Origin of the sequence: Aneurinibacillus thermoaerophilus, from assembly GCF_900099925.1 — a bacterium.
In the GTDB taxonomy this organism is placed as follows: domain Bacteria; phylum Bacillota; class Bacilli; order Aneurinibacillales; family Aneurinibacillaceae; genus Aneurinibacillus; species Aneurinibacillus thermoaerophilus.
This window is the reverse complement of record NZ_FNDE01000003.1, coordinates 115,344-173,014: the sequence shown is the minus strand read 5'-3', so window position 1 is coordinate 173,014 and position 57,671 is coordinate 115,344. Positions and strand designations below refer to the sequence as shown.

59 protein-coding genes, 2 pseudogenes and 1 riboswitch (2 of these 62 cut by a window edge) are annotated in these 57,671 nt (G+C 44.1%); of the genes and pseudogenes, 40 read left to right on the top strand and 21 right to left on the bottom strand.

Going from position 1 to position 57,671, the window contains the following annotated elements; genetic code table 11:
- From BLR88_RS03220 to BLR88_RS03190, 8 genes are all read left to right on the top strand, one after another.
- On the top strand, positions 1-1,127 hold the 3' portion of the coding sequence (locus BLR88_RS03220) for a restriction endonuclease subunit S (protein WP_057899904.1). The gene continues 34 nt to the left of window position 1, outside the view; the window shows 1,127 of its 1,161 coding nt (coding positions 35-1,161); its start codon lies beyond the left edge, outside the window; it ends in the stop codon at positions 1,125-1,127.
- A 43-nt stretch (positions 1,128-1,170) separates the two neighbouring features.
- Positions 1,171-4,512, top strand: a complete 3,342-nt coding sequence (locus BLR88_RS03215; protein ID WP_057899903.1) for a DEAD/DEAH box helicase family protein — start codon at positions 1,171-1,173, stop codon at positions 4,510-4,512.
- A 582-nt stretch (positions 4,513-5,094) separates the two neighbouring features.
- Complete coding sequence (locus BLR88_RS20030) at positions 5,095-5,460, top strand: PTS transporter subunit IIC (protein WP_057899902.1); 366 nt, start codon at positions 5,095-5,097, stop codon at positions 5,458-5,460.
- Between the two features lie 39 nt (positions 5,461-5,499).
- Positions 5,500-5,814: a PTS transporter subunit IIC gene (locus BLR88_RS20025; RefSeq protein ID WP_322787639.1), complete on the top strand. Its 315-nt coding sequence runs from the start codon at positions 5,500-5,502 to the stop codon at positions 5,812-5,814.
- Between the two features lie 43 nt (positions 5,815-5,857).
- Positions 5,858-6,892, top strand: coding sequence for a DUF1835 domain-containing protein (locus tag BLR88_RS03205; RefSeq protein ID WP_057899901.1), 1,035 nt, complete (start codon positions 5,858-5,860; stop codon positions 6,890-6,892).
- 420 nt (positions 6,893-7,312) lie between these two features.
- On the top strand, positions 7,313-7,570 hold the full coding sequence (locus tag BLR88_RS03200) for a hypothetical protein (protein WP_057899900.1): 258 nt from the start codon (positions 7,313-7,315) through the stop codon (positions 7,568-7,570).
- A 70-nt stretch (positions 7,571-7,640) separates the two neighbouring features.
- The gene (locus tag BLR88_RS03195) at positions 7,641-7,952 is read left to right on the top strand and encodes a transposase (RefSeq protein ID WP_091259919.1); all 312 of its coding nucleotides are present in this window, start codon (positions 7,641-7,643) and stop codon (positions 7,950-7,952) included.
- Positions 7,953-7,993: 41 nt separating this feature from the next.
- A complete protein-coding gene (locus BLR88_RS03190) occupies positions 7,994-8,821 on the top strand; it encodes a CPBP family glutamic-type intramembrane protease (RefSeq protein ID WP_091259917.1) in 828 nt (275 codons plus the stop codon).
- Positions 8,822-9,117: 296 nt separating this feature from the next.
- Here BLR88_RS03190 and BLR88_RS03185 read toward each other — a convergent pair whose 3' ends face one another.
- The 7 genes from BLR88_RS03185 to BLR88_RS03155 all read right to left on the bottom strand — a co-directional run bounded on the left by BLR88_RS03185 (position 9,118) and on the right by BLR88_RS03155 (position 16,259).
- A complete protein-coding gene (locus tag BLR88_RS03185) occupies positions 9,118-11,268 on the bottom strand; it encodes a YhgE/Pip domain-containing protein (RefSeq protein ID WP_091259915.1) in 2,151 nt (716 codons plus the stop codon).
- A gap of 85 nt (positions 11,269-11,353) precedes the next feature.
- Entirely contained in the window at positions 11,354-11,800 is a 447-nt protein-coding gene (locus BLR88_RS03180) for an aminoacyl-tRNA deacylase (RefSeq protein ID WP_057899061.1), read from the bottom strand.
- A gap of 292 nt (positions 11,801-12,092) precedes the next feature.
- The gene (locus BLR88_RS03175) at positions 12,093-12,905 is read right to left on the bottom strand and encodes an ABC transporter permease (protein WP_057899060.1); all 813 of its coding nucleotides are present in this window, start codon (positions 12,903-12,905) and stop codon (positions 12,093-12,095) included.
- Between the two features lies 1 nt (position 12,906).
- Positions 12,907-14,037, bottom strand: coding sequence for an ABC transporter permease (locus tag BLR88_RS03170; protein ID WP_057899059.1), 1,131 nt, complete (start codon positions 14,035-14,037; stop codon positions 12,907-12,909).
- 3 nt (positions 14,038-14,040) lie between these two features.
- The gene (locus tag BLR88_RS03165) at positions 14,041-14,922 is read right to left on the bottom strand and encodes an ABC transporter ATP-binding protein (RefSeq protein ID WP_057899058.1); all 882 of its coding nucleotides are present in this window, start codon (positions 14,920-14,922) and stop codon (positions 14,041-14,043) included.
- Complete coding sequence (locus tag BLR88_RS03160; RefSeq protein ID WP_091259913.1) at positions 14,906-15,739, bottom strand: hypothetical protein; 834 nt, start codon at positions 15,737-15,739, stop codon at positions 14,906-14,908. Before BLR88_RS03160 ends, BLR88_RS03165 begins: the two co-directional genes overlap by 17 nt.
- The gene (locus BLR88_RS03155; protein ID WP_091259926.1) at positions 15,714-16,259 is read right to left on the bottom strand and encodes an RNA polymerase sigma factor; all 546 of its coding nucleotides are present in this window, start codon (positions 16,257-16,259) and stop codon (positions 15,714-15,716) included. The genes BLR88_RS03160 and BLR88_RS03155 overlap by 26 nt, the downstream gene beginning before the upstream one ends.
- A gap of 236 nt (positions 16,260-16,495) precedes the next feature.
- Here BLR88_RS03155 and BLR88_RS03150 point away from each other — a divergent pair, with 236 nt between their 5' ends.
- Both BLR88_RS03150 and cbpB read left to right on the top strand, forming a co-directional pair.
- Positions 16,496-19,132: an FtsK/SpoIIIE family DNA translocase gene (locus BLR88_RS03150; RefSeq protein WP_091259912.1), complete on the top strand. Its 2,637-nt coding sequence runs from the start codon at positions 16,496-16,498 to the stop codon at positions 19,130-19,132.
- A gap of 193 nt (positions 19,133-19,325) precedes the next feature.
- Complete coding sequence (gene cbpB / locus BLR88_RS03145) at positions 19,326-19,760, top strand: cyclic-di-AMP-binding protein CbpB (protein ID WP_254778205.1); 435 nt, start codon at positions 19,326-19,328, stop codon at positions 19,758-19,760.
- A gap of 137 nt (positions 19,761-19,897) precedes the next feature.
- Here the strand turns inward: cbpB and BLR88_RS19360 are convergent, their stop codons facing one another.
- Both BLR88_RS19360 and BLR88_RS03140 read right to left on the bottom strand, forming a co-directional pair.
- Positions 19,898-20,056, bottom strand: coding sequence for a hypothetical protein (locus BLR88_RS19360; RefSeq protein WP_156424059.1), 159 nt, complete (start codon positions 20,054-20,056; stop codon positions 19,898-19,900).
- Positions 20,057-20,217: 161 nt separating this feature from the next.
- Positions 20,218-20,814, bottom strand: coding sequence for an ECF transporter S component (locus BLR88_RS03140; RefSeq protein ID WP_057899053.1), 597 nt, complete (start codon positions 20,812-20,814; stop codon positions 20,218-20,220).
- Positions 20,815-20,821: 7 nt separating this feature from the next.
- A riboswitch (FMN riboswitch) is annotated at positions 20,822-20,970 on the bottom strand.
- Between the two features lie 259 nt (positions 20,971-21,229).
- Between BLR88_RS03140 and BLR88_RS19355 the strand changes: the two genes are divergently transcribed.
- From BLR88_RS19355 to BLR88_RS03130, 3 genes are all read left to right on the top strand, one after another.
- Entirely contained in the window at positions 21,230-21,688 is a 459-nt protein-coding gene (locus tag BLR88_RS19355) for a hypothetical protein (protein WP_057899052.1), read from the top strand.
- Positions 21,681-22,310: a DNA-3-methyladenine glycosylase family protein gene (locus BLR88_RS03135; RefSeq protein WP_057899051.1), complete on the top strand. Its 630-nt coding sequence runs from the start codon at positions 21,681-21,683 to the stop codon at positions 22,308-22,310. The genes BLR88_RS19355 and BLR88_RS03135 overlap by 8 nt, the downstream gene beginning before the upstream one ends.
- A 158-nt stretch (positions 22,311-22,468) precedes the next feature.
- On the top strand, positions 22,469-23,563 hold the full coding sequence (locus BLR88_RS03130; RefSeq protein ID WP_057899050.1) for a YheC/YheD family endospore coat-associated protein: 1,095 nt from the start codon (positions 22,469-22,471) through the stop codon (positions 23,561-23,563).
- 57 nt (positions 23,564-23,620) lie between these two features.
- On the opposite strand, the gene BLR88_RS03125 is transcribed toward BLR88_RS03130, so the two are convergent.
- Positions 23,621-24,070, bottom strand: coding sequence for a GerMN domain-containing protein (locus BLR88_RS03125; protein WP_162265027.1), 450 nt, complete (start codon positions 24,068-24,070; stop codon positions 23,621-23,623).
- Positions 24,071-24,556: 486 nt separating this feature from the next.
- Between BLR88_RS03125 and BLR88_RS03120 the strand changes: the two genes are divergently transcribed.
- The 5 genes from BLR88_RS03120 (at position 24,557) to BLR88_RS19350 (ending at position 30,778) form a co-directional block, all read left to right on the top strand.
- Positions 24,557-25,228, top strand: coding sequence for a LytTR family DNA-binding domain-containing protein (locus tag BLR88_RS03120; protein WP_057899048.1), 672 nt, complete (start codon positions 24,557-24,559; stop codon positions 25,226-25,228).
- Between the two features lie 210 nt (positions 25,229-25,438).
- Entirely contained in the window at positions 25,439-26,974 is a 1,536-nt protein-coding gene (locus BLR88_RS03115) for an acetyl-CoA hydrolase/transferase family protein (RefSeq protein ID WP_175493548.1), read from the top strand.
- Between the two features lie 490 nt (positions 26,975-27,464).
- A complete protein-coding gene (locus tag BLR88_RS03110; protein WP_139184897.1) occupies positions 27,465-29,594 on the top strand; it encodes an ATP-dependent helicase in 2,130 nt (709 codons plus the stop codon).
- Positions 29,591-30,448 (top strand): CvfB family protein, encoded by an 858-nt coding sequence (locus BLR88_RS03105; protein ID WP_057899046.1) that lies wholly within the window; start codon positions 29,591-29,593, stop codon positions 30,446-30,448. Before BLR88_RS03110 ends, BLR88_RS03105 begins: the two co-directional genes overlap by 4 nt.
- Before the next feature lie 153 nt (positions 30,449-30,601).
- Positions 30,602-30,778, top strand: coding sequence for a hypothetical protein (locus BLR88_RS19350; protein ID WP_156424058.1), 177 nt, complete (start codon positions 30,602-30,604; stop codon positions 30,776-30,778).
- Here the strand turns inward: BLR88_RS19350 and BLR88_RS18920 are convergent.
- Positions 30,775-31,116, bottom strand: coding sequence for a hypothetical protein (locus BLR88_RS18920; protein ID WP_139184896.1), 342 nt, complete (start codon positions 31,114-31,116; stop codon positions 30,775-30,777). The two genes, BLR88_RS19350 and BLR88_RS18920, sit on opposite strands and share 4 nt — an antisense overlap.
- Positions 31,117-31,123: 7 nt before the next feature.
- Here BLR88_RS18920 and BLR88_RS20020 point away from each other — a divergent pair, with 7 nt between their 5' ends.
- Positions 31,124-31,630, top strand: a complete 507-nt coding sequence (locus tag BLR88_RS20020) for an SEC-C metal-binding domain-containing protein (RefSeq protein ID WP_236781864.1) — start codon at positions 31,124-31,126, stop codon at positions 31,628-31,630.
- A gap of 107 nt (positions 31,631-31,737) precedes the next feature.
- On the opposite strand, the gene BLR88_RS03095 is transcribed toward BLR88_RS20020, so the two are convergent.
- Entirely contained in the window at positions 31,738-31,908 is a 171-nt protein-coding gene (locus BLR88_RS03095; protein WP_236781863.1) for a hypothetical protein, read from the bottom strand.
- A 247-nt stretch (positions 31,909-32,155) separates the two neighbouring features.
- Positions 32,156-32,347 carry a hypothetical protein gene (locus BLR88_RS03090; RefSeq protein WP_057899044.1) on the bottom strand — a complete coding sequence of 64 codons (192 nt, stop codon included), beginning with the start codon at positions 32,345-32,347 and terminating at the stop codon, positions 32,156-32,158.
- A 239-nt stretch (positions 32,348-32,586) separates the two neighbouring features.
- Between BLR88_RS03090 and BLR88_RS03085 the strand changes: the two genes are divergently transcribed.
- From BLR88_RS03085 to BLR88_RS03070, 4 genes are all read left to right on the top strand, one after another.
- Positions 32,587-34,992: a 3-hydroxyacyl-CoA dehydrogenase/enoyl-CoA hydratase family protein gene (locus BLR88_RS03085; protein ID WP_057899043.1), complete on the top strand. Its 2,406-nt coding sequence runs from the start codon at positions 32,587-32,589 to the stop codon at positions 34,990-34,992.
- 17 nt (positions 34,993-35,009) lie between these two features.
- Positions 35,010-36,194: an acetyl-CoA C-acetyltransferase gene (locus BLR88_RS03080; RefSeq protein WP_057899042.1), complete on the top strand. Its 1,185-nt coding sequence runs from the start codon at positions 35,010-35,012 to the stop codon at positions 36,192-36,194.
- Between the two features lie 54 nt (positions 36,195-36,248).
- A complete protein-coding gene (locus BLR88_RS03075) occupies positions 36,249-38,045 on the top strand; it encodes an acyl-CoA dehydrogenase family protein (RefSeq protein WP_091259906.1) in 1,797 nt (598 codons plus the stop codon).
- Positions 38,046-38,245: 200 nt separating this feature from the next.
- On the top strand, positions 38,246-39,763 hold the full coding sequence (locus tag BLR88_RS03070) for a long-chain-fatty-acid--CoA ligase (protein WP_057899040.1): 1,518 nt from the start codon (positions 38,246-38,248) through the stop codon (positions 39,761-39,763).
- 341 nt (positions 39,764-40,104) lie between these two features.
- Here the strand turns inward: BLR88_RS03070 and BLR88_RS03065 are convergent, their stop codons facing one another.
- The gene (locus BLR88_RS03065) at positions 40,105-40,326 is read right to left on the bottom strand and encodes a hypothetical protein (RefSeq protein WP_057899039.1); all 222 of its coding nucleotides are present in this window, start codon (positions 40,324-40,326) and stop codon (positions 40,105-40,107) included.
- A 116-nt stretch (positions 40,327-40,442) separates the two neighbouring features.
- Between BLR88_RS03065 and nth the strand changes: the two genes are divergently transcribed.
- The 5 genes from nth to BLR88_RS03045 all read left to right on the top strand — a co-directional run bounded on the left by nth (position 40,443) and on the right by BLR88_RS03045 (position 46,411).
- A complete protein-coding gene (gene nth / locus BLR88_RS03060; protein ID WP_057899038.1) occupies positions 40,443-41,093 on the top strand; it encodes an endonuclease III in 651 nt (216 codons plus the stop codon).
- A 300-nt stretch (positions 41,094-41,393) separates the two neighbouring features.
- Positions 41,394-41,546 carry a hypothetical protein gene (locus tag BLR88_RS19345; RefSeq protein ID WP_156424056.1) on the top strand — a complete coding sequence of 51 codons (153 nt, stop codon included), beginning with the start codon at positions 41,394-41,396 and terminating at the stop codon, positions 41,544-41,546.
- A gap of 204 nt (positions 41,547-41,750) precedes the next feature.
- On the top strand, positions 41,751-43,565 hold the full coding sequence (pepF, locus tag BLR88_RS03055) for an oligoendopeptidase F (RefSeq protein WP_057900346.1): 1,815 nt from the start codon (positions 41,751-41,753) through the stop codon (positions 43,563-43,565).
- A 236-nt stretch (positions 43,566-43,801) separates the two neighbouring features.
- Complete coding sequence (locus BLR88_RS03050; RefSeq protein ID WP_091259904.1) at positions 43,802-45,427, top strand: N-acetylmuramoyl-L-alanine amidase; 1,626 nt, start codon at positions 43,802-43,804, stop codon at positions 45,425-45,427.
- A gap of 108 nt (positions 45,428-45,535) precedes the next feature.
- Positions 45,536-46,411: a YitT family protein gene (locus BLR88_RS03045; protein WP_057899036.1), complete on the top strand. Its 876-nt coding sequence runs from the start codon at positions 45,536-45,538 to the stop codon at positions 46,409-46,411.
- A gap of 63 nt (positions 46,412-46,474) precedes the next feature.
- On the opposite strand, the gene BLR88_RS03040 is transcribed toward BLR88_RS03045, so the two are convergent.
- Entirely contained in the window at positions 46,475-47,128 is a 654-nt protein-coding gene (locus tag BLR88_RS03040) for a phosphatase PAP2 family protein (protein WP_057899035.1), read from the bottom strand.
- Between the two features lie 287 nt (positions 47,129-47,415).
- Here BLR88_RS03040 and BLR88_RS03035 point away from each other — a divergent pair, with 287 nt between their 5' ends.
- Positions 47,416-48,549 carry a phosphodiester glycosidase family protein gene (locus tag BLR88_RS03035; protein ID WP_091259902.1) on the top strand — a complete coding sequence of 378 codons (1,134 nt, stop codon included), beginning with the start codon at positions 47,416-47,418 and terminating at the stop codon, positions 48,547-48,549.
- A gap of 83 nt (positions 48,550-48,632) precedes the next feature.
- Here BLR88_RS03035 and BLR88_RS03030 read toward each other — a convergent pair.
- The 4 genes and pseudogenes from BLR88_RS03030 to BLR88_RS03015 all read right to left on the bottom strand — a co-directional run.
- Positions 48,633-49,064, bottom strand: a pseudogene (locus tag BLR88_RS03030) (glycosyl hydrolase family 18 protein); the annotation flags it as partial.
- Between the two features lie 80 nt (positions 49,065-49,144).
- The gene (locus tag BLR88_RS03025) at positions 49,145-50,614 is read right to left on the bottom strand and encodes a recombinase family protein (protein ID WP_057899032.1); all 1,470 of its coding nucleotides are present in this window, start codon (positions 50,612-50,614) and stop codon (positions 49,145-49,147) included.
- An 895-nt stretch (positions 50,615-51,509) separates the two neighbouring features.
- Entirely contained in the window at positions 51,510-51,767 is a 258-nt protein-coding gene (locus BLR88_RS03020; protein ID WP_057899031.1) for a hypothetical protein, read from the bottom strand.
- A gap of 6 nt (positions 51,768-51,773) precedes the next feature.
- Positions 51,774-52,073: a helix-turn-helix domain-containing protein gene (locus BLR88_RS03015; protein ID WP_091259901.1), complete on the bottom strand. Its 300-nt coding sequence runs from the start codon at positions 52,071-52,073 to the stop codon at positions 51,774-51,776.
- 141 nt (positions 52,074-52,214) lie between these two features.
- Between BLR88_RS03015 and BLR88_RS03010 the strand changes: the two genes are divergently transcribed.
- The 9 genes and pseudogenes from BLR88_RS03010 to BLR88_RS02990 all read left to right on the top strand — a co-directional run bounded on the left by BLR88_RS03010 (position 52,215) and on the right by BLR88_RS02990 (position 55,655).
- On the top strand, positions 52,215-52,421 hold the full coding sequence (locus BLR88_RS03010) for a helix-turn-helix domain-containing protein (RefSeq protein ID WP_057899030.1): 207 nt from the start codon (positions 52,215-52,217) through the stop codon (positions 52,419-52,421).
- 4 nt (positions 52,422-52,425) lie between these two features.
- Complete coding sequence (locus tag BLR88_RS19340) at positions 52,426-52,572, top strand: hypothetical protein (protein ID WP_156424054.1); 147 nt, start codon at positions 52,426-52,428, stop codon at positions 52,570-52,572.
- Between the two features lie 69 nt (positions 52,573-52,641).
- Positions 52,642-52,815, top strand: a complete 174-nt coding sequence (locus tag BLR88_RS19335) for a hypothetical protein (RefSeq protein ID WP_175493546.1) — start codon at positions 52,642-52,644, stop codon at positions 52,813-52,815.
- 55 nt (positions 52,816-52,870) lie between these two features.
- Positions 52,871-53,047 (top strand): hypothetical protein, encoded by a 177-nt coding sequence (locus BLR88_RS19330; RefSeq protein WP_156424052.1) that lies wholly within the window; start codon positions 52,871-52,873, stop codon positions 53,045-53,047.
- Between the two features lie 43 nt (positions 53,048-53,090).
- Positions 53,091-53,216, top strand: a complete 126-nt coding sequence (locus BLR88_RS20310; protein WP_257721568.1) for a hypothetical protein — start codon at positions 53,091-53,093, stop codon at positions 53,214-53,216.
- 12 nt (positions 53,217-53,228) lie between these two features.
- Positions 53,229-53,540 (top strand): hypothetical protein, encoded by a 312-nt coding sequence (locus tag BLR88_RS03005; RefSeq protein ID WP_057899029.1) that lies wholly within the window; start codon positions 53,229-53,231, stop codon positions 53,538-53,540.
- 343 nt (positions 53,541-53,883) lie between these two features.
- Positions 53,884-54,081: a hypothetical protein gene (locus tag BLR88_RS03000; RefSeq protein ID WP_091259899.1), complete on the top strand. Its 198-nt coding sequence runs from the start codon at positions 53,884-53,886 to the stop codon at positions 54,079-54,081.
- Between the two features lie 146 nt (positions 54,082-54,227).
- Positions 54,228-54,847: pseudogene (locus BLR88_RS02995) on the top strand (recombinase RecT); the annotation flags it as partial.
- A gap of 229 nt (positions 54,848-55,076) precedes the next feature.
- Positions 55,077-55,655: an OmpA family protein gene (locus BLR88_RS02990; RefSeq protein WP_091259897.1), complete on the top strand. Its 579-nt coding sequence runs from the start codon at positions 55,077-55,079 to the stop codon at positions 55,653-55,655.
- Positions 55,656-56,009: 354 nt separating this feature from the next.
- Here the strand turns inward: BLR88_RS02990 and BLR88_RS02985 are convergent, their stop codons facing one another.
- On the bottom strand, positions 56,010-56,204 hold the full coding sequence (locus BLR88_RS02985) for a hypothetical protein (RefSeq protein WP_057899026.1): 195 nt from the start codon (positions 56,202-56,204) through the stop codon (positions 56,010-56,012).
- Positions 56,205-56,311: 107 nt separating this feature from the next.
- On the opposite strand from BLR88_RS02985, the gene BLR88_RS02980 reads away from it, so the two are divergent.
- Entirely contained in the window at positions 56,312-56,557 is a 246-nt protein-coding gene (locus BLR88_RS02980) for a hypothetical protein (protein WP_057899025.1), read from the top strand.
- Positions 56,558-56,648: 91 nt separating this feature from the next.
- Here the strand turns inward: BLR88_RS02980 and BLR88_RS02975 are convergent, their stop codons facing one another.
- Complete coding sequence (locus BLR88_RS02975; RefSeq protein ID WP_091259895.1) at positions 56,649-57,005, bottom strand: group I truncated hemoglobin; 357 nt, start codon at positions 57,003-57,005, stop codon at positions 56,649-56,651.
- 335 nt (positions 57,006-57,340) lie between these two features.
- On the opposite strand from BLR88_RS02975, the gene rarD reads away from it, so the two are divergent.
- Positions 57,341-57,671: the beginning of an EamA family transporter RarD gene (gene rarD, locus BLR88_RS02970; protein WP_057899023.1), read on the top strand. The gene runs 626 nt beyond the window's last position; only the first 331 of its 957 coding nucleotides appear in the window; its start codon is at positions 57,341-57,343; its stop codon lies beyond the right edge, outside the window.

The window sequence follows — 57,671 nt, the reverse complement described above, 5'->3', positions numbered from 1 at the left end:
TATGTGAAATAATCATGGGACAATCTCCTTCTTCTGATACATATAATAATAGGAAAGAAGGATTGCCTTTTTTTCAGGGGAAAGCTGATTTTGGAAAACTGTATCCAACTCCCAAGATTTATTGTTCTGCACCTTTAAAAATTGCAAATAAAAACGATATATTAATGTCAGTACGAGCACCTGTAGGAGATGTTAATATTGCGAATACAAAGTGCTGTATTGGTAGGGGATTGGCTGCTATCAGAGCGAATAATGATATGATTAACTATAAATATTTATTTTATGCACTAAACTATAAGAAAAATGAAATAGAAAATATGGGGACAGGAAGTACTTTTAAAGCTATAAGTAAAAAAGATATAGAGAATATTAAGATACCGGTTTCCGATATAGAAAATCAAATAAAGATTTTAAAAGCATTAGACAAAGCCCAAGAACTCATCGACAAACGAAAAGCCCAAATTGAAGCGTTAGACCAGTTAACGCAAAGTGTGTTTTTGGAGATGTTTGGCGATCCAGTGCAAAATTCTTTAGGGTTTAAAACAGAACCACTTCATGAATTATGTGTTCACATTTTTGGAGGGGGTACACCATCAAAAAGTAATCCGGAATACTATATAGGAAATATACCTTGGGTAACCCCAAAGGATATGAAGGATATTGTTATAAATGATAGTATTGATCATATTAATGAGGATGCAATAGCAAATAGTTCAGCTAAGTTAATCCCACCTAATTCACTTTTGATGGTTATCAGAAGTGGGATTCTAAAGAAAAAGCTTCCTATAGCGATAAATACTAGAGAAGTGACAGTAAATCAAGATATGAAGGCTTTTGTAGTGGATAAAAATAAGATAACTGTTGAATATTTACTTTATTTCTTTGAATTTTACCAGAAAGTTTTATTAAACCGAGTTAGATCAGTTACAGCTGATAATCTCGATTTTCAACAAATTAAAGAAATATTAGTACCAGTTCCCGCAATAAATAAGCAAAAGGAGTTTAGCAACATCTTTTATAAAGTTCTAGCAGAGAAAAATAAATGCTTACAACAATTAAATGAATTAGAGAATAACTTCAACTCCCTTATGCAACGTGCATTTAAGGGAGAATTGTTTAGTGATTAACAAATATAGAGAGAAATGGTTTCGATTACGGGAGGGGTGTTTGTTGCTATCCAATTTTCATTTTTTAGTAGAGAAGCCACATTATGAGAGCTTTACGAATGCCTGTCTAGAAGCCGAAAAAGCTTTGATTGTCAGCCCGGCGACGTGTGCGATTTTGACGCGCCGCGCGCTGGAACTTGCGGTAAAGTGGGTATACAGCTTTGACAGCGCCTTGAAAGCTCCTTATCAGGACAACCTTTCAAGCTTGATTCATCATCATGGATTTTTGTCGATCATTGACGAAGATTTATTACCGTTATTGCGTTACATTGTCAAACTTGGAAATGTCGCAGTTCACACGAACTCGATGATTACGAGAGAAGAAGCAATTCTTTCCCTTCACAATCTTCATCAGTTCGTCTCTTGGATTGATTATTGTTATTCCGATGAATATACTGCTGCTGACTTTGATGAATCATTGCTGCAAATCGGCGAGGAAAAGCGTGAGCGTCCGGAAGAATTAAAGGATTTATACGAACGGCTAAGCTCGAAAGACAAGCGTCTTGAAGAGATGATGAAAGAAAACGAACAGCTGCGCGCTCTTCTCACAGCCAAACGGGAAGCGAACACGAAAGAGTACGATTTCCAAGTCGATGAATCAAGCGAATTTGAAACAAGAAAGAAATATATTGACTTGGACTTGAAGCTTGCAGGCTGGGAATTTAAAAAGGATGTTGTCATTGAATACCCTGTTGTTGGCATGCCGAATCAGGAAGGAATCGGCTATGTCGATTACGTCCTTTTTGGCGACAACGGCAAACCGCTTGCGGTCATCGAAGCGAAACGAACAACCGCTGACCCGAACAAAGGAAAGCAACAGGCGAAACTATATGCCGACTGCATCGAAAAAATGTACGGCCAACGCCCGATTATTTTCTATACAAACGGTTTTGAAACGAACATTTGGGATGATCTGAACTATCCGGCGCGGAAAATTTCCGGTTTTTATAATAAAGAAGAGTTACGCTTACTGATCGATCGCCGCACAATGAATTTGCCGTTAAAAAATGTAAAAATCAATGACAATATTACAAACCGCTATTACCAAAAAGAAGCGGTTTTAGCCGTATGTGACGCCCTTGAGAAAAAACGGCGCAAAGCATTGCTTGTCATGGCGACAGGGAGCGGCAAAACACGGACGGCGATTTCGATTGTTGATGTGCTCACCCGCCACAATTGGGTGAAAAATATTTTGTTTTTAGCTGACCGCAAAACGCTTGTAACGCAAGCAAAAAATAATTTTAGTCATTTGCTGCCGAATTTAACGCTTTGTAATTTACTTGATAATAAAGATAATCCGGAAGAAAGCCGGATGGTGTTTTCGACTTATCCGACGATGATGAACGCGATTGACGAAGCGAAACGAAAAGACGGAAAACGTCTCTTTACGGTTGGGCATTTTGATTTAATTATCGTCGATGAATCTCATCGAAGCATTTATAAAAAATATCGGGCGATTTTTCACTATTTTGATGCGATGTTACTCGGGCTTACCGCAACACCGAAGGACGAAATTGACCGCAATACATATGAAGTGTTCGATTTAGAAAACGGTGTACCGACCTATGCCTATGAATTAGATCAAGCGGTTCAAGATGGATATTTAGTTGATTATCGTACGATTGAGACAAAACTAAAGTTTCTTGAAGAAGGTATTCATTATGATGACTTATCTGAGGAAGAAAAAGAACGATACGAAGAAACGTTTGATGATGAAGTAGGCGAGGATATTGACAGCGCGGCATTAAATGAATGGCTGTTTAATGACGATACGATCGATACCGTGCTTAAAAATTTGATGGAAAAAGGAATTCGCGTTGAAGGTGGAGACAAACTTGGAAAAACGATTATTTTTGCGAAAAACCATCGTCACGCGGAAAGAATTGTACAGCGCTTTGATCAATTGTTTCCTGAGTACAAAGGTGGCTTCGCACGGGTTATTGATTACAGTGTGAACTATTACCAAACGTTAATCGATGATTTTTCTGACCGCAACAAACTGCTGCAAATTGCCGTATCGGTCGATATGCTTGATACTGGAGTGGATATTCCAGAAGTTGTGAACCTTGTGTTCTTCAAGAAAGTACGCTCCAAATCAAAGTTTTGGCAAATGATTGGGCGCGGAACCCGCTTATGTAAAGACTTATTAGGAATCGATCAAGATAAAACCCACTTCCTCATTTTCGACTATTGCGGCAACTTCGAGTTTTTCCGAGAAAACCCAAAAGGGATCGAAGGAAAAGCGGTGGAAAGCTTAACGGAGCGTTTGTTTAACTCTAAAGTTGAAATCATTAAAGAACTGCAACATTTACAATATCAAGAAGAAGAGTATATTGCCCATCGCAATGAATTCATTGATGAGGTACTAGCCGAAATCAATAAGCTAAACGAAGAAAACTTCCGTGTACGCCAACATATTCAATATGTGCACAAGTTTAAAAATAGAGCCAAGTGGGACTCTTTAGCAGCGATGGATGTAAATGAGATCAAAAAATACATCTCGCCGCTCATTGTTCCGCTGAACGATGACGAATTTGCGAAACGTTTTGATTTACTTATGTACACGATTGAGTTGGCAAAACTGCAAACAAAAAATGCGACAAAGCCGATTAAAAGCGTCATCCGAACCGCCGAAGCGTTATCCAGGCTTGGTTCAATTCCTCAAGTGGTAGAACAAAAATATATCATTGAAAAAGTACAAACAGAAGAGTTTTGGAGCGAAGCTGATATTTTTGAATTAGAAACTGTTCGCGAAGCGTTACGTGATTTAGTCAAATTCCTTGAAAAAGAGACGCAAAAAATTTATTACACGAACTTTAAAGACGAAATCTTAGAAGTGAAAGAAAACGGCCCGATGTTTGATGTCAATGACCTGCAAAGCTATCGAAAAAAAGTTCACCATTACCTTCATGAACACCGTGACCAAATCGCAATTTACAAATTAAGAAACAACAAAAAGTTAACAGCCCAAGATTTAAAAGCATTAGAAGAGATTCTATGGAACGAGCTTGGCACAAAGGAAGATTATCAAAAAGAGTTTGGGGAAACACCAGTGACGAAACTTGTTCGTCAAATTGTTGGTCTTGACCCGCAAGCGGCTAATGAGGCCTTTTCCGAGTTTTTATCTAGTGAACGACTTAACATCAACCAAAGCCGCTTCGTCAAACTGATTATTGATTACTTCGTTAGAAACGGAGTCATGGATAAAAAAGTATTGCAGGAAGAACCATTTAAAACCGCAGGCGGCATTGTCGAACTTTTTAAAGATAACATGGACGATGCGCGGAAAATTATTCGCATTATCGACGAGATTAACAAGAATTCGGAAGATATTGTCGGGGCTTAGCAAAAGCGTGCTTGTAGTATCTAATATTAAGTCGGTTGGGTTTTACTAACACCTAAAAAGGCAAAATACATTTGACAATTAACAATAAATACGATTATTCCCTCAGTACAGGAGCTTACAAATTTTCTTAAAGCGCTTAAAAGTGAATCACCTTATGTATTATTGTCCGAAACACACATTGGAAATTTACAAGGTTTCACGAAAAAATGTCACGAAATGAATATATTTCTACGAATGAAATGATAACAGAATTGTTTGATTGTGGAATAAAAAGGGTTACAACGAGTCATCCTGCTCTTTGGAAAACAAAATAGCTTATACGGGTTATGTGAATAAGCGAAACCCTACAGAGCTCTAGTCGTTGTTAAGCTAGGTTTTTGTAGGGTTTTTTGTTTTTTTAGGAGGTGAGTGTTATTTATGTAGTCGTTTAATTACGAATGTTTACGACAAATAAGGAGGAGGGGCTCAAATGACAATGATCGAATCGTTAATACAATTAGGACCTTCTGTGATGATGCCGATCATTTTCTTTATTCTTGAATTGTTTTTCAAGTAAAGATTGGTCAAGCTTTTAAAGCAGCGATGTTAATTGAGATTGGGTTTGTAGGAATTAATTTAGTCATTGGCTTATTACTAGATATTCTTGATCTTGCCGCAGAATCAATGGTTAACCGTTTTGAGCTAAAGTTAACCGTTGCTGATCCCGGATGGCCAGTCGGTGCTACGATCGGTTGGGGAACTCCGATTGTTCCGTTTGTTGTTTTTGGAGCGATTATTTTAAATGTAATTCTATTATTGTTAAAGCTTACGAAAACTGTAAACATTGATATTTTTAATTATTGGCATTTCATGCTGACAGGCGGCGTTGTGCACACTGTGACAAATAGCATCACGATATCTGTAATCGCTTCTTTGCTTCCCTTCTATATTGGACTGGACACCACCTGACTAGTTGGAAATCCAGCTGTATTAGCAACAGGATTACTACTGATTCCAGGAACGCTTGTTTTAGCTGTGTTTCTCCCAGGAAACAAAGTCCTTCCATTTGTCGACTTAGCGTCGCTTATCTTTCTCGTACCAATGGCGGTTCCTTATTTAAAGAAAAAATTAATTCGTTTGTTTTTATCCGGTATAGTGATTATATTATATGCAGGAAGTTCAATTGCCCCTTTTTATACAAAAACAGCTGAAATGGTGAACGTAACTTTGCCAGAAAATCTTCAATCTGCAACTGATACTGATCATATCCCTTTTTTGAAAATGATGGATAATTATTACATATCCCCTGATCTTATATTATAATACATATGATAGTTTTTGCGATATAGAAAGGAATGATAAAACAATGATAGAAAATCTAAAGAAAATAATAGATGATTTGCCAGAAAAAGAAGCGAAAACATTGTTGTACCATATATTCTTGAGAATGAATCTGGTGGAAGAAACGCAATACAGCCAAGAACAATTTTTTACTGATATGAGCAAGACATATAAGCAAATTCTGAATTACAAAGTCAATCAGATGCATAACAAAGAAAACAAGCCATACAAAAAAGTACATATTATTTTTGGTGTTTCTGCTTCTGGATCTCTACGAATGGTACTTAAGGAGTCAGGGGTAAGTGGAGAAGAGAAAGTGATTACGTTTTCTGACCTGTTTTCTATTGGTCCTGTATGGCAATTGCACACTGAAGAAGGCAGGGAGGCGAGAAAAGAGTGGTTTACAGAGCATTTTCGCTACAGCGAAGGAGACAGCACGCATTATATGCAGCACTTTCAAACCGCCCTCAATGAAATTTACTCGATTCCTTCGGATGTGCCCGTCACAATTTGGACAGGAGAAAACGCCCATGAGCAAACTGGACTCCGATTCGTTTTGTATCTGTTAAGAGAGAAAATAAATACGATTACTATTATTAATACTGCAGAAGCCTATAAACAGCATTTCAATCGACAGGATACTAGGTCTTTATATACAGGGGAAATTAGCACGGAACGATTGCAGACTATATATGATGAAATAGATAGGCTCATTCAGCCACTAACAATTCAGAACCGGGACAGGCTTGTTGAAGAATGGCTTCGTCTTGCTGATACGCGGGAAGTATTGCGTATTTGGAAAAATGGATGCGTGGAGAGTGTTACAGAAGAGTGGTGTGACTCATATATTATCCAGGCGGCTCAGAAGTTTCATAACAAGCAGAAGCAAAAAAATTTCATGAAAGCAGCGAGAGTGATTGGAGAAGCTTTAGGGAGCCTGGAACAATATGTCGGTGATGAATTTCTGGAATATCGACTTAGAATGCTGATAAGTCAAAATGTTTTTGAAGCAATAGGCAGTTTGGAAGCTATGAGGTATTATAGCGTCCGACTGCAATAAAGAGGAAATTGGAAAATATATAAGAATTCCTTTGCTTGTAATTGTAGAAGGATTCTTTCCAAAACACCATTTATCACCAAAAAAGAGCTATGAGTATTTCACAGCTCTTTTTGTGTACATGAGGGTTTTATTTCCGTTTTCACTTAATTGATTTCTTATTCTAAAATTCTGTGATAATTTTTCAGCTACGTTTATGCAGAAACCCTACCAAAAGACCAGAATCCAGCCATGTTTTCCAAGCTTCTTACCTTCACCACAAATGGATGGCGATTTTTCAAGTAAGACTTATATAAAACATTTTTTTAAGATGAAACAGTTTAAATATTACCAAAATTACCATTATAATTATAATAAAAAGTATAGAAAACTTCCCATATAGCACTAGTGGATACCTACTACATTTTACGGAGGATTATAGCTATGGATCATCTAATTGCTTTAGATGCGTGTGCTAGTCCTAAATTAGAACGAGCAAAGCTTGAATATGAATGGGAACAATTTATTTCTGGAAACAATACAAGCCCATCCATTCGTCCCCTAATATACGATTCATGGAAACGATGTCTGGAACAAAACGTAAATCCTTTTCAAAGCAAAACATTCATCAGACTTAGTAAGGAGCAGATCGAGGAATATTTATCAACCAATCTACTATATCGTATTCTAAAACCTCTTTAGCCCCCTAGAGAAGTTGGACACTAAGGGTGTATTTTGATTACACTTATAGTGACAGAGGGGGAAGACATCAATGACAAGAAGAAAGTATTCCATTGATTTCAAAAAACAAGTGGTGAAAGAAGCGAAAGAGACCGGTAATTTAGCAGCCGTTGCCCGCCGTTATGAGTTATCTGCTAACATGGTGGGGTGCTGGAAGCGAGAGTTCGAGAGCGGAAAACATGGAGAAATTGATTTCTCTATGGTTCCGGTCCTTGATGCCGAAGAAGTTGTGAAAGAAAACGAACAACTTAAACGGTTACTTGGCGAACAAGCATTAGAACTTGCGATTTTACGTGATTTGATAAAAAAGAAAAACCCTCACTTGCTGAAAAACTTGAAGTAGCGGAACGCTATATTCAGCAGGGCTATCCAAAACGGCTAGTCTTGCGTTTTGCCCGGATTCCACGCTCCACGTATTACTACCATCGAAAACGAAAAGGGCAGAACGTGGAACCAGTGAAAAGTGAGGGACGAGCCATACCGGGCTATTCCCTAAAGCAGGACGGCACAAAAGTGTCCGATGAACAGATCAAAGAATGGTTGATGGAAGGCATGGAAGGCGAAGCCTATGCCTATGGGTACCGTAAACTGACCGTCTTTTTACGTCGGACATACGGGCTTTGTATCAACAAGAAAAAAGTGTACCGATTATGCAAGGAGATGGATATTCTACGGCCACAGCGCCAAAAACGGGATTCGTACCCGAAAAAGCTGGCACGAAACCGCATTATTACCGGCTCGAATCAATTGTTTGAAACGGACATTAAATACGGGTATATCGAGAAGACCGCTTCTTTTTCATCCAGTCCGTTCTGGACGTATATGACCGTTCGGTCATTGCGTATCATATGGGTCTGTCCTGTGAGGCAAAGGATGCGAGTCGTACGATACAACAGGCATTATTTAAACGGCAATTATTTGGAACAGATACGCTTCCCGTTCTTCGTTCCGATAACCGAAGAAATAATTTTTCGCGGCTTGATTTACAAGTATCTTTGCAGAAAGTATGGGTTTGGAATAGCAACGATAGGTTCAGCTCTTATTTTTACAATGGCTCATTTTTTTGTACCGATGCTCTGGGCGGCGTTATTTATAATGGGCTGTTGTCTAGCTTATCTTTTTAAAACGTATCAAAGTATATTCGCTCCATTGTCACTTCATATACTTACAAATAGCATCAATATCATTGCTTTATCCTGGATATTATTTTAAAAGCCGTTCCGGGTTATGGAACGGCTTCTTTCGTTTACATTTTGATTATTATCGGACATTCAAATAAAAACAGGGGAATAGTGGAAAACTTTACTTTAGTTTTTCGTTAATGATTCAAGTGCATTGATAATAGCTGACTGCTTTTGTTTTTGTAGATTCATTCAATCGTTCAGTAAAGAAATTCTTTCCTCCCTTGCGGATGTCAAACGAGCCGGAGCGTTTCCGAAACCTCATGCGCACATCCTTATAGCTTGATAGATAACCCGAGAAGAAAAGTCCCAAACTAAGCCAGAACGCTAGTGTATCAGTTTGCTTTCCTTTGCCTTTTCGACAAACCTCGCGGAGGAACGGTTGAGGAAGTCTTTCAAAGCGACCCCTATGACAAGCGCGATAGCGACATAAACCGCCATCATCAGTAAGTCCTTCCCGATAATATCCCAGAGGATTCCACCTACAGCCTCCCTCATCATGCTGATCGCGTATGTAAACGGCAGATAAGGATGGATCGCCTGGAAAAACGGCGGGGTTACCTGAATCGGGAACGTACCGCCAGAGCCAGCAAGCTGAAGGACCAAAAGCACGATTGCCATTGCTTTGCCGACGTTGCCAAATACGGATACAAGCGTATACACGATCAACATGAAAACAGAGCTGAGCAGCATACCGAACAGGACAAACCAAAGCTTATCCACCACATAGGTTCCAAGCAGAAAGATATCTCCCAGTGTGACCATGAGAGATTGCAAGACAGCCAACGTCATAAATGTAAGATAGCGACCAAAATAGATCTGGTAGCTTTTGTAATTGGCATCATGGTGATGCACTTCCACCGTTAGCAGGGAGACTAACAGTAGCGCACCGACCCAGAGCGATAGGGTTGTAAAAAACGGTGACATGGCCGAACCATAGTTGGGAATCGGGAATAGCTTGTTTTCCTTCAGCACGACCGGTTCGGCAAAAAACTCACTCGTTTTTTTCGTATTATTTATGAGTAGGTTAATAAGTTGGTCCAGTGTGCCTTCCTTTTCCATGGTGCGTATCCAATCTGCCAGGCCTTTGATCCTGGCCTCGATTGCAGGGAGATTTTTTTGTATCGCTGACAGCTCCTGGTTGCCGATGGTCAAGCCTTGTGCCGCGTCATGCAGGAGTCGCTGCACATCCGGAATGCTTTTGTTTGCCTCCACCAGCACAGCATAAGCACGCTGGGTGGCTTTTTTCGTGTTTTCCACCGCCTGAAGGATACGTGATTGTATTTCGTTGTCGTACCGCTGTAGAATATCATCAAGGATGACGGAGGTCTTCCTGGAAAGCTGATCCAAATGGTTGATTAGCTGGGCCGCAGGTTTTTCTCCCTGGTCAATGGCTGATGTGATTGTGTTTACCGTTGCCAATTGCTGCTGGAGGTGGTTACGAATCTGCTTCAGCTTTCCGGTAAAGATGGAAAGGCGATTTCCGCCCGCAAGGTTATTCAGCCGGTCGAATAGCGCGATGATATGCTCCGTGACAGCGATGCCGGTCGACAGGCGTCGGGAAGCTTGATTCAGGGCTGCTTTCACCACGGCAGGCTCGATCTTGGTATCTTGTAGAATATCGGTCAACTGTTCCATAGCCATGGCCGTTTGCTGGAGTAGGAAGAGATCTTGCTTGATCGTCGGGGAGAGCGCATCGAGAGCCTCTGTTGTCCGGTCGAGAAGTTTCTTAAATTTTTGGGTGACATCCATGCCGTCCTGAGTCAACTCTGCCACAATAGGCAGATTGGTTTGGGCTTTTCGGACGATACCGTTCGCCTTGTTAATGTCTTCCAGAGCGATATTCACCGTTTGATTGATTGTGGGAAACATGGCCTCCATCTTGAAGATCAGATTTCTCATTTTTTCGATCATGGGCCGCTGTACTTCCAATTCGAGGCCAATTTCATTAAAGATTCGGAAGATGGTACCGTTTGCCGTTTTGATAAAATTGCGGCTGATTTCATCGACGATTCCGCTGGCGCCTTTGGCGGTAATCTTCGGGGCGATCGCATTGATTTTCTCGTTGACACTGTAGACCAGCTCCGCCTTTTGCGGGTTGTCTGTCAAGACGGTGCCAATCTTCGCAGAGAAGTCGGCGGGAATGACGATGCTGGCATAATAATCGCCGTGTAGAACTCCCCGCATGGCCTCCTGTTCGTTTACAAATGTCCAGCCGATTTTGTGGTTTTCCTTCAACGAGGCGATGACTTCATTCCCGATGTTGATGGGGGTGCCGCGCAGGATTGTTCCTTTGTCATTATTGGTGACGGCTACCGTGAGACCGCCTGTCTGCGAATAGGGATCCCAGGAAGCCTTAATATTGAACCAGGCGTACAGGGAGGGTAAAAAAACGAGCCCAAGTATGATGATGGTGGCGACCCAATTGCTCACGATATTTTTGATGTCGCGGAAATAAAGCAATCCGATCTGTTTCATAGCCAGCTCCTGTTGTTTTTTTTAGTATTGCATCGTTTCGCTTTGGCATACGGAAGCTATTTATCCTGAAATTCTTTAGTTCCCCTTATTCAATGAAAGCAATAGCTTGATTTAGCTTTTCCAAAGCGTTCGGGCTAATTTTCAATGTTGAATGCGGTTCTCCCGTTCCTCCGTAAATAAATGGATAACGAAAAAGCTTACTATCTACTATACAGGGTAAAGACAGGCCTACTAACGGAAGGCTGCCAACAGTGTATCCAGTGATCTGTTGGACTTCTTTTGGGTGTGCCAGTTTTAGTTGATTACATTCCAGAATTTCTGACACTTTTTCCAAGTTTACATGCCCGCGATCTCCTGAGATTATCATCGCAAAATACCCTTTTTCTGACTTGAGAACCAATGTAGGTGCAGTCTGACCTATTTCAATTCTGAAATAATCAGCACCTTCTTGTGCTGTATGAATGGGGTTTTCATGATGAATGATTTCAAATTGAACGCCATTTTCTTGTAAAATCGTTTTTAAATGCTCCATGCTTCCTCTAAACTCCTTACGTTTACTTATATGGATATATTTGGATTACAAAAAATATAATGGAACCTGTACGGATAAATCCTTTTTTTAGCCTGCCTGCCCTTCTGAATATCATGAAGCTTGATGATTCATAGTTTATTGGATAGGGGAGACCCTAAACATCCTTAGAAGCTTGTCTTAGCATATAGCAAAAATTATAAAATTAAGAAAGAAATTTTGCAAAAAAATGAATAAGGTTGTTTGTGTCCAGGCAATAAGGGGGAATCCGGTCGCAACTTTATTATAAGAGAGACTATCTTACTTGGCGTGTTTTAAAACAACGGTAAATTGCACCAACGAAGATGATGGTAAGTGCCAAAATATAGGCATAAAAAATTGGATAAGGGAGTGGAATGGTAATTTCGCTCCAATTCACTGTTCGTTGACTATCAAATATGTTTTCAACTCTCATGAATTCGGTCATGGATGCATTTTTTATGATCCAGATAATGGAAAAATGTGAGATGTTCCGGATGAAAAAGGGGGTAGCAAAAACTACACCCGCAACAAAAAATACAACCAAATATGATCGATTGATTACAGAAAGCCAGAGAACAAAGAGGCCAAATGCCACACATCCCAGCCAGTTTGTCGCAATCTGAATCATGCAGTATTGCCAGATACTTATAGCGTACGGTGACGATGAGTATTTCTGCAGACTCTGAATGGGCAAATTCCATCCTATGTCTCCGACCATGAGGATGTTAAAGGTTATGTTCAAAATCCAAAATCCAAGTACCAATACCGTGATGAATGATAGGGAGGCGAGGATTTTGGCTGTTACCAATTTGTTCCTTCCATATTTGGAACTCAGGATGATGGAATCAGTTTTCAATTGGTACTCTTGCGAAAAGGAAGTGGATAACGCAAGTAAAATGAGTATTCCCTCAAAGATCGACCCTGAAGAGTAAGAGAAATCAGCAATTCGATCCCACGCCATCATCGAGTGCCATGTATAATAAGTATGAGTGGTGAACAGATATATGCTGGCGAATAATCCGATCATCAGCCATACGATTTTATTGTTCCATATCTTGTATAATTCTTGCCAGATCAGTATACCCAATTTATATCACCTGCCGCTTTTTGATGCTGAACATAAGGAGAAGTAAAGAAATAAATCCATAAGTCAGCATGATGATTAAGAGGTACCAACCATACTGTAAAGGAAATCCGAAAAAGTTAAGAAAATGATAGTTGTCGAGATGGTTAAGCTTGATGAAGTCCGTGAAACGGAGAATGTCAAGCAAGAGTTTTACCGGCATAACCAGTGGAATGTTTGCCATTTCGATGACGACGGGAAATATCAGCACAACACCGCCAATAAAAGCCGGTACAATTGATAATTTTGTCCGTGAAGATAATAGTAAGACAAATATTCCTAAAATAATACAACCTAACGTTGCATAAAGCTGTTGCTTGAGATAAAATGCCCAAATTGGCCCATCAAAACCGGTTGAACTAAATAAATCTAACAATGTAACCAAAGGTTGATTCCAGCCACTTAACCCGTAACAATACCCGTTAAGGGAGAAAACCACACATGCTAACAAGGCATTGATTACAGTACAAAACACTGCCGCCGCCGCAATTTTGGCCAACACAATTTTCCTGCGGCCATATCGACTGCTGAAAATCAGGCTGTCCATTCTGGTGGAATACTCATGACTAAATACATTGGACAATCCTAAAATCGTGAGCGCCCCGACAAAAAAGTAGCCGACCTCATTCATATATTGAATGATGTTTTTCCAGCCATTAAGGTAATAGACGGATTTAGGGTATTCTACTTTTTTCCACACTTCGATTTCTTTAAGCTCCGCCTTTTGTAAGGCACTTACGTTCTCTTTTCCCTTCAGCCTTTCTACTTTTTTCGCTGATTCTTTTAGGAACTGTTCATATTGCTCTTTCAGATTCACAGCGTTAACAATATCCGTAGCAACAGAATTTTGAGCGATCAAATCTTCATTCATGGGCTGCTTCCTTGGCGGGGCCTCCAGAACCTGACGGGCCCAGGCTATTTTTTCTTCAGTTATGTTTCCACCGAATTGTTCATAAAACAGTTTCTTTTTCTTCTCGAGCGCAACATTAAGAGCGCCGAAAAAGTGCAAGCAGTAAAATAATATGAACACGCTCAAAGCAATATAGACTACTTTTTGAGAAAAGATTTTGTATAGTTCATATTTGATCAATTGCATAGATTAGTCCTCCGTGTCGCCTGATATTTCCCCGAAATAGCACAGATAGATATCTTCGAGTCTGGGTGTTTGCAAAACAGCAGTGGGCGCAGGTGCTGTATCGGAGATGACCCTGGCCTCTATCTCCTGCCCTTTTCGTAGGACATTCCCCACGGTGTAATGTTGCTCAAGTTTATGGAGCTCGATTGCAGGTACGGTGACATGCCAAACTTTCCCATTTAGTTCATTTAGAATACTCTGCGGGCTTTCCTGTTTTAGCAACTGCCCGTTTTTTAAAATCAGCACTTCTTTCGCGATGTACTCGATGTCAGAAATAATGTGTGTGGAAAGAAGGACAATACGGTCGCCGGATATTTCCGATAAAAGGTTACGGAATCGCACTCGTTCCTTTGGATCAAGCCCTGCGGTAGGTTCGTCCAAAATTAAGAATTTTGGATCGTTGAGCAGAGCCTGAGCGATTCCTAGCCTTCTTTTCATGCCACCTGAAAACGTACCGATTTTTTTGTGCTTCTCCTTGGTGAGATTGACCAAATGCAGGAGTTCGTCGATTTTTCGATCCGCATCATGACGGTTCAATCCTTTGAGTGCAGCGACATACTGCAAGAGGCGATAGGCTGTGAAATAGCTGTAAAACCCGCAATCTTGAGGAAGATAGCCGATTAACGCTCGGTATAAGTCATCCAACTGTTTAATATCTTCACCATCAGCCATTATGCGCCCGCTCGAAGGTTTCAACACATCAGCCAGCATCCGCATCAGTGTGGTTTTGCCGGCTCCGTTAGGGCCGATTAGACCGTAAACGCCTGAGGTTAATTCGGCAGAAACGTCGTTGATCGCGACTTTATCTTTGTACATTTTACTTACGTGGTCAATTGTGACTTTCAAGCAAAACATTCCTTTCAAAATACATATTGGTCGTTGTAAGCAGTTTTTTGATTTGAATCGCAGTACATGCTGTGCCGATGACAATCAGCATAAGATAAAAAAACGTATCAAGCACCAGCAATTTGTCAATGAGAGCAGGTGACAAGAGAAAAACCATACACAGGCTCACCCAAATTGACACCATTGCCATAACGGAGGTGCCCCCTCTCAAACGGATCGCGATCATCAGCGAAAGCCCGCAAACGAGGGTAAAGGGAGTAAGCCAAAAAAGGGTAATTTTATACATCTGAACCGAATCTGACATCAAGGAAAACAAGATCGAGCATACAAAGTTGATAAAAATGTTATAGACACCGATAACAAAAAGCTTGGATAGAATGACGCTAATCGCGTTATACCGACAAGACATTTCCAACTCCAGCATTCGCTCATCCCGTCCTCTAAAGACTTCGATTAGTCCGAGCATGAAAGGTGTAGGTGAGAGGGCAAGTAGCATCATGTAGGGATTCGACATCGCACTCAACCATGTGAATAATGCCCCCGCTACATATAAGGCAATGCTAGTGAGCCAATAAATCGGACGGATAACCGAGATTTCAGAGAAAGCGAACCAAATGATTCGGCTGAATCGGCACAAGAACCCCGACTTTTTCCGCGCCCGAATACGCATCTGGGTTCTGACTGTCTCTATTGTTGAATTGATTTCGTTTTGATCTGGGAATTTAACTTCAAATTTGTTGAAATTAGCTATGATTTGCTGCAGATCAGCATGTGACACATCCTCAGGAAATTCAGTATTGGCTTTGCTTTTTTTCATCGTTTTTGTCCCTTTCCAAAATCGATTTTAGTTTGGATAATCCCTGCATGATCCGGGATTTTACGGTAGATTCACTGCTGGACGTAATGCTCGCAATATCTTTGATTTTTAGATCATGATAAAATCTGAGCACAATCGCTTCTCGCTGATAGGCAGGAAGTTTCATTACGGCGTTACGGATATATTCACTTTCCACTTTGTGCTGGATCAAATCGATAACGTGTTCATTTTTCTCGGAGATCTTATCTGTCCAGGTGAATGAAGCTTGTCCCAGTTTATACCCCTGGCTTTTGTAATGGTCCCGGCACGTGTTTAGAGCGATTTTAATCAGCCAGTGTTTAAAACTTCCCTCCGTAGAAAAGGTGTCTATGTTTTTGATCATTTTAATAAATGTTTCTTGCGTTAAATCATAGCAGAGATGATATTCGCCTACATTTCGATAGATATAAGCAAAGACCATTTTGTAATATCGATTTATAAGCACTTCCATCGAGCTCTCGATGCCCTTGCGTATTTCCATGATGAGTTGCTCATCGCTTTGCAATCGTCTCACCTCACTTCATTTAATATAACGAAAGAAATAGAAAAAAAGATTTAAAGACATAATTTTTTGAGCTTGGACTTGGAGGCCGTAATGAGAATAGCGACGTTATGAATCAGTAACTTCCGGGGGATGAGGCTGCGGCAAAAATCGCTCTTTTTCCCTATATATCGACAGAATACCCATCATGACCGCTCGTATGTTCTTGTGTTATAATGACCATACGAACGCAAGGGCAGGCAAAAAGGCAACCGCAGCCAGGGGTTGGTTCGGCTGCCTTTTTGCCTGTGTGGCTGATACATAATTCCGAGGTGGTGAAGCCGGTGGCGAAGAAAAAGAAAAGCGCGAAAGAAGCTGGAGGTAGGAAGCGAGATACGCGGACGTTTCTCCGCTACGAATTATATGGGCTTGTTATAATTGCCTTCTCGCTTTTGGCGCTGCTTACATTCTCCAACACGAGCTGGTTTGGACGTTATTTTGCTTGGATTTTTCGCATTGTGGCCGGTTCCTGGGATTTTATGCTGCCGCTTATGGGCATCGGTATCGGCGTGTATGTAATGGCGAAGCAAAAATGGCCCTATTTGCTGGCTCAACGTTGGATTGGCGTATTTCTTCTGTTTTTTTCCCTTCTTGTCTGGAATCATATGCTTTTATTTGACGAGTTGACCGCCGGAGGAAAATTTGCGGGACAGTCCGTTTTATCGGTGACGTGGGAACAGCTGCTGCAGGAAAAAAGACAGGTGGAAGCAGGGAAACCGTCCACAACTGATGTAGGTGGAGGATTGCTTGGCGCTATTGGCTATGCCTTCTTTTCAGCGGCGGCTGGTTCGGCAGGTACTTCTCTTATTGTTGTTTTCATGGTGCTTATCGGCATGATGCTGGCTTTTCAAATTTCGTATGTGCGTTTATTTCAGGCGGTGCGTCGTATGCTTGTCGCGGGAGGAGCGCGGATGAAAGCTGCGGGCCAGGATGCTCTTGTGCTGTTGAGCGAGCGGAAGGAGCAGCGGCTGCGGGAGCAGGCGGAGCGTAAGGCATATGAAGAAAGTCTAACGGAAGAAGACATGCAGACCGAGGAAAAGGCGGAAAGGAAACCGAGTTTTATCGCTCGTTGGTTCGGAAACCGGAACATTGCTTTAACGTCGGATGAGACGGGTGGCGAAGAGTTGCGGCACCATATGGCGGAAAGAGCAGCGGCGGTTCCAAAGGCGGGTGTTTTTTTGAGTGATGCGCCGGAGCCGAAGCAGGCAGAAGAAATCGTCGTTCATGATTTTGCTGAAAACGTGTATCGGCAGGAAGAACATGCGCTGGAGCCTGAATCTGAAGTGAAAACAGAGGGCGCACAAATCAAAGTAAAATTGCACGGGCGCCAAAAAAGAGAGAGCAAGGAGCCGCTGGAAGCTCCTTCGGATTTGCCGCTCGCTTTTGAAGGGGAAGACGATCACCCATCATACCGGTTGCCGACGCCCGAGTTGCTGGATCGTCCGAAAGGGGCAAAGCCCGGCGGAGTGACAAAGAACGTGCAGAGCAATGTACACAAGCTCATCACAACGCTTGAAAGCTTTGGCGTTCAGGCGAAAGTGCTGGAAGTTCAGCGTGGGCCGACAGTTACGCGTTACGAAATCCAGCCAGCCATTGGGGTTAAAGTAAGTAAAATTGTCGGGTTGGCAGACGACATTGCCCTAGCGCTTGCTGCGCGCGGAATCCGGATGGAAGCGCCTATTCCCGGAAAGTCTGCCATCGGTATCGAGGTGCCGAATGATGAAGTGGCACTTGTTACGTTGCGTGAAGTGCTGGAGAGCCGTGAGTACCAAGAATCTCTAGATAAGCTAAGCATTGCGCTCGGGCGTGATATTTCCGGACAGCCGATCATTGCCAATTTGGCGCGCATGCCGCACTTGCTTGTGGCCGGCGCGACAGGCAGCGGGAAATCGGTTTGCATTAACGGAATCATTATGAGTATTTTATGCAAAGCAAAACCGAGCGAAGTGAAATTAATGATGATTGACCCAAAAATGGTAGAATTAAATGTATACAATGGAATTCCGCATTTATTATCACCGGTTGTCACCGATCCGCGTCGCGCTTCGATGGCGCTGAAAAAAGTTGTACAGGAGATGGAGCGGCGGTATGAATTGTTTGCTAAGTCAGGCACACGTGATTTGGAGCGGTACAACGAGTTAGCGCGGCAGGAAGGGGTGGCACCGCTTCCGCTTATCGTAGTTATCGTGGACGAGCTGGCGGACTTGATGATGGTGGCGCCGGGAGACGTGGAAGACGCGATTTGTCGCCTGGCGCAAATGGCCCGTGCGGCCGGTATTCACTTGATTATTGCTACTCAACGGCCGTCCGTTGATGTGATTACTGGAGTCATTAAAGCAAATATTCCGTCGCGCATCGCGTTCGGTGTGTCTTCAATGGCCGATTCCCGAACGATTTTGGATATGGGAGGAGCAGAAAAGCTGCTTGGACGCGGTGATATGCTGTATTTGCCGATGGGCGCATCCAAGCCGGTGCGTATTCAAGGAGCATTTGTTAGCGATCATGAAGTAGAGAAAGTCGTCACGTTTGTCAAAAGTCAACAGGAGGCGCGCTATCATCCGGAGATGATGCCAGGTGAAGAGGAAACAGCAGCCGTGGGGAAACCGGAAGATGAACTGTATGAGCAGGCGGTAGAACTTGTGCGCGAAGCGCAGACGGCTTCCGTCTCGCTTTTACAGCGCAGGCTTCGCATCGGTTATACGCGTGCAGCGCGGCTTGTCGATATGATGGAAGCGCGCGGCATTGTTGGTCCTTATGAGGGTAGCAAACCGCGCGAAGTGTTAATTTCGCGGAACGATTCCCAAATTTCCTGAGAAAAAGGTCAAAAACGGTAGGAAGAAACGGATAGGATAGTGGCCCGAGCGGTTTGCGCCGCTCGGCGCGCACGTCCCGTGTGGAATGGGCGGCGCAGACATATGGGAACTATATGTATAGAAAACGTTTTCATGATAGAATTAGAATATAAAGTAATTTTCATGATAAGAAAGCGGTGGATGTATGGGGAAAATGGTAAAAAGCGTATCGTTGGATATCGCGATTAAAGATTTGATGATTCCAGGTAATAAAGTAGCGATTGTACAGGAAGGCAACACGTTGGAGCACGCCCTGCTCGTTTTGACAAAATCGGGTTATTCTGCCATTCCAGTATTGGATCGGGAGTATAAGCTTAAAGGACTTATCAGCATGTCACTTATTCTGGATTCCATTCTTGGGATTGAAAAGATTGAATATGATAAACTGGGCGAGCGGAAAGTGGAAGAAGTCATGAACAAAAAAGTGGCGTGGATGAAGGAGGATGGCAGCTTTTTCCGCGGCTTGGAACTCTCTATTAATCATCCGTTCTTGTGCATTGTTGATGAGGACGGGGTGTTTGTTGGAATTTTAACCCGCAAATCAATTTTGGCCCATGTTCATAAGTATTTAAAATACGGTATAAAATGAGACAGGCTACGTAAATGCCTGTCTTTTTAAGTGGATAAGAAACATAATGATTGACTATTCAATTTGGTTTCGTTCGCTGAAAAGTAACATAAGTACAGGGAGAGGTGGTTACAAATGCCGAAACGTCAAAAATGATATTAGTTAAGTATGTATGATAATTTGATGGAAAGTTGCCCGTTTTCGATCCCAATATATTCGAGTTTTTCAAATGTAGCGTTAGGGTAAGAGTGTTGCAAGGTTTTCATCGTTTGGCACATTTCATCCGCAGAATTAACCAAAATTTCAATACGGTTCATGAATCGTCACCTCGTTCTTTTTCTTTGTCATATGTATTCGTGCAATATTTGCGGTTTTAAGGGGGGGACTAAAATTTTTTTGCTAAAACAAAAAAGCTTCCGCCGTACAGCGAAAGCTTTCTTTGTGTTTTATTGTTTATATAAAACTGAATGGCTCCATATTACTCGCCGCTTTGTATCACCGGACGAAGACGGCTGTAAATTGGATACGCGATGACCGCTTCTGCTATCCCTTTAATCAGGTTAAACGGTAAGATCGCGTAAACGATAAGCGTCCAGAGGCTGGTAATGCTGCTGTTCGCCTGTTGTGACCAGCCGATAATGTCGGAAACTGACATGCCCATCACGTAGGCAAAGGCCGGAATAAAAATAAAATAGTTGGCAACCGACATAATAAACGCCATCGCCATCGTACCCGCGGTCATCCCCAACCAGAAATTTACTTTGCTCTGCCGTAGCATGCGCATTAGCCACACAGAAACAACAACGAATGTGCTACCGGCAATGAAGTTGGACAATTCGCCGACTGCCATGCCGCCTTGAGTTGTCAAGAGAAAATGCAACACATTCTTAATAAATTCGACCGCCATTCCGGCGAGTGGGCCAAATAGAATGGCACCGATAAGCGCGGGAATTTCGCTTACACCGATCTTGAGAAAAGCTGGAAACATCGGCAGCGGGACTTCCACAAACATTAGTAGAAATCCGATGGTGGACAGCAATGACAAAAACGCTGTCTTTCGTACTTTTCTTTTCATTATTCAATTCTCCCTTCTCCCATCCAGACTATACTGTCGGTCACGGAATTTCACCGGGTCAGCCGGATGCTCGCCATTTTGCATCCGGGTCGCGGACTGAGGAGAATTGGCTCCATCACCGCCGGTCGGGAATTTCACCCTGTCCTGAAGGTTTGTTTGTGTTACAAACTTCACAATCTATTTAGAAATATGTCACGAAAATATATGGAAGTCAATATCCATTGTTTTTCATGAGGAGAAATAATAAATAACAAACAATTGTGACTGCTTATAACGTCCTGCCTTTCATCTTTTACTTCGAAACCATGTCATAAAATTAAAGCGCTTTTATATAGCGCAATTTGCTGTACAATATAGGCAAGAAGAATTCAACTTAAGCGAATGAAAGAAGAAGTGAGGAAAAGGGGAGAAAAAGATGATTTTTGGGATTTCATATGCGGAATGGATCGGCTATATTGTTGTGGTTGTGCTTGTAATTGTATTCGGTTTGCCAAATGCGTGGGTAAAACGCTTGGAAAAATACTATTCCAGTGACCATTTGCATCGTGCTGTTTCGCCCGATGAGGTAAATGCTGTCATTTTGCGCGATTCGGATGGGAATGAAAGAGCGCTAGAAAGTGGAGAACGGGAGCGGATTATTGATTTATTTAATGCTGCTAAACCGGTACAAAAAATAGAGTCGCTGGCGAATACCCAACAAGGGCCTTTGCTGCGCATGGTGCGGACGGATGGAAATTCGCTTGTCATTGCGCCGTATCGCAATGATTTTGTTGTTAGCTGTTTTGACGCAAAAAAAAATGACCGACCGATTACATATTGGGCAAAGCAGGATGCGCTTACGGAATTCTTACATAGGGGGGCGGGAAATGATTGAAAATACAAATGAACAAGCGTTTGCTGAAGGAGTAAAGCGTCTGGCGGAAAAAGACCCGATTATCGGCCGTTTAATCGATGCATATGGCCGGTACCCATGGAAAACGCGGACTGACTATTTTGCGATACTGTGTGAATCTATTGTATCACAGCAGCTTTCCGTCAAAGCGGCGGCGGCTATTGCAGCGAAAGTTCGCGCGTATTTTAGCGGGGAGTGGGCGCCGCAACCCATCCTTGCTGCGGGTGAAGAAGAGTTACGCGCCTGCGGTCTATCTTATTTAAAAATTAGATATTTAAAGGATTTAGCTGCGTTTTTTGCTGACGGAAGATTGAAAGAAGAAGAATTCCCCACTTTGTCGAACGAGGAAGTTGTTCGTCGTCTTGTCCAAGTGAAAGGGATTGGTGTGTGGACGGCGCAAATGTTTTTGCTTTTTGGGCTCGGGCGTCTTAATGTGTTTCCGGTAGATGACTTGGGAATTAAAAAAGCCATCCAGTTCAACTACGACCTTCCCGCGCTGCCTGATAAAAAACAAATGATTGAAATCGGAGCCAAGTGGACGCCGTATGAATCGATCGCTTGCCTTTATTTGTGGCGCAGCCTGAATAACAAGCCGGAATTATAGCCAGACAACGAATAATTCAGCATTTCACTACTCTATAGTAGTAATGGCGTTGTCCCTAAACGTTAACCTTTATGTTTTGATGCTTGCAAGCGGAAAGTACGCACCCTCCTTTTTGCTATCTCATATTTTATAGAGGAAGGCAGACAAGGAGGCTCATGATGAAAGTTTCGTATGTAGGCATATTGCTTAATCAAACGATATACAGAGGTATTCTGAGCGGGCGGACGCAAACTGAAGTGCTCGCCTTTTATGAAGAGGGCGCTCGCATGCATGGCCTGAAACCTTGCTATATTCACCTTGGAGATTTGTACCCGGATCGGTCGACCGTTCCTGCGTACATAGAGCGAGAAGGAAAATATCAGCGTGTCGTTGTGCCTGTACCGCGCGTCATTCACAACCGGGCGCTTTTGTTTTCGGCATATGCCAGACGTAAATTGAGCCGGTTGATGGAAAACGGGATATTTGTATTTAATCGTTGGAATCGCTATAGCAAATTGTATATCCATTCGTTGCTATGGACCGATCCTTCCATACGCCCACATTTGGCGCATACGATCAGCGGAACGCCGAAAAATTTACGCCATATGATGCAGAGGTACGATGCGCTGTTTGTTAAGCCAAACAGCGGCAGCATTGGAGCGGGCATTATGCAGATTGTGCGAAAAAAGAATAGATTCTGCTTATCGTATGTCATGCGGAAAGATGGCCGAAAGGTATGGCGTCATACATTTTTTTCTAAGAAGTTGCCGACCGTACTGATACGACGGATTCAAGCACGCGGATTTCATATTCAGGAACAGTTGCCGTTGGCTACGTTTCAGGGCCGGCCGTTTGATTTGCGCGTTTCTGTCCAAAAAGATGTGTCTGGGGACTGGCAGGTCACGGGAATGGTTGGTAAAGTAGCGCCGCCTGGCCATTTTTTAAGCAATGTAGGGCAAGGAGGTAAGGTATATCGGCTCCCGGTTTTGCTTTCGGCATATCCAGCGCTGGATACACAAATAATAGAGCAGGAAGTATCGGAGTTTGCGCTTCGCGTGGTACGCCGGCTGGAAGAAGCGATTCCGGGCCTTGCCGATGTGGGGCTTGATATTGGCATTACGAAGGAAGGAAAGCCTCTGTTTATTGAATGCAATGGTCGGGATCAGCGCTATGCGTTTCGCAATGCGCGAATGATAAAAGAATGGAAGGCGACGTATGCCAATCCGATGGGATACGCGAAGTATGTGCTTGAAAAAATAAAAAACGAAAAATGAAAAAGGCAGCACCATATGGTACTGCCTTTTCCTGTGAAGCAAAAGCCAGAAGTTGCCTTACTTCATTTCTTTTAGTTGGTCAAGGTTCAATGGCTCAATCGGTGTTGTCGTATCCATATGACCAAGTATGGTTTCCACTTCTTTACCGTCGATGAGCACTTTCATGTTTTTATAGCCGAACTGGCTGAGGATGGTAGCCATCTCTTCCAGCAAGAATTGTTCGCCGCTGGAACCAAGATTAGCCTGTTTAATTTCCTGGGAAAGACTAACGACTGCTGTATCTCCTTCCTTTTTCAGGGACTGGATTTTTACGTTTTTAGGCATGAGCGTTACAAGATTTTTATTTTGCGGACCATTTTGCCACGCTTTTAGGGCAATGGTCGGCAAGTTTGTTTCTTTTTTATATTTGATGACGCGAGGTTCTTTGTATTGCTCCATTAGATTGGCGTCGCTAAACACCAACATCACTTCTTTTTCTTTAATCTCTTCGTCATTTTTTTTATCCATATCATTGTTTTGCGAAGCAGATTGCTCGTTTGACTGCCCAACGGATGGAGATGGCTGGTTGTCGCTGTTATTCTTATGTTGTTGTCCAGCTGGAGAATTTGGGTTGTTTGGATTCTGGGAAGCCCCGTTGCTTGGTGCAGAAGAGGTACATCCCGTAAGGCCTAGTATAACAATAAATATGATGAAAAAAAGTGTGCGAGGTAGACGCATATATATCCTTCCCTTCTGTCTAAAAATAATTTAGTTTTTATTCTTACATAAATAGGTTACCATATAAAACCTGCGTAAGTCCTAATCTCTCTTTTTTATAGCTAAACTTTCCTTTGTTTCTATGAAGAAATATACACCCAAAGTGTTGACAAAGGCATTAGTTTTTAACAGGGTTTGCCTTATATAAGTTAGACGTATGACAGGTGAAAACGATGCGTTTCTTTATTCATTTTTATGCTAAAATAAGCATCGAATGAGAGTGTGGGAGATGACAGAATGGAAACCTCAGCGATGCTTTCGATTGTCAAGGCAATCAGCGACGTGTTTCCGAAGGAAGCGTCCATTGCAATTGCTGACACATCTAAATTTATTTATTATCAGCCCAGCAGGGCGATCGATTTGAAAATTAAACCAGGTGATGAAGTGAAGGAAGGAACGCTGACGCGCAAAGCGCTGATGCGGAAGAAAAAAATCGAGCAGTATCTTGAAAACAGCGTGTTTGGTGTTCCGTATTACGCGATGAGCACCCCGATTTTGAAAGAAGGGGATGCGGAAGGATGTATCACGGCGATTTTCCCGCCGGGAGCCGGGCTGGTGCAAGCGAAGTGGCCGCGTTATCACTTTCTTATCGGTAAAGGAGAAGATCGTTGGGTGCCGATTCCTCTCTATGATATTCATTTTATCGAATCTGAAAAAGGCAAGACGTATTTATATACGGAACGTGGCATGTATCTTAATAAGCATAGTCTGGTCGAGCTAGAGCATATGTTGCCGCAGGATCGTTTTGTGCGTTGCCATCGCGCGTATATGGTTAACGTATATTCGATCGATGAAATTCATCCAGATTTTCACTCTACATTCATGCTTATTATGAATGATCCGGCACGTACTCGCGTTCCGGTTAGCCAGAAATACGCAAGTTCGTTCCGGCGCTTGCTCGGATTTTAGAGAAGAGACCGTCTCTTCTCTTTTTTTTTTGCGCAAAATATAAAACGTTTTCAAAAAGCAAGATTATGAAAGGGTTTTATCCTTTTATTTTCTGTTTTATCGTTAAAATTTCTTCTTTATCACCTTTATAAGGTGAGGAAAGACAATACGTGCTATTGTTTAAATTATAAATTGTTAAAATAATAACGTTTTCATAAAGGGGCGGTAATCATGCTGGAAAAACGTTTACGCAATAAAACACTGCAACAACGCTTGGTCACCCCACAGGAAGCGGCAACCTGGATTCAAAACGGAATGACCGTAGGACTTAGCGGATTTACGCAGGCGGGCGATGCGAAAGCCGTCCCGCGCGCGCTTGTAGAACGGGTAAAGAAAAGTGGCGAATCCTTTAAAATTAATGTATATACCGGCGCTTCCATCGGTTCGGAAGTAGATGGTGTTATGGCTGAGGCTGGTATTATTCATCGCCGTCTTCCGTTTCAGGCTGAGAAGCGAATGAGAAGCAAAATCAATAGTGGAGAGTTGCTATATATTGATCAGCACTTATCCCATACGGCGGAACAGGTGCGCGCGGGCGCGCTGGGCGCTATCGATATCGCAATTGTGGAAGCGGTTGCGGTGACAGAGGAAGGGTATATTGTGCCTACGACTTCTGTCGGCAATTCCTGTATTTTTGTGGAGAAGGCGAAGGAAGTGATTGTTGAATTGAATCTGGCGCAGCCACTGGCCCTTGAGGGTGTTCATGATTTGTATGATGTCGGGCCGCAGGGCAAGCGCCAGCCGATTCCGCTGACCGGTGTTGACCAGCGCCTTGGCACGCAGGCAATACCGGTGCCGCTGGAAAAAATCAGGGGAATTGTTATTACAGACGAGCTGGATACAACTTCGCCTATTGTGCAGCCGGATGAAGAGACTGCCGTTATGGCGGAACACCTTATCGCATTTTTGCGGGGTGAAGTGAAAGCAGGCCGTCTTCCAAAGACACTGGCGCCGTTGCAATCTGGTATTGGTTCCGTGGCAAATGCGGTATTTCATGGATTCCTTACTTCCGAATTTACGGATTTGGAGGTATATTCGGAAGTATTGCAGGATGCGGTATTTGATCTGCTGGACGCAGGAAAAATTCGCTTTGCGTCTGGCTGTTCGATTACGCTTTCGCCGCAGAAAACGAAGCAGGTGTTGCCTAATTTTGAAAAATACAAAGAGCGTCTAGTGCTGCGTCCGCAGGAAATTTCCAACCATCCGGAGATTATTCGCCGTCTCGGTCTGATTGCGATTAATACGGCACTGGAAGTGGATATCTATGGAAATGTGAATTCAACTCATGTGATGGGGACGAATATGATGAACGGTATCGGTGGTTCAGGAGATTTTGCGCGCAATGCCCGCCTTGGCATTTTTGTCACAAAATCGGTGGCAAAAGGTGGCACTATTTCAAGTATCGTGCCGTTTGTATCTCACGTTGACCACACGGAGCACGATGTCGATATTATCGTAACCGAGCAGGGGATCGCCGATCTGCGCGGACTTTCCCCGCGCGAACGCGCACGTCTCATTATTGAAAACTGTGCGCATCCTGATTATCGTCCCCAGCTTCGTGCCTATTTTGAAGAAGCGTGCCAGCGTGGGGGACAAACGCCGCATGTACTGGAAAAAGCCTTCTCTTGGCATATCCGCTATCAGAAAGAAGGCACGATGCTGGAGAAGAAAAGTGAAGAAACAGCGGTGGAAGTTGGCATAAAATAAAAAAAAAATGTTAAAAACGGAGTGGAGAGTTTACGATATAAAGAAGAGCAACCTTGGGCTGAAATGACCCCTGTCAAGCAGACAGGGGTCATTTCAGCCCAAGGTTGCTCTTTATTTAGTATTTGTACGTCTGAATAGCTGTCTCATGTATACGTAGATGTGGGAACAGAGTGTCCAAAGCGTCGAACAACGCACAGGAACCATTATGTGAGGTTTTTCTTTTTTCTCGATGTCCATCTCTCCTTTATCTAAAATTTGCGAAATCTTTATTGCTTGTTTCTTTGACATTTCCTCCTATTCCATTCCCTTATGCGGTAAGTATGTCACATGAAGGAAGCGCTTTCTTTATTATTTTATAAAGATATAGAAGCTACTTGGTATTTATCGCCTTTTTACAGTTTCATTATTTTTGGGTTTTTTCTTTTCTTTTTGCTTTGATTTCCTGTATAGTGGAAAAGGAGTTACGCATAATGGGAGTTTGATTTATATTATGAATCAACAAGATGAGATGTGTGAGATGGGGAACCTGCCCCGTGGGATAAGTGCGGCCTGCACCATCCCGCAGGCAGAGACGACAGATGGACTGACCTCTGAACAAGTGGTTGCGGACGGGGAGCCAGATGCGTTTTTTTTTCGTGCGCTTGAAAGAATCGGCATCCGGCTCAATGAACCACAGATTCAGGCAGTTCGCGCCGTAGATGGGCCAGTGCTGATTAATGCGGGTGCCGGAAGCGGAAAAACGACCGTGCTGACATGTCGTACCGCCTATTTGTTGCTTGTCAAGCGAGTTCCACCGCAAAACATTGTGCTTGTCACGTTTACCCGCCATGCTGCCCGGCAGATGAAGGAACGGCTTGCGACGATTCCGGGCGTAACCCTGGCAATGGTGAAGCAGATGATTACCGGCACTTTCCACTCGCTGGCACGAACAATTTACTTCCATAAACTGGATGTTTCACCCCGCATCATGAGTGAGAAACAGAAAGAATTTCTCATCGAACAGATTACGAAAGAGTTGGCTACGGGCGAGCAGTATGAACCGGAGACGTTGCTTGCTTTATTGGCGTATTTAAAAAACAATTTGTTGTTGGTAGGCGGTACATGGGCGGTGGAAGAAGTGGAAGGACTTAAGGATGACGCACGTCGCGTGCTTGAGCGTTATGAAGCATACAAGCGTGATAACCATCTGATTGATTATGAAGATTTAATCACTGGCTGCATTGAAACGTTGCGTGCCCATCCGAATTATTTAATCGCATTGCGCCGCCGCATGGCGTATATCATGGTAGATGAATATCAGGATACGAATATTGCACAATATGAAATGATTCGCATGTTGGCGAAGCAGTCCAATTTGTGCGTTGTCGGCGACCCGGATCAGGCCATTTATGGTTTTCGCGGCGCTGAGCCATCCATTATTTTGCGTTTCCCGGACGAATATCCGGATTGTACGCGTATCACGCTTGATATTAATTATCGTTCTCCCGCAGGCGTGGTTGGCCTTGGCAATGAAATTATTCGTCACAACAGGCGCCGCTTTGAGAAACAATTGAAAGTGTTGCCTACCGGGACAGGCCTGCCGATTTATTTTGCCGCGCGTTCGGTGGAAAAGGAAGCGGAGCAGGTGCTTATGCTGATTGAAAAGCTTGTTTCGTCTGGGGAGTATGAATACAGTGATATTGCCGTGCTATATCGTACGCATAGCACAGCGCGTACACTGTATGAAAAGTTGCTTTTAAGCAACATTCCATTTACGACGTATCGGGACGATCCAACGTTTTATGAGTTGTCTACCATTCGGCCTGTGCTTGATTTTATGCGCCTTTCGCTTGATCCGTACAATGAGACAGCACTTGAGGGCATTTTGCCTTGTCTTTATATTAGCAAGGCACGTTATATGAAAGAGATTCAGGTCATTGCAATCCAGCGCGGCGTGTCTTATCTTGAAGCGTTGCGGTACCTTGAAGCGCTTCCTTTGTTCCAGCGCAGGCGGTTAAATGAACAGGTGGACTGGTTGAAAAGTATCGCCAAGTTGAATCCATTGCAAGCAGTGCGGGAAGTTCGCAGCGAAGCCGGAGGAGGATACGACAAATTTCTTGGGAGTGAGCAGAACGGCGCGATTACATATCATAAAGAACTGTTGCGCGACGATCTGTATGAATTGGAGGAAGCAGTTAAACCGTTTGCGACGGTAGCAGATTTTCTCGCCTATGTGGATACGGTGATCGCGCGTAAGGAAACGCGGCGCCAACAAAGTGAATCCGGGTTGGGGCTTACGCTGCAAACGATTCATGCCGCCAAGGGGCTGGAATATCCGGTTGTGATTTTGCTTGGAGCCATCGACGGAGTGCTTCCACACAGCATTGCGGTCGATCCGGATGAGAAGCCGGATTTTTGGCTGCATAAGAAAAACGGGGAAAGAACAGAAGAAGCGATGGAAGAAGAAAGGCGGCTGATGTATGTGGCTGTGACGCGAGCAAAGCGAGAACTGTATATTAGTTCACCACGGTATTTTCGCGGCAAACCTGCCACGCTTTCGCCTTTTCTGCTGGAGGCGTTTCGAGCGGCGTCAAAGGCTGTGGTCACATACGTAACAGATGAAGGAGGAAACAAACAGTGAAAGTGGAAGCGGGAACGATTGTTACAGCAAGAGTGGAACGACGGGCATCGTTCGGCTATTTTTTATCAGTGGATGGACAAGATGTGCTGCTTCACGAGAGGGAAGCGGAGAAGGAATGGGAAGTTGGAGCCGAGGTGGAGGTGTTCTTGTACCATGACCATCAAGATCGGTTAGCGGCAACCCGGTGCAAACCGTATATAGTGCTTGGCGAATTTGGTTGGCTGGAAGTAAAAGATGCTTCCCGGATCGGCGTATTTTTGGATAACGGGATACAGAAAGAATTGCTTTTGCCGGCGGATCAACTTCCGGTGGCAAAAAGCAGATGGCCTCGCCCTGGCGACCGGGTGTATGTTCAATTAGAACATGACAGACAGGGGAGGATGTTGGCCGTACTGGGCCGGGAAGAAGACCTAGCGCAAGTTGCCGAACCGGCGACCAGAGACTTAGCAAATAAAGATATTACCGGTTACATATATAAAACGATTGCGATTGGCGCATTTTTGTTGACGGAAGGTCAGCATCTAGCATTTATCCATAAGGATGAAGCAGATGAACCGCTGCGCCTTGGCCAGCGGGTGAGCGGACGCGTTGCAAAAGTGCGGGATGATGGCCGCCTGAACATAACGACGAGGCGACGCAAGGAAGTAAGCTATAGCCAAGATGCGGAGATGATTTACGGCTATTTAAAAGAACGAGGAGGACGGATGCCGTATACGGATAAAACCGCCCCGGATGTTATTAAGATGAAATTCGGCATTAGCAAAGCCGCTTTTAAACGTGCGCTTGGTAAGCTCATGAAGGAAAGGCGTGCGTACCAGGAGGACGGGTGGACAATTTTAACGGAGCAAAAGTAAGAGATAGCACCGGACGCGAAAAGGGTCCGGTGTATTTTTTCTTATTTTTACGCACATTTTTACAAAATTGGTTTTAAAATTGGGTGTTCAGGGTATAATATATAAATTATTACTATTTATTTGTAAATGTAAAACATAAAGGAGAGTGGGTTTATGTACTACGTGGTATATGAGACGATTTCTTTGTTTGGTTCCGCGAATGTCAAGCATGCGGAAGCATTTAAAACGCTAGAAGAAGCGCGTATATTTGCAAAAGAAATCGCCCAAAAAGGCTCTCCGGGAGTGCGCATTGCGCAAGAAATGAATACAGAGGAAAAGTGGGCAAACTAGCGGACTTGTGTGCCGGGCGAAACGGGCGAAACGATCTCGCTCAGATCTTCGTAAGCAGAATAAAGCATGTTGTTGTTTGCTGTTAATTGCAAGAGTCGGGATAAGGCAGAGAAAAAAATGGGCGAAAAATCCCCACCACGCAGGCGGGGGTTTTTATTTTTGTGGTTAAAAATAAATAATTTAGATAATTTATAATTGTTTTTCTTTGTTTTATTTTCTTTTCCTTTAGGATAAGAGTTAGTAAAATAATAAGATATGGTCAGTATTTGAAGTAGAGTAGGGGTGATTCTTATTCGTACATACAAAGAGATGACCAGCGGAGAAAAGCGCAGCCTCACGCTCTCGATGAAAAAGTACGCCGACGTTTTCCTTGATAAACATAAAGGTGATTTTTCTGGCTTTACGAGCGAAGCAGACGTGATTGATACATTTTATAGTGAATGGCTGAAAGATTCATTGGAATCGCACTATGCGTGGTGCTCGGAAAAGAACGAGAACGCCGCTGGGTATACATCAAAAGGATATCATGAACAAGAAGGATTTGCTGATGAAGCGAAAGCGAAAATTCGCGACATTCTGGCGGAAAAAGTCGATGTAGCAAACATGGATAAAAACTTGCAGGCAGTGAAGATGAAGCCGGAACCGCCAGCCACAGCACAAGCGCAGAGGGGAAAGGCGGAGTTTGCCACAGAGCAAAAAGCGGCACCGCGCAAAAGCAAGCGCAAAAAAACGACGAAGTTAGGGCGCAATGATTTGTGTCCATGCGGTAGCGGCAAGAAATACAAGAAATGCTGTCTTGAAAAAGGAATTGAATATACGTATATCAAAGGAAAATTCGTTACAGTTTCGTAAGGCTACGGAGCGTAAAATAGAAAAACTCGCCCAAACGCGCAGGGCGAGTTTTTCTTATTTCTAGAACAATAGGCTGAATTTCTTGTTATTGTCTTAGATTTTGTGAATTAGGTACGCTCTTTTTGTCTTTGTTTCAAAAAGGCGTTTCCTATAAGCAACACAATCGTCCAGACGAACGTGGCAAGTAAGGAAGTAGCGATCCAGCTTGGCGTACCGAGCGCATAATACATTGCCAGATGAGCTGCAAAAATTACGACGATCCAAACAAACAGATTCACAGGCCGCACCTCTCTTTCCAAAGTTTCAGTCCTATTGTTTCCAGAAGGGTACAAAAAAAAACTCTTTTCCGTTCGCACATATACAAATTTGGAACGAGCATATGAGCCGAAAGTATTTCGCCATGTTTTGTGCCGTTTGCGTCCTGTCTGTGGGTTTGCATGAATACACAAAAGAGTCTCCATAGCCATCAAGGTAAGAACATAATGGCTATGGAGACAGCCCTTTTTTTATTATTTCTTGCTTTGTTTATGCCGGCAACAGGGTCGGTTCAAGATAATAGAGCACAACGGTAACAACGGCGAGCACAAGTCCCCACACGGTCAGGCTGAATTGGCGCTGGTTGCCTTTTTCCGGTTGAGGCAGAAGGCCGAGAATAATAAGAATAAAGGACATAAGAGCCGCGATCGACAAAAATAGGATAAGAACATGTCCGGTCATGCTTGAACTCCTTTCACGCTTTTTATAGTAGCTACTATATTAACTATACCGGGAGCGCGGCTTATCTGTCAAAAATATACTATCGAAAAAGAATGTATTTTTTGAAAAAAATAGGGTGGAATTTTTTTGAATCGTATACTACAATAATAATCAGAAGATTTATTATTAATATAATCTTTTTATTTCTGGATATATGAATGAATATTCATTCAATACATAACGAAAAGGGAGGCTATACGATGGAAAGGAGCATTCAAAAAGCCGCAGTGCTTGGAGCAGGTGTCATGGGTGCTGCGATCGCCGCACACTTGGCGAATGCAGGTATTCAAACCTATCTGTTGGATATTGTGCCAACCAAGCTTACAGATCAGGAAGAGAAGAAAGGGCTTACGCTGGAACATCCTGCGGTGCGTAATCGGATTGCGATTGAAGCCAAAGAACGATTGCTGAAAGCGAAGCCTGCTCCGTTGTTTGTTAAGCGGAATGGCGAATGGATAATTCCAGGCAATTTGGAAGATGACCTGTTCCGCCTAAAAGAGATGGATTGGATTGTCGAAGCGGTTGTAGAGAATCTTGATATTAAGCAAAAGCTGTGGGAAAAGGTCGAGCAAAACTGGACAGAGGGGACAATTGTCAGTTCGAATACATCAGGCGTATCCATTAATAAGATGATCGAAGGACGGAGCGAAGCGTTCCGCCGTCATTTTCTAGGTACGCATTTCTTTAACCCGCCGCGCTATATGAAGCTCTTGGAAATCATTCCGGGCAACGATACGGATGAGAATGTGCTCTCTTTCATGAAACGTTTCGGGGAGCGTGTGCTCGGCAAGGGCGTTGTGGTGGCGAAAGACACGCCGAACTTTATTGCCAATCGCATCGGTACGTATGGCCTTTTGATCACGTTTGAAGAGATGAAAAAGGAAGGTTTTAGTGTGGAAGAGGTGGACGCGATGACCGGTACGGTAATTGGACGTCCGAAGAGCGCTACCTTTCGCACGCTTGATATGGTCGGGATTGACACATTTGTTCATGTAGCGGCCAACGTGCATAAGAATGTAGCGGATGAACAGGAAAAAGCGGCATTTGTCGTGCCGGAGACCATGAGCAAAATGGTGGAAAAACGCTGGCTGGGCGACAAGACAGGTCAGGGCTTCTACCAGAAGAAAAAAACGGAGTCTGGTCGTGAAATATTGTCTCTTAATTACCGTGAGTTTACTTATACGCCGATGAAGAAGGTCAAGCTTGCCGCCATTGAGCAGGCGAAAGCGGCGGGCGGGCTGGAGAAGCGTTTGAAAACGCTTGTATATAGCCCTTCCAAAGAAGGTCGGTTTGTCTGGAACGTGCTGAAAAAAGTGCTGCTTTATTCCGCAGCGAAACTTCCGGAAATCGCGGACGATATCGTCAGCGTGGATCGCGCGATGAGGTGGGGATTTAACTGGGAACTTGGCCCGTTTGAGACATGGGACGCCATCGGAGTTCAAGAATCGGTGGCGCGGATGAAGCAAGAAGGTGAAATCATCCCGCACTGGGTAGAAGAGATGCTCGCCAAAGGAAAGACTTCGTTCTATGAGAAAGAAAATGGTGTGGCGTATTACCATACGCTGACTGGTGAGTTGAAAGAAGAAGAACGGGCGCGCGAATGGCTGAGGCTTGTTGAATACAAGAAAAAAGCGAAACCGATTCTGTCGAATCCGGGAGCGAGTCTCATCGATATTGGAGATGAAGTAGCCTGCCTCGAATTTCATTCGCCGAACAACGCCATCGGTTTTGACATCATCGAGATGTTGTATAAATCGTTGGCTGAGGTTGAAAAAAATTACCGCGGGATGGTCATCGGTAATGAAGCGAAAAATTTTTGCGTCGGCGCGAACCTGATGATGGTGTTGATGGAAGCGCAGGATGATAACTGGGATGACATTAATTATCTTATTCACCGCTTTCAGCAGGCATCGCTGGCGATCAAGTATTCCAGGAAGCCGATCGTGGCGGCTCCGTTCGGCATGACGCTGGGCGGTGGTGTCGAAGTGTGCTTGCCGGCTGACAAAATTCAGGCAGCAGCGGAAGTTTATATGGGGCTCGTCGAAGTCGGAGTTGGCCTTATTCCGGGCGGCGGAGGCACAAAGGAAACGCTGATACGTGCTACGAAAGCGGCGGAGGAGGTTGATCCGAAAGCCGATTTGCAGCCGTTTGTCAACAAAGCGTTTGAAACGATCGCGCTGGCGAAGGTGTCTACCAGCGCGGAAGAAGCGCGTGAGCTCGGTTTCCTGCGCCGTGGCGATGCCGTTTCCATGAATCGCGATCATCTGTTGTATGATGCCAAACAAGCCGTGCTGGCGCTTGATATGGCAGGATACACGCCACCGCGCCAGGAAAAGATTCGCGTCGTCGGTGCCGATGGAAAGGCGGTGCTTGAGCTTGCCGCTTACACGATGCGCCAGGGTGGCTATATCAGCGACCACGATATGAAAATTGCGAGTAAACTGGCGCATGTGCTAGCGGGTGGCGACGTGAATCGGAATACGTACGTGACGGAGCAATATTTGCTCGATCTTGAGCGCGAAGCATTTTTAAGCCTGTGCGGTGAGCCGAAAAGCCAGGAAAGAATGCACCATATGCTTGTAAAGGGAAAACCACTGCGCAATTAGGGAGGGGGAAAGAAAAAATGAGAGAAGCGGTCATTGTATCAGCTGTGCGGACGGCCGTCGGCAAAGCGCCGAAGGGAACGCTTAAAAACACGCGTCCGGAAGACTTAGGTGCGGCGGTGATAAAAGAGGCGGTACGTCGCGCCCCCGGTCTCGAACCGGGGATGATTGACGACGTAGTTATTGGTTGCGCGATGCCGGAAGGGGAGCAGGGCTTAAATATCGCTCGCATTATTTCCGTGTATGCTGGTTTGCCGACCACGGTTCCGGCGTTCACGATTAATCGTTTTTGCTCTTCCGGTCTGCAATCGATTGCTATCGCGGCAGAGAAAATTATGTGTGGCTTTGCCGATGTGGTGATTGCAGGCGGGGTGGAAAGCATGAGTCACGTTCCGATGACAGGCTACAAGTTGGCGCCGCACCCGGAAATCGTGGAGAAATATCCGGAGATTTACATCAGCATGGGCCATACGGCGGAAAATGTGGCCGAGCGGTTCGGCATTAGCCGTGAAGAGCAGGATCGGTTCGCAGTAGCAAGCCACGCCAAGGCCGCAGCTGCGATTAGAGAAGGTAAGTTTAAAGATGAAATCATTCCTTTAACGGTAAGGGAAAAGCAATTGGATGCCAAAGGTAAACTTCAATTGCGCGAGTTCATTTTTGACACGGACGAGGGCGTGCGGCCGGATACGAATATGGAAGCGCTAGCCCGCTTGCGCTCCCCGTTCCGCATCGGTGGCAGCGTCACGGCAGGGAACGCATCTCAGACGAGCGACGGTGCGGCGGCGGTGATCGTCATGTCGAGGGAGAAAGCGGAAGAACTTGAGCTTAAGCCGATGGCGGTTTTCCGTTCTTTTGCTGTTGGTGGTGTAGATCCGGAAATTATGGGCGTCGGTCCGATCACCGCGATTCCGAAAGCATTGAAGCTGGCTGGTATTACGCAGGATCAGGTTGATTTGTTTGAAATCAACGAAGCGTTTGCGTCCCAAGCAATCCAGGTCATCCGCCATTTAAACATTGATGAGAGCAAAGTGAATGTGAACGGTGGCGCTATCGCGCTCGGTCATCCGCTGGGATGCTCGGGCACGAAATTAACTGTGACTATGCTTTATGAAGCTGCGCGTAGAAATGCGAAGTATGGCGTTGTTTCGATGTGCATCGGCGGAGGTATGGGTGCGGCTGGCGTTTTTGAATTTGTGAAGCAATAGAAGTTGAATAGATCAAATCAGATTTATATAGATTTATATTGGGAGGTTTTAGATATGAGCATACAGGAAACGATGCCGAAAGGCGGGCAGTTTATTCTGGAAGAAGCAGATTTTCAAACGATATTTACGCCGGAGGATTTCAATGAAGAACAGCGAATGATTGCGCGCATGACGCGCGATTTTATCGAGGGTGAAGTGGTGCCAAAAGCGGAAGAAATCGAAAAGTTGAATTATGAGCTAACGGTAAAGTTGCTGCGTCAGGCTGGAGAGCTTGGCTTGCTCGGCGCGGACATTCCGGAAGTGTATGGCGGGGCCGCGCTTGATAAAATCAGCTCTAGCCTGATTGGCGAAAACATGGTGCGCGGCGGCTCGTTCTCGCTGAGTCACGGCGCTCATGTCGGCATCGGTACGTTGCCGATCGTATTCTTCGGTACGCCCGAGCAAAAAGCGAAATATTTGCCATCGCTCGCGACAGGAGAAAAAATCGCGGCCTATTGCTTGACTGAGCCGTCCTCTGGTTCCGATGCGCTTTCCGCCAAGACAACGGCGGTGCTTAATCAAGCGGGCACTCATTACATTTTGAACGGAACGAAGCAGTTTATTACGAATGCTGGTTTTGCGGATATTTTTATCGTTTATGCGAAAGTGGACGGCGAGAAATTTACCGCATTTATTGTGGAAAAAGATTTTCTCGGCGTCAGCACCGGTCCGGAAGAGAAAAAAATGGGCATCAAAGGCTCATCTACTCGTCCCCTTATTCTTGATAATGTAGAAGTGCCGATAGAGAACGTGCTTGGCGAAATCGGTAAGGGACACAAAATTGCGTTTAATATTCTCAATATTGGCCGCTATAAGCTCGGCATTGGTGCGGTTGGCGCATCCAAATGGGCGATTGAGCTTGCGGCTCAGTATGCGAAGGAACGCAAGCAGTTTAAAACGGAGCTTGCGAACTTCCCGCTTATTCAAAACAAGCTGGCCGATATGGCCATTCGCACATATGTAAATGAAAGCATCACGTACCGAACCGGCGGCTATCTGGAGGCAGCCACTCAGTATTTGAATCTTGAAAACTATATTTTTGACGAAGCGGCCAAAGCGATTGAGGAACACGCCATCGAATACTCTATCGTTAAAGTATTCGGTTCTGAAGCGCTCGATTTCGTGGCGGACGAAGGTGTGCAAATTCACGGCGGATATGGTTATATTTCTGAATACAAAATTGAGCAAATTTACCGTGATTCCCGCATTAATCGCATTTTTGAAGGAACGAACGAAGTCAATCGCCTGCTTATTCCGGGAACTCTCTTAAAACGTGCGATGCAGGGCCGTTTACCGCTTATGGAAAAATTGCAGACGCTGCAAAAAGAACTGACTGGATACATTCCATCGATGGATCTTTCCGAGTCAACGGAACTTTTAGAAACAGAAAGCAAAATGCTGGAGTCCGTAAAAAAGCTGTTTTTGATGGTGGGTGGCGCCGCCGTGCAAAAATATATGCAAAAAATCGAACAGGAACAAGAAATTCTTGAAAACTTGTCCAACATGATGATTACGATTTATGCGCTCGAGTCAGCGCTCTTGCGCGCGAAGAAGACGGCCGCACGTAAAGGAGAAGCTGCTGCGCAAATGCAGATTGACATGACACGTGCCTATTTTCAGGAAGTGTGGGGCGATCTTGATAAATGGGCCAAAGAAGCGCTGGCGGCGATAAGCGAAGGCGATACGCTCCGCACGCAGCTTTCCATTGTCAAAAAGTTAATGCGTATGCAACCGATGAATACCTTCGCATTAAAACGTAGCATTGCTAAACGCATTCTGGAAGCAGGTCAATATACCACAGGTGTAAAGTAAGAAACAGGGCTGGTTGATAGATTCCATTATTCCCCATAAAAAGTAGGGGGAAAGCTGGAGGCTGGAAACGGAAAGAAAAAGGTGTACACCTTTTTCTTTCTCCTGCTCCTGCTTTTTCTCTCTTATTTTTCTATTTGGTCTTGCGGTTGGAAGGACGTGTTGGTTCTTGGTAGAAATTAAGGGATAAGGGGTGTACAGAAATGACGTTGGTGGACAATATTGAACGCAGCGCGCGGGAACATGCAAACCGGACGGCATATATGTTTCAGGGAATGCAGGCAACTTACGACGAACTGTATCGGCAAGCTAGGAACGTGGCAGGTTATCTTTCAAAAAAAGGAGTGGGGAAAGGCGATCATGTGGCATTGCTTTTAGGAAATTCTCCTCACTTTTTAATTTCTTATTACGGTATATTGCTGACGGGTGCAGCGGTTGTGCCGATCAATCCGATTTATACCTGGAAAGAAATTTTGTATATTTTGCATGACAGTCGGGCCAAGGTAGCGATAGCGATTGCGTCTTTATTGCCCACGTTTGAGAAGGTGAAACAGACGCTACCGAATTTGCAGGAAGTTGTGTTAGTAGGCGGCGAATCGGAGCACGAGTGGACGTCTGCATTTGAAAAAATGATAGCGCATTCAAGTGAAGGATGGCGACGGCCGGACATTACGGAAGACGATCTTGCGGTTATTCTTTATACGTCAGGCACGACCGGCCAACCGAAGGGAGCCATGCTTACGCAGCGCAACATGGCATCCAATGCTGATGCGCTCGCCAAGTATCTTGGTGTGACGGCGAATGACCGATTTGTAACGGTGCTGCCGATGTTTCACGTGTTTTGCATGACGGTGTGCATGAATGGGCCGGTGGCGCTTGGCGCGACAATGATAATTTTGCCGAAATTCAGTCCGGTAGAGGTCGCCGCAACCATCCGGGAACAGCAGGCTACTGTTTTTGCTGGCGTTCCAACGATGTATAATTTTATTATGCAGACGCCTTCCATTGTTCCAGACGATCTAGCGTCGCTCCGCTTCTGCATTTCCGGAGGCGCGTCGCTGCCTGTGGCGTTGCTGCACAGTTTTGAGAAGAAATTCAGCAAGGTAATTTCTGAAGGATACGGGTTATCGGAAGCGGCGCCAGCGACGGCGTTTAATCCGGTACACGGCGTGCGTAAGCCCGGTTCTATTGGCGTGAATATTCCAGGCGTAGAAAACAAAATCGTCGATGCGGAAGGTGTAGAAGTGGAGCGTGGCCAGGTGGGTGAATTGATTGTTCGTGGACCGAATGTAATGAAGGGGTATTTGAATATGCCGGAAGAAACAGCGCGTACCATTAGAGACGGTTGGCTGTACACCGGAGATATAGCATATATGGATGAAGACGGCTACATTTTTATTGTCGATCGGAAAAAAGACATGATTATTGTGGGCGGCTACAATGTATATCCACGGGAAGTGGAAGAAGTGCTGTACGAACATCCGAAAGTGGTGGAAGCTGCGGTCATTGGCGTGCCGGACGAAAAGCTCGGTGAAACGCCACAAGCCTATGTAGTGGTAAGAGATGGTTCGCTAACTGAAGAAGAGCTTAAGACACATTGTCGCAAGTTCCTTGCCAAATACAAAATACCGGACAAAATCATCTTCATTGACGAACTTCCAAAGAATACAACAGGTAAAATTTTGCGCCGCGCATTGCGCGACAAAGTATTGAACCAATAAAGCTCAACACTAAAGCATGTTCTTAACAGGATGCATCACATCGTACGTGTTGATAAATCAAAATGCAGGATAAAACATCCGTCTTTTCTTCCAGTGCTTACGTTATTTTTCTGCCAAAGAGGGTCTTCTATCTGCACCTTTTCACCGAAAGCGGGATTTGCAAAGCATTTGAGTAAAGTCAATGGTAGAGACAGTCTAAGGTCGCTGTTTCGCTTTTGTGCGTTTCAGTATCGGGCAGAAAGATAAAAAAGGTGCGATGGAAGAAATGGCGGATGCTTCCCCTCCTTTTTCCCTGGCAAGCACAGAGCTTGGTGTAGACCCAGCAAACAAGGTCGTCTGTATTATATGTCTTTGAGTTTGGCGATAATGTCTGCGGCGTTTTTGTATTTATCGGGTGTAAAGTGCTTTTCAGCCCAGTCGATAAGTTCAGGACGGCCATTAAGCACGTATGTATCTTCGCCCCATTCTGTGGAAATTTCCCGCACAACAATTCGTGCGCCCTCCACTTCCGCTGTAATCATATTCCACTTGTCCTCTTTATAAACCACGTGCTTTTTTGTCATTTCCGTCTCATACCTTTCTTCATTTTACGTATACTCATTTCAGTGTATCCATTGACTGGACAAATTGCAACTGCTACCCTAGTGTCGTACAAATTTTATGTAAAAGGTGAATGCTGTTGATTACGAAAACTCAAATGCGTCGCATTCTTGACACATTTGCTGAGATGTTTCCAGACGCTCATTGCGAATTAAACCACACAAATCCGTTTGAATTGACGATTGCCGTCGTTTTGTCGGCACAGTGCACAGATGCGCTTGTTAATAAAGTCACGCCTCACTTGTTCGCGAAATACAAAACGCCGGAAGACTATTTGTCTGTGCCGCTTGAAGAGTTGGAACAGGACATTCGCAGCATCGGATTATACCGCAACAAAGCGAAAAACATTCAAAAGCTGTGTCGCATGCTGATAGAAGAGTATGATTGTGAAGTGCCGCAAGATCGTGACGAACTGATGAAATTGCCGGGAGTTGGCCGGAAAACCGCGAACGTGGTTGCTTCCACCGCGTTCGGTGTGCCGGCGATTGCGGTCGATACGCATGTGGAGCGTGTTTCAAAGCGGCTTGGCATTGCGCGCTGGAAAGATACTCCGTTGCAGGTGGAAGAAGCGCTAATGAAAAAAGTACCGCGCGAGGAATGGTCTATCACCCATCACCGGATGATTTTCTTTGGAAGATATCATTGCAAGGCTGTTAATCCGCAGTGTGAAATTTGTCCGCTGCTGGATATATGCAGGGAAGGAAAGAAAAGGATGAAAACAAAATTGTGAAATTAATTAAAAAATATTGATAATTGAGTGGCAGTGGGATATAATTTAAATATAATTAACCCGGTGTCGCTCAGTGAAAGTTTGCCCTTTCACCTACAGTGATGCTATACTCTTACACATTTTTTAAAAACTGAGGGATCGACTGAACCCTGGGCATGAACCAGGGAGGACAAAGCGAGACCGGCCAGTTATATCGCAGCTGATTTTACGCTTACGATATGACTGGCCTTTTTGTTATCTGCCTTGTTTTCTCATTAAATAATGATTCAAATAACACTATGTAAGAAAGGGGAATGTCTGATGCATTTCATGGATGTATGTATTTCTTGCGGTAGAGAGCTGGCTTCCTGGGAGAAAAATCGTGTCGAATGTTTGGATTGCCGGGAAATTGCTTGTGAGACATATAGCGATGATCATAGCATAGACGGAAACATCGAAGATTACACTGCCTGATTTTCCGTAAGGAAGAGCGGCCGGTTGCGACAGACCGGCCGCTTCGTCGTTTAGGCGCGGTGAATAACTCCGAAGACTAACATATATACAAATATGGTAAAGTATAATAAGAAGCAGGAATTCTTTTCCCACCATACGAAATGATAAAAAGAAGAAGGAATATAAGCCAACGAAAGGGGGAAGCGGTTGTTGCCGCACCAGACAATGGAACAAACTTCACAAAAAACGATCCCGAAGCGTTCAGAAATAAAGCCTGAATTTAAGTGGAAATTGGAAAGCATTTTTCCGACAGATGAGGCTTGGGAACAAGAGTATAAAAAAGTCCAGGAACTGATTGAAAAAATTGAAACGTACCAGGGAAAGCTCTCCGAAGCTCCCAGTGTAATCGCTGAATGCATGAAAACGTACGAAGAGCTTGGACTTGCCATGGAACGGGTCTATGTATATGCGCGCATGCGCCGTGATGAAGACAATACGAACACGAAATATCAGGCCCTGACCGATCGCGCATCTTCACTCAGCATTCGTGTTTCAAGCGCTGTGTCATTCCTCGTGCCAGAAATTTTAAGCATGCCGGACGAAAAATTGGACAGCTACATAGCAGATGAGCGGCTTTCAAAATACCGTTTTTATCTGAATGAAATCAAACGGCAAAAGGAGCATGTTTTAAGCGCGCAGGAAGAACAAGTCATCGCCCAAGTTGGCGAGCTTGCGCAGGCGCCGCAAACGATTTTCGGCATGATTAACAATGCTGACATGGTGTTTCCAAACATTAAGAATGAGAACGGGGAAGAGGTGCAACTTACGCATGGGCGCTATATTCATTTTATGGAGAGTTACGATCGCCGCGTGCGGCAAGATGCCTTCAAAGCGATGTACGATACGTACCGTAAGCAGAAAAACACGCTCGCCGCAACATTGAATGCTAGCGTCAAAAAAGACGTGTTTTATGCGCGCATTCGCAAATATCCATCAGCGCTGGCGGCTGCGCTTGATAGCGATAACATCCCGGTAGAAGTGTATACCAATCTGATTCAGGCGGTGCGCGACAATCTGCCGGCCATGCATCGATACGTTTCGTTGCGCAAGAAATTGCTTGGTGTTGACGAACTGCATATGTATGACTTGTATGTGCCGATGGTGAAAGAAGTGAAGATGAACATTCCGTATGAAGAAGCGGTTCGCCTTGTCAAAGAAGGGTTGGCGCCGCTCGGCGACGATTACCGTCGTGTGCTGGACGAAGCGTTCTCCTCTGGGTGGATTGATGTATACGAAAACGAAGGAAAAACGAGTGGCGCATATTCGTGGGGCGCGTATGGCACGCACCCGTTTGTGCTTATGAATTATCAGAACAACGTCAACAATTTGTTTACGTTGGCGCATGAAATGGGTCATGCTCTTCATAGTTATTACAGTGATAAACATCAGCCCTATCTGGATGCGCAGTACAAAATTTTTGTGGCGGAAGTCGCATCTACGCTTAATGAATCGTTGCTTATGGATTATATGTTGAAAACTACGGAAGACCCACGCCAAAAAATGTATCTTGTAAATTATTATCTTGAACAGTTTCGTGGAACCGTGTATCGCCAGACAATGTTTGCTGAATTCGAGAAAACGATTCACGAAAGGGTGGAAGCAGGAGAGCCGCTAACGCCGGACACGTTGTGTGGCCTCTATTACGACTTGAACGTTGATTACTATGGCCCGGATATGGTTGTAGATGAGGACATTAATATGGAATGGGCACGTATTCCGCATTTCTACAACGAGTTCTATGTATACCAGTACGCGACCGGATTTTCGGCGGCCACGGCGCTGTCACAGCAAATTTTGCATGAAGGAGCGCCGGCGGTAGAAAGGTATCTTACATTCTTGAAGAGCGGCGGCTCCGATTATCCGATTGAATTGCTGCGTAAGGCGGGAGTCGATATGGCGTCGCCGAAACCTGTTGTTGAGGCGCTTAAAGTATTTGCGCGCCTGCTAGACGAGATGGAAGAATTAGCTACATACGTGTAAGCCTGCATCCCCGCAGATTGCGGGGATATTTTTTTGAAAAGCGCAGGATACAAGATAACGCCTCGTTCCCTTGTAATAATTGGTTAGCTATGAAAAATGGTCCTATTGTAGGAAAACCATTCATGTTTTTTTGCGTCTAAACTATTGGCTGAGCTTGTTCCAAGAAAAGTGCGGACGTTCCATCGGAAAGGAGATGTGTCACTGGCAACTTAGAGAAGGTAAGGGAGCGAGAAAGAATGAGAAAAATAAGATGGCTGCTTTGGATATTTTTATTGTTGGCTGGCTGGGTGGTGCCCGCGGCAGTGCAGGCAGCTTCGGCGATGACGCTTGTCGTCAATGGAAAAGAGGTCAAGCCTGACGTTCCTCCGCAAATCATCAACAAACGTACGATGGTTCCGATTTATTTTGCGGGGGAGGCGTACGGTGCCAAGGTAGAGTGGGACAGACAAACAGGTACGGTAACGATTGATAATCGGGCTGGAAAAGTAATTAGGATGCAACCTGGCAAAAAAACCGCCTACGTAAATGGGAAGGCAATGACACTTGAAGTAGCGCCTATGATTGTCAAAGACCGCGCCTTTTTGCCGCTGCGCCAGATCGGTGAGTGGCTAGGAGCGACCGTTGGGTGGGACGCCGCGTCCAATACGGTGATTATCAATAACAAGAAAACGATCGCCGTAAACGGCAATCCCTTGACGCAGGCGCCTGTTTACCAACTGCCTTACGGTCACTTTGTCAAGGTAAATGATGTGGCGAAGCCGCTTGGTTACGAGGTAAAAACAGAGGCAAAGAAAGTGATTCTTGAGCAAGGAGCAGAGGAGTACACGATCGGGCAGGCTTCGGCTGCACAGTCGAACGGATACCGCCTGATTGACGGTACCTTTGCTGTTACTCCAGAATTTCTTTCACAAGTAATTGGAGCAAAAGCCGATTGGAACGAAGAAAAAACCGCATGCACATTGGACAAGCTACAATACATTACGGGTATTTCCCGGACGGATGATGGCATCAGCATCGAATCAGAAGGGAAGATGACGTACAGCCATTTTACGTTGTCCAATCCGTACCGTATTGTCATCGACTTTAATCATGCGCGGCTAAAGGAAGGGTTTGATGCGTTTGTAACTTCAGCGAAAGTGGAAAGCGTACGCTATAGCCAGTATAGCCTGTCTCCGGACAGGGTGCGCGTTGTTGTACAGTTGTTCGAGCCGCATAACTATGAGATTATCGCAAGCGAAGGCGTAACGAAAGTTGTGCTGAAAGAAGCCAAGCCGACGCCGCCTCCTACGCCTGCTCCGCAGCCGGACAAACCGGACGCAGCGAAACCGTTTGTCATTGTGCTGGATCCGGGACATGGTGGGAAAGATTCCGGTGCCATAGGAACAGCGGGAAATCCGGAAAAGTCGCTCGTACTGTCAATCGCCAAGGCAACGGAAGCGAGCTTGAAGCAGCACAAAAATTTTAAAGTTGTGATGACACGTTCTGGCGATACGTATCCAACGTTGCAGGAGCGCGTTCAGCTAGCAAATAACCTGAAAGCGGATGTATTTCTATCGTTCCACGCGAATTCGGCTACCTCGAGCGCAAATGGAACAGAAACGTATTACAGAACGCCGCAGAGCAAAGAATTTGCTTCGATTGTTCACAAGCATTTGATCGAAGCAACGGAATTTTATAATCGCGGGTTGCGTACGGCGAACTTTTATGTTATCAAGAATACAAACATGCCGTCCGCGCTCGTTGAAGTTGGGTTTTTGACCAATGCCGCGGAAAACAAAAAAATGCTTGAGCCCGAGTTTCAGAAGCGCGTAGGGGAAGCATTGGCAGCCGCTATTATCGAGTATTACAACAAGCATCATTAAAATATTATAAAAAGAAAGGCTTTTTTCAAGATAAAGAAGGGCCTTTCTTTTTTTTGTCTAATTTTCTAAGATGAGAAAAAACACATGTGGAAGGAGCAATGGACATAGATGGTATGGCAGCGTATTCGCTCTTTTTTATTTATCGCGTTAGGAAGCTTTTTATATTCCATTGCAGTAAATTTGTTTTTTGTTACTAACAAGCTGGCGCAGGGCGGTGTAACGGGGATTTCCCTGTTATTACACTACACAGTTCATACGCCTGTTGGTTTGTTGATCATTTTAATCAATATTCCTATCTTCATTCTTGGGTACATTGTGCTTGGCAAAGGTTTTTTGCTGCGGAGTGCATATGGGATGCTTATGACCTCCATTTTAATTGATGTGACATCGTCGTGGCAGGTGCCGCCGCTACAGAATGTGATTTTGGCACCGTTGTACGGGGGAATTATTGCGGGCACTGGGCTTGGGTTGATTTTCCGCGTGGGCGGTACGTCCGGCGGAGGCGATATTATTGCGCGCGTCCTACAGCATAAATTCAAGCGAATTGATTTAGGGAAATTTTTGTTTGGCATTGATTTTACGATTATTGCTATTTCCGGAGTCGTTGTTGGTGTTGAGCGGGCGATGTTGACCGTTGTGGCTGTATACGTCAGCGCGCGTGTGGTCGATCTGCTTTTGTCCGGCTTTCAGAAACAGCGCAGTGTCATTATTATTTCGAATAAGCCGGAAGAGATTACGCAAGAAATTCATAAACAGTTGGTGCGCGGGGTGACCATGTTGCATTCCATGGGCGGATACTCGCGCCGTGAAGGAGAAGTATTGCTGGTGGTTGTGCAGTTGTATGAGATGGACAAATTGCGCCAGATCATTGAAAAGATAGACAATCGCGCGTTTATCCTTGCGTTTGAGGCGAAAGAAGTACAGGGAGAAGGATTTAGCTTTCCCTCCCCTGCACGCAGGCATATCCAGACGCCAAACCAGTAGGCATAGAAAGCAGAAAGACAGACAAAAAAGAGCGGACGCGACGGTTTCACTCTTTTTTGTTTTTTATAATTGTTTTTCTCTTGGTTCCAGGGTGGAAGGTGTTTCGGTCGGAATATTTTTGGGTATTATTTCATCAGCTGACAAAATGTATCGACGGGCGCCAGGGATCCGGGATAAAAGCTTATGGGCGATAGCCATAATCGGCAGTTTCATTGTAAGCTTGCCAACAGCGATGCCGATAATGGCACCTACAATAATGTCGAGTGGATAATGCACTCCAACATATATCCGCGAATAGGACATAATGACTGCGCACGGTAGCGTCCAGACGATGGATTTCGGAAATAACCGGTACAGGATATACATCGAAACAAAAGAGGACACTGCGTGACCGGACGGAAACGAAGACGAAACCGGCAAATGGATGAGATGATTGATATGTTCCTCTGCCATCGGTGGCCTGGGCCGTGCGACTATAAATTTTATAATGTTTTCCACTACGCCGCCAATTCCAATTCCGGTAAATAGTGTGGCTGCCGGACGAATTCCGCCGACACGGCGGCGATTGAGCAACAGAATGAGAACAATAAGAAACCAGAAGAGCCCTTTGTCACTGATGCGGGTGGCGAAAATCATGAACCAGTCAAGCGAAGGAATATTCAACCGGACATTAATCCAGTAGAACAACTGCTGGTCAAGGGAAAGAATAGATTCCATATATACCACCTGTATTTTGGTAATAAGGTTTATGAAACATAACACATATCTAAAACGTTGTTGTTAATGGTAGTTATTTTATATGATGCTTGAATGCGATGCAAGCTTTTGCTTCTAGAACAGAGCGTATCCGCTTTAAAAAATAGAATTCAGTCAAAATTATATAGCCTAGGGCGCTTGTTTTTGCGTGAAAATGAGATAAGATATAGATTGGCAGACAGTATAATCATGGCAGAATATAAAGAGAGAAAGGGAGACGAAGCGTGTTATTTCCTACTCCAAAAAGGATGGAGCAAATGAACCAGAACGAAATGTCTGCGACCACAGTAGCACCACTATCTTTGAATGAGAAGCCGACGCGGCACTGGCTTCGTGCGGTGGCATGGGTGTTATGGATATTCTTTGCGATTCTCTCTCTCGCGCTTGGATGGTTTTACTTTACGCCGCAAGGCACAAAAGTACGGGAGATTGTCGCAGAAGCGGTATATACATCGAAACAGACAAAGTATACATGGCTGCTTGTAGGATCAAGCGGTGTGGAGAAGATTAAGGAAAATTTTCGTAGGCAGGCGGCAGCGAACCATCTTGTGAAGCAGGACATGAGTTTGGTAAAGGTAGCTTCCCCAAATCCTTCCCACCGGATCACGCCTGCTTCGCTTATCCATGTGGAAGATATCCGGGGGGAGACGTATGTTGGAAAAATTATGTATATTAAAGATCCGCGCTATATTCATGTTGTAGCCAGCCATAGTCCGGGAGGAGAGAAAGTCAGCAACATGGCGACGCGCGAGAACGCGCTGGCCGCGATCAATGGCGGCGGATTCTTTTTGACGGATCGGATGGAAGATATGACAGGGCCGGAGTTTGAAGGTGTAGAGAGAATTATGCACCCGCTTGGCATCGTGGTGAGCAAAGGTAAGAAAGTGATTGGTGATGAAAAAGCAAAACACGACATTGTTGGATTTACAAAAGATGGCGTGCTGATTAGCGGTCGTTACACGTATGATGAGATGAAAAAGCTGGGCGTGCAGGAAGCGGTGAGTTTTCTGCCGCGCCTGATTGTAAACGGAAAACCGATGATTACGGAAGGCGATGGTGGCTGGGGAGTGGCGCCCCGCACAGCAATCGCGCAGAAAGCGGACGGCACTGTCATGTTCCTCGTCATTGATGGGCGGGCGATTCACAGCTTTGGTGCAACATTGAAGGATGTGCAAGAAGAACTCCTGAAACGCGGTGCCGTTAACGCGGTGAATTTGGATGGCGGTTCCTCGTCCAGTATGTATTATCGGGGGAAAATTATTACTAACCCTTCCGGCATGGTTGGAGAAAAGCCGATGCCGAACGCGTTTATTGTATCTAACCCCGTGCTTGAGAATGGCGGAAGCGTGGCTTATCAAGCGCGAAAAGAAAAGTATTCGTAAGATAAAAGGTTGGAAAGCAATTATGATATAGGCACTGAAAAACTCGCGAGGGATTGGCCCGCGAGTTTTTCTTATGAAGGTCTTTACAACTTTCTAATCACAAACATATCTTCGAGCACCAGCCAGTTTTGCGGGAATTCGTTGCCGAGCACCCAATAGCTGACGCCGCGCAGGCCGAAGCGGCTTACAAGTTTATAGCGTGCTTGTATGCTGCGCGCGTCTTCGAACCAGACGATATGGTTTCTGCCGCGGGTATCACGGTAACGGAAGAATGGAGCTTGCGCTTTTTGGTCATACTGAATGGCGGCGTTGTTCGCGAGTGCGATTTCTAGCGCTTGTTGCGGGCTAACACTGCGCGCCCAGCCCCCTCCTGGCATATACGGTAGCGTCCAGTCGTAGCCATATAAATTCACGCCCATCATAATTTTTTTCGGTGGAATTTGCGATACGGCAAACCGGAGTACTTTTTCAACTTCGCCAATCGGTGAAACGGGAAGTGGCGGGCCTCTGCTCCATAACATAGGCATTTCTAGCTCTGTGTTAGGTGAACTATCCACCACTTAGTTATCGCTTGAAGTGGGGGCTTCTTGACTGTTCAGTTAAATTCCAGTTGCACAATCTGTACTTTCTTATTCTTGCGGTTTTTGCGCTGTTCATCGGGTAAGTCTACAACCATTCGCTTCACAAGTAAGTATACCATATGCTTTTTCTCTTCTGGACTGGCATATGGCCATAAGCGCCTGGTGTTCGTAATAATCTCAATCAATTCTTCCTGAGATAGTGACTTTTTTTGAACGGTGTAGGATTCAAATTTCTTCTTGATGTTGGATTCTTGCTCGCGTAGCTCCCCGATCCTCTCACGTAATTCTTCAATTTCGATTAATCCTTCAGAGAATGCAATTTGTAGTCGCTTACGTCGTTCATTCATTTTCTTTAATTCAGCTTCTAGCCGATCATGTTCGGAGCGTTCTTTTTTGTGTGATGATTTTCGGGTTGTTTTGGCAACAGTCGAATAGGAGTCGGTGATTTCATCTAACTTCTCTGCAAATGCCTCTTCAACAAGGTAGTCGGTTAGAGCGGGACAGTCGCATTTTTTGAACTTTACGTTCTGACATAAATATTGCCGAATCGTATATCCACTTTTTTTACGAATCGTATGACCTACCATAGAGCTTCCACATCGAGCGCAGCGGAGAAGCCCGGAGAAAACATACGTTGAGGCAATCTGACGGGGATGCATCGGGCGTTTTCGTTGCATGATGAGCTGGGCATGTTCGAATGTTTCTTTTTCGATGATAGCCGGATAGACCCCTTCAAGTAAAATCCAGTCTTCGGGAGCATTTAGTTTAGCACCATTTCCGTATTCTTTGTAATTCCACCGCAGAGCGCCGTAATAGGCAGGGTTGTTTAAAATATCAAAAATTGCTGTGCGTTTGAACTCATTTCCTTTTTTTGTTCGATAGCCTAGTTGATTGCATTCTACAGCAATGGAAGCCATACCAGCCCCTTGCAGGTAACGGTCATAGATAAAGCGCACAACAGAAGCTTCTTTTTCGTTTATAACAAGCTTTTGGTCAACCAGTTCAAATCCAAATGGGGGAGGGCCACCAGGACGACGTTCTTGGCGCACCATTTGCTCCATACCGAAGCGCACTCTCTCGGCCAGGTTCTCTCTTTCCCATTGGGCTAACGCAGCTACAAGAGTCAAAAATAAACGTCCTATGGCACTTGTTGTATCGTATACCTCGGTGGCTGACTTAAACTTTACCTCATATTTTTCAAATTCCTGAAGCAGCTTATAGAGATCGAGTACAGATCGGGTAAGACGATCAAGTCGGTAGACAAGAACGATATCCACTTTCTTGTTCCTGATATCCCTCATCATGCGTTGCAGCTCCGGGCGGTTTGTGTCCTTTGCTGATACACCTTCTTCGATGTAATGGTCGAATATGTCCCAGTTCTGTGATTGAACGTATTGAGTCAGCCGTTCCTTCTGAGCCGGTATTGAGAATCCTTCTTTGGCTTGTTCATCTGTCGAGACCCTTATATATAGCGCTGTACGCAATGCTATCCCTCCTGTGAATATTGTGGATAAACTTGCTAATAACAGGAATATATGTTCTATTTTATGACGAAAAAGAGAGCCTGAGGGTGGCTTATCCCCCGGCAATAACTTCGGCTGATTCCCCTTCATTATCAAACATTTCAACAGATCCGCCGTTTTGAACTTCTATGCTGGATTCTTTTTGAACATATGAAAACACGTCATAAGAATAGACCATAGAAATAGTAATAATGTAAATGAGAATAGTGCTAACCAAAAATCTTTAAATATGGGCTAGGAAGCGGCCAATAATGAGCCCCATATAATCAAATGTAACGGAATTATAGATTTGATTCCTTTTTGTTTATTCCGATACCAAAGATATGCACCATATATAGCTGCTCCGAATCCACCTATCCAAAGAATGTTCTTTAATATCCAAACAACCAATTCACCTGATGTTCAATCCCCATATGTAAACCCCGCCAGAAATGTTTTATTTTTCCATACCAAAGGTGTAAATAAAAACGACTTCTTAATAAAAAGCAAGGGAAGTCGCCATCAATTCTAGCTGTTAATTATTCTGTTTTTCTAAATTATCAAGGCGAATATTGAGTTTTTTAGAAAATACCTTGCTGAAAAAGAGTTATCAGAGAGTGATTTTGCAACAGTAATCGGGGGAGCGCATCGTACCGTAAATCGCATACTTAATGGTAAGCATAATCCTGGTAGCAAGTTTATTGTCTGTGTCCTAAGAAATTGTGAAAATATAACCTTTGAACAGGCATTTTCTTATACATTTTCATTACCAAAAGGTAATAAAAACAACTCTAAATCAGCCTGAAAGAAGGTGAGAGCATGAACATCGAGCAGCATCTTGCTGAACTAGGGAAGGAAGTCACCAAATAGATGATAGCTACTTGATACGCTTGAGTTCGCGCAGTTCGGTTTCTTGTTCCAGGGAGCGAAGAGCAAGCGATTCAAGGATTTTATCTTGGCGTTCTTGCCCTTCAATAAGGCGAGCAAGTAAATCATCGTGTTTTTGTAGTGTCTCTTTTAGTTCTGTTACATCACCTTGTATGTGCGCTACATCCATCTTAAGTTGTTCGAGCGTGGCGCTTTGTACGTCCAAACGTTCGATAATTTTGTTCAGTAAAACTTTTGTTTCATCCATAAGAGATCATCCTTTCAAAGTTTGTAGAAATGTGGTTAACGCTTTCCGTTCCTTTGGTGTGAGTTTCTTGGCAGTCTCGATGAGTTGCAGGAGGTCGGGGGGCAGGTTGGGGGTATATCCAAAAAATTCCCCCAACGTTACATCCAGTGCTTCGCAAATTGATGTCAGCTTATCAATAGATGGTGTGGTTCTGCCTTTTTCTATATCGCTTAAATAAGGTTGTGAAATATGAGCTTTTTTTGCAAGTTCAACTACCTTCATACCTTTTAAAGTTCGTAAGTCTTTAACTCTTTGTCCAATATCCAAAATAATCACCCACCTATCATTATATAGCTGACAACTATATAAAAACAGAAAAACTGAATAAAAAATATCGTAAATAACTATCTTTTTTCTTTTTATATCGCTGAAAACGATATAATAGAAAGTGAAAAGAGGCTGACAGCGATGAAGAAAGTCAGAATGGTGAGAAACAGCAAAGACATGACTCAAAATGAACTTGCTGATAAAGCTGGAATCGCTCAAGCATACCTGAGTGAAATTGAAACTGGTAAAACCATTCCGTCAATACCAGTTTTAAGACGCATCGCCAAAGCTCTCGGCATAATGGTCGCCGAACTGCTGGATGATGAAACAAACAGCCTAAGGAGGTGAAACCTTGAAAACGACTGAGCAACGTCTCGCTGAGCTGGAAGCTCGAGTTGAGAAGTTGGAAGCCGCTATCGGAAGAACTCAAACTTGCCAAAATCCTAGTTCTTCCGAATACCATAATTCGACAGGGAGAGAGGAAAATCTTACAAATTAATAAGTTTAAATCACAGGGCAGTCCTCGTTGTCCTACACCATATCTTTAAGCAAGAAGGGAGGGGAGGATATGAAGCAATCCAAGACGATCATCATTTTCAACACACCTCCAGAAGAACTTTTTAAGCAGTACTTTGACTATCTTGTAAACTCGGGTATCCCCGAGCGTGTATTGGCAGCTGAAGCAGAAGAAAGAGCCAAACAGCAAGAGAAGTCCAAGCCCACTACGCCTACTACCGGGTGAATCCCGGAATTTTTCTTCGGGACAAGCCTTTAAACGAAGGAAAGGAGGTCAGTGCATGAACCACCAAGCCGAAGAACTTCGCAAAGAAAGCGAAGAAATCAGTCGCGGCATCGATCGGGTTTTTGCACAGCGCACGCCGGAGCAAAAGCAACAAGAGCTGGCACGACTGATCGAAGCTGCTCATCGACTACTGGGAAACGCCCGGCGGGTGAAAGGTGGTGAAAGGAGATAGTTGGCTTCTACTTTTATTATCCTATCGAAAGGGGGGGGGAGCCATGTACCGAGAGTGTAGAAATTGCGCCGGACTTAGCATCGAGGTTGCATCTGAAGAAATCGGAGTGGCGCCACGGACGCTTAATAGCACAAATGGAGACGGTAGAAGAATGGGGGCAGGAAGTTAGGAGGGTGTTGCGATGAGCTGGAATATACGTATACAGGAAGTGCTAGAACGGACGGCTGACTACGATATGAGCTTGATGGATGCCGAACAAAACGAAGCCTATCAACATCGTCTGGAACTGAATCGAATCAAACTAGAAATGCAAGAAGCCAAGAAAGAAGCTGATGAGTTCTTGAAGTTGGCTGAGGCATATAAAGCAGCAGGGGAAGAGAAAGGATATCTAGCAGCATGGTCATATCACAAATTGAATCTGCGGCGCTATCATGATTTGTCACTTTATTACATGAAAAAAGCTGCCGAGTGCGGGAACACTCAAACAGCTTAGCAGAAATGGTCACAAAAATCATAACACACGTTCGTGTGTACGGCAAGCTCGGGCTTGCTGTAGGGGCCGGGAATTCCACCTCTTAACCACATCTTTTCTCTCTGCCTGGCTCCTACAGCACTTCCGAAAGGAGGGATGAGCTATGAAGTAAAGACATAAGCCCTTTGCCTTCCAACCTTTACTATCTTACAGGGCGATGCCCTGACTTTTTAGCCCATAGGACAAGCCTACAGTCGGTGTAAGTTCGACAGGGGGCCACCACAACAAGAACTACATAGGCGCAGCTAAAGGGCTGCAACGCCAGTGTAGGGGTAGGGGCGCTGGCACGAAAGGGGGTTAGAATATGACGAACTTAGACAGGTTTTCTCAAGGTCTTCCAGACCCAAAAGAAGCGCGAGTCGTTGGTGAATGCATCACTTGCGGCGGTGGAGTCTATGAAGAAGAACTGGTTTGGGAGACAGATGAAGGTTTGTTGCATGACAGACGCGATTGCATCAGGGAGTACATTGCTGATTTTGCAATCCAAAAGGTTGCAGGGTAATCAAAAATGACCTGCGGCAACAGGTCATAATCACTTTGATAATCGGTTACTTAAATCTTATCACGAACGCTCTTTGAAAATCAAATAGGAGGCAAAACGATGCAAGCAAATACTCGTCGCCGAATGGAAAACCATAATACATCACATCCATTATCAATTTATATAACAGTGAAACATCATTGCAAAAATGCGAATCGATGAGCATTGTTTCTTCTGCAATCGTTGCTGCTACATTGGATTTGCCGATTGACAAAAATTTAGGGTATGCCTGGATTATCCCTTACGGAAACAAAGCACAATTTCATCTGGGGTACAAAGGATACATTCAATTGGCCTTGCGGTCTGCTCAATATCGGTATATCAATGTGACTCCCTCTACGAAGGTGAACTTAAAAAGTGGAATCCTCTTACTGAAGAAATCGACATTGATTTTGAATCACGAGCCTCGGATGTCGTAATCGGATATGCAGCTTATTTCGAACTGTTAAACGGATTTAGAAAAACCGTCTACTGGACGAAAGAACAGGTTGAAAAGCATAGGAAAAGATTCAGTAAATCGGATTTTGGGTGGAAAAACGATTGGGATGCTATGGCCATGAAAACTGTGCTTAAATCCCTTTTGTCTAAGTGGGGCATCTTATCTGTCGAAATGCAGAAGGCTGTTGTAGAAGATAAGGATGAGCGTGAGCTAAAGGACGTTACTAGCGAGTCACATGCCGACATGATAGAAGTCGAAGGGATGACAGTAGGTGGAGTCTTAATCTAATAACCAAAAAAGCGTAGCCAATAGTTACGCTTTTTTCTTTGGTAGAAAACATATGGAGGTGTGTAAGTTGTATCGATTTTATTTTGGAACCTTATCCGTATTACTAAAAACCATATTAAATTAAATGGCCAATAGTAACACATTAGATAAAAAAGGAATAAAAAGTAACTTTTTATCTTTTATTTGTTATTATTAAGGAAACTTCTATTAGCAAAGGGAGGAGTAAAAAGTGTTAAACCATAAAAATGTAATGTTTTTATTTTTACTTTCTTTTTTGTTGCTTTCTGCATGTGCGGAAAAGGAGCAACAAACATCTGTACCAGAAATAAATGCTCCTAAACTAGAAGCTCCTAAACTAGAAGTTCCTAAACTAGAAGTTCCTAAACTAGAAGCCCCTAAGTTTGATGTACCAAAATTAAAGGCACCTGATCTCTCTGTAACATCTGATAATAAACAAATTAAAATTCGAATTCCTGATACCGTTCTCTTTGACTTTGATAAGAGTGAATTAAAGCCATCAGCAAAAGTTGTATTAAATGAGATAGGTGAAGTTTTTAAAAAGTACGAAGGAGCAAAAATAGAAATAAATGGGCATACTGATAACATAGGTGAGGAGGCATATAATAAATCACTTTCTGAACGAAGGGCAAAAGAGGTTAGCAATTATTTAAAGGAAACCTATGAAGAAGAGAACCTTCATATAAGAACAAAAGGGTATGGCGAAAGCCAACCCATTGCGCCTAATGATACTGAAGAAAACCGGCAAAAAAATCGACGTGTTGAAATTGTTATTGAGCCTAAAATGTAACAAAATAAATTACGGTAAGCATATATACAGCTTAAAGCCTGATAATAAATCACTACATAATTTCAAGTATTTAAAAAGGAATTATCATTATATATAGGGAAAAAACTGCTACAGTCAATGTAGCTGCCGGGGCAGAGTTGTTATCGTATAAATATCTTGAGAATAGAGGGTTTGCAAAATTAGAAAGAGTAAAGGATAGCGAAAAATACAAACTGGTTATTCCACCTGTAGGAATTTAATTTCTAAAACAACATGAAGAATAAATGTGCATAATTGCGAAAAGGCATCGGATAATTCCGGTGCTTTTTGTTTTATCTTAGAGATAAAACGCATAAAAAAGAGGGGCTGCCACCCCTATGCTTCCTGCGCGATATTCGTTTCTATGTAGCAATACGGACAGCGTTTAAAAGGATTATATCCTACTGACCAATCGTCCACGTCCGTATCAACGTGGTGATTGTCTCGCATTTTCTCGATGTTGCACTTGGATGTAATATTTGCGCTGACATGAACCTCTCTCTTGTAGACATTCACGATATACGTAGCCAAAGTATCACCTCCTGCTACATTCTTCGATAAGGAGTGAGGAAAAAGCTAGCGCGTACGGTATTCAGCCAGATAGCGCAGGAGAAACCAGTCCGTATCATCATCCATACATGATTCCCGTAGCGAAAGCAGACAAAATCATCGCCCTCATCCAAGCAGAATGGAAAGAGAAGGATGAACAAATGAAGCAATATCAGAAAATGTGGCAAGAAGAAAACGCGAAGCCGGACAAGTGTCAGCAGAAGCTGGACGAGTACCACAGAGCAGCAGAGGCGCTGCGTAAGGATATGAAAGAGCTTGGTGAGCTGGCTGACGAGGTGAGGAAGGCGTCAGGTAGGAAGACCGTGAATAGCTGACCATATCGAGCATTTTCTCGAAATGTTTGCGAAAATACCCTACTACCCTTTATTGGGTGGTAGGGTTTTGTATTTATAAAAGAATGAGATACTATTTATATATAATATCTTCTCGTAAGTTTTCCACCTTTTCTAATGCTTGGGCTATATCATCTTCATCAACACCAAAATGTGCAAGAGCATCACGAAGATGTCTAACGATAGCATCGAAGTGAGCAGGCTGTATATTCATTCCTTCGTGCACCTTTGCCATAGACCCACCAGTGTATTGATTGGGTCCGCCTAATGCGAAGCTAATAAACTTCGTTTGATGTCGGCGCTGCTTTTCCATGTCCGTGTTTTTGAAAAAATGGTTCACGGTATCATCTGCTAAAACTAAATCATAGAAGTAGTCCACCACTTTAGCAATTGTCTCTTCGCCGCCAAGCCTTTCGTATAATGTGCTCATATGAACCTCCCTTTGGATAAAACAGTCAATATATATATTTTCACGAAGCGGTCTGAATCATTCACTGAATCGAGAATTTCAATTTGAAGAAAAACGACTTATCTGAATTTAACTTTTTTCATGTTTACATATGCAAAGTTATGGGATACATAATTTCTTTCCTATGCGTAACTGTAAGAATATCAAGTAAGTACCAACATCCTCCACATAGGAGCCATACCTGATGAAGTTGCAAACGGGCCTTTATATTTGTAAATTTTTACTTTATTGTTCTATAATGAAAAGATAAGATTGTACCAGGAGGAATGAAATAAAATACAGGGAGGGGGAATATAATGAAACATGAGGAAGAAGAGAGAGAAAAAGCGGCCGGTGTCGCCTACATCGTTATTGCATATGTTGTGTGGGGATTGTTGCCGCTTTATTGGAAGTATCTTGATGATATTCCTGCTTTTGAGATTTTGGCGCATCGAATTTTCTGGTCTTTCGTATTTGTCGTCTTTCTTTTGTTTTTCTATCGGCGCTGGAATGTATTTGCAACTGCGTTTAAGAACAGAAATAACCTTCTGTTTGCTTTTTTCAGTTCCGTTTTAATTAGCGCGAACTGGTTTGTTTATATATGGGGGGTTAACAACGGGCATGTAGTTGAAGCAAGTCTGGGATATT

What these genes read in the sequence shown, in the direction of transcription:
- BLR88_RS03160 (WP_091259913.1), bottom strand. Translation starts at nt 15,739, where the DNA reads ATGAAAAAAAGCAAAGCCAATACTGAATTTCCTGAGGATGTGTCACAT.
- BLR88_RS19360 (WP_156424059.1), bottom strand. Translation starts at nt 20,056, where the DNA reads ATGAACCGTATTGAAATTTTGGTTAATTCTGCGGATGAAATGTGCCAA.
- BLR88_RS03010 (WP_057899030.1), top strand. Translation starts at nt 52,215, where the DNA reads ATGAAGAAAGTCAGAATGGTGAGAAACAGCAAAGACATGACTCAAAAT.
- BLR88_RS19355 (WP_057899052.1), top strand. Translation starts at nt 21,230, where the DNA reads ATGATTTTTGGGATTTCATATGCGGAATGGATCGGCTATATTGTTGTG.
- BLR88_RS03070 (WP_057899040.1), top strand. Translation starts at nt 38,246, where the DNA reads ATGACGTTGGTGGACAATATTGAACGCAGCGCGCGGGAACATGCAAAC.
- BLR88_RS02975 (WP_091259895.1), bottom strand. Translation starts at nt 57,005, where the DNA reads ATGAGCACATTATACGAAAGGCTTGGCGGCGAAGAGACAATTGCTAAA.
- BLR88_RS19350 (WP_156424058.1), top strand. Translation starts at nt 30,602, where the DNA reads ATGTACTACGTGGTATATGAGACGATTTCTTTGTTTGGTTCCGCGAAT.
- BLR88_RS19330 (WP_156424052.1), top strand. Translation starts at nt 52,871, where the DNA reads ATGAACCACCAAGCCGAAGAACTTCGCAAAGAAAGCGAAGAAATCAGT.
- BLR88_RS03000 (WP_091259899.1), top strand. Translation starts at nt 53,884, where the DNA reads ATGACGAACTTAGACAGGTTTTCTCAAGGTCTTCCAGACCCAAAAGAA.
- BLR88_RS03090 (WP_057899044.1), bottom strand. Translation starts at nt 32,347, where the DNA reads ATGACCGGACATGTTCTTATCCTATTTTTGTCGATCGCGGCTCTTATG.
- pepF (WP_057900346.1), top strand. Translation starts at nt 41,751, where the DNA reads ATGGAACAAACTTCACAAAAAACGATCCCGAAGCGTTCAGAAATAAAG.
- BLR88_RS19335 (WP_175493546.1), top strand. Translation starts at nt 52,642, where the DNA reads ATGAAGCAATCCAAGACGATCATCATTTTCAACACACCTCCAGAAGAA.
- BLR88_RS03020 (WP_057899031.1), bottom strand. Translation starts at nt 51,767, where the DNA reads ATGGATGAAACAAAAGTTTTACTGAACAAAATTATCGAACGTTTGGAC.
- BLR88_RS03195 (WP_091259919.1), top strand. Translation starts at nt 7,641, where the DNA reads ATGACAAGAAGAAAGTATTCCATTGATTTCAAAAAACAAGTGGTGAAA.
- BLR88_RS20030 (WP_057899902.1), top strand. Translation starts at nt 5,095, where the DNA reads ATGTTAATTGAGATTGGGTTTGTAGGAATTAATTTAGTCATTGGCTTA.
- BLR88_RS03035 (WP_091259902.1), top strand. Translation starts at nt 47,416, where the DNA reads ATGGAGCAAATGAACCAGAACGAAATGTCTGCGACCACAGTAGCACCA.
- BLR88_RS03130 (WP_057899050.1), top strand. Translation starts at nt 22,469, where the DNA reads ATGAAAGTTTCGTATGTAGGCATATTGCTTAATCAAACGATATACAGA.
- BLR88_RS03040 (WP_057899035.1), bottom strand. Translation starts at nt 47,128, where the DNA reads ATGGAATCTATTCTTTCCCTTGACCAGCAGTTGTTCTACTGGATTAAT.
- BLR88_RS03065 (WP_057899039.1), bottom strand. Translation starts at nt 40,326, where the DNA reads ATGACAAAAAAGCACGTGGTTTATAAAGAGGACAAGTGGAATATGATT.
- BLR88_RS03135 (WP_057899051.1), top strand. Translation starts at nt 21,681, where the DNA reads ATGATTGAAAATACAAATGAACAAGCGTTTGCTGAAGGAGTAAAGCGT.
- BLR88_RS03185 (WP_091259915.1), bottom strand. Translation starts at nt 11,268, where the DNA reads ATGAAACAGATCGGATTGCTTTATTTCCGCGACATCAAAAATATCGTG.
- BLR88_RS03080 (WP_057899042.1), top strand. Translation starts at nt 35,010, where the DNA reads ATGAGAGAAGCGGTCATTGTATCAGCTGTGCGGACGGCCGTCGGCAAA.
- BLR88_RS03110 (WP_139184897.1), top strand. Translation starts at nt 27,465, where the DNA reads ATGAATCAACAAGATGAGATGTGTGAGATGGGGAACCTGCCCCGTGGG.
- BLR88_RS03120 (WP_057899048.1), top strand. Translation starts at nt 24,557, where the DNA reads ATGGAAACCTCAGCGATGCTTTCGATTGTCAAGGCAATCAGCGACGTG.
- BLR88_RS19345 (WP_156424056.1), top strand. Translation starts at nt 41,394, where the DNA reads ATGCATTTCATGGATGTATGTATTTCTTGCGGTAGAGAGCTGGCTTCC.
- BLR88_RS20020 (WP_236781864.1), top strand. Translation starts at nt 31,124, where the DNA reads ATGAAAAAGTACGCCGACGTTTTCCTTGATAAACATAAAGGTGATTTT.
- BLR88_RS03170 (WP_057899059.1), bottom strand. Translation starts at nt 14,037, where the DNA reads ATGCAATTGATCAAATATGAACTATACAAAATCTTTTCTCAAAAAGTA.
- BLR88_RS02980 (WP_057899025.1), top strand. Translation starts at nt 56,312, where the DNA reads ATGATTCCCGTAGCGAAAGCAGACAAAATCATCGCCCTCATCCAAGCA.
- BLR88_RS03115 (WP_175493548.1), top strand. Translation starts at nt 25,439, where the DNA reads ATGCTGGAAAAACGTTTACGCAATAAAACACTGCAACAACGCTTGGTC.
- BLR88_RS03205 (WP_057899901.1), top strand. Translation starts at nt 5,858, where the DNA reads ATGATAGAAAATCTAAAGAAAATAATAGATGATTTGCCAGAAAAAGAA.
- BLR88_RS03155 (WP_091259926.1), bottom strand. Translation starts at nt 16,259, where the DNA reads ATGGAAATACGCAAGGGCATCGAGAGCTCGATGGAAGTGCTTATAAAT.
- BLR88_RS03005 (WP_057899029.1), top strand. Translation starts at nt 53,229, where the DNA reads ATGAGCTGGAATATACGTATACAGGAAGTGCTAGAACGGACGGCTGAC.
- BLR88_RS03045 (WP_057899036.1), top strand. Translation starts at nt 45,536, where the DNA reads ATGGTATGGCAGCGTATTCGCTCTTTTTTATTTATCGCGTTAGGAAGC.
- BLR88_RS03085 (WP_057899043.1), top strand. Translation starts at nt 32,587, where the DNA reads ATGGAAAGGAGCATTCAAAAAGCCGCAGTGCTTGGAGCAGGTGTCATG.
- BLR88_RS03200 (WP_057899900.1), top strand. Translation starts at nt 7,313, where the DNA reads ATGGATCATCTAATTGCTTTAGATGCGTGTGCTAGTCCTAAATTAGAA.
- BLR88_RS03125 (WP_162265027.1), bottom strand. Translation starts at nt 24,070, where the DNA reads ATGGATAAAAAAAATGACGAAGAGATTAAAGAAAAAGAAGTGATGTTG.
- BLR88_RS03150 (WP_091259912.1), top strand. Translation starts at nt 16,496, where the DNA reads ATGACCATACGAACGCAAGGGCAGGCAAAAAGGCAACCGCAGCCAGGG.
- BLR88_RS20310 (WP_257721568.1), top strand. Translation starts at nt 53,091, where the DNA reads ATGTACCGAGAGTGTAGAAATTGCGCCGGACTTAGCATCGAGGTTGCA.
- BLR88_RS03180 (WP_057899061.1), bottom strand. Translation starts at nt 11,800, where the DNA reads ATGGAGCATTTAAAAACGATTTTACAAGAAAATGGCGTTCAATTTGAA.
- BLR88_RS03140 (WP_057899053.1), bottom strand. Translation starts at nt 20,814, where the DNA reads ATGAAAAGAAAAGTACGAAAGACAGCGTTTTTGTCATTGCTGTCCACC.
- BLR88_RS03050 (WP_091259904.1), top strand. Translation starts at nt 43,802, where the DNA reads ATGAGAAAAATAAGATGGCTGCTTTGGATATTTTTATTGTTGGCTGGC.
- BLR88_RS03075 (WP_091259906.1), top strand. Translation starts at nt 36,249, where the DNA reads ATGAGCATACAGGAAACGATGCCGAAAGGCGGGCAGTTTATTCTGGAA.
- cbpB (WP_254778205.1), top strand. Translation starts at nt 19,326, where the DNA reads ATGGTAAAAAGCGTATCGTTGGATATCGCGATTAAAGATTTGATGATT.